Here is a 57,671-nt window from a genome sequence, read left to right as displayed (position 1 = left end):
CTGACTCCACGCGTGGACCCGTTCGTGCCGTGCTGGGCGCTCGGCACGTACGTCGGCGCCCGCCGGGCGGCGGTGCTCGCCCTCAAGGAGCGCAATCGACACGACCTGGCGGCGCCGATAGGCCGAGCCGTCGCGGCAGCGCTACACCATCTGAGGGTGTACGGGCATGTGGATCCACCGGAACTGGCTCGCCTCGTGCTGATACCCGCCCCGACGCGGGCGCGTGCCGCACGCAGTCGCGGCGGTGATCCGGTGCGCCGGTTCGCCGCCGATGCCGCAGCTGCGCTGTGGCCGGAACCGGTGTCGATGGTGCCTGCACTCACGATGGCGCACGGCGTACGGGATTCCGTCGGTCTCGGTGCCGCACAGCGAGCGGCCAACATCTCCGGCAGGATTCGAGTGCGTCGCGGTGCGCCTGCTCTCGAACTCGGCTGCGGCGCAGGCTCGGCCACCTCGGTGCTGCTGATCGACGACGTGATGACCACGGGTGCAACCGCCGCCGAATCGGTAAGAGTGCTAAAGGAATTCGGAGTCCCGGTCGACGGAGTCCTGGTGGTGGCGGCAGTCTGAGACTCCCATGGACTGCTCCATCCGTGATGGGACCGCTACGTGACTGAACAAGTTCTGAGAATGTCGGCGAATTCCGCGTGAACGGTGGCACACCGGCGGATGACCGACTAACGTCGCAGTCACGTACTTGCAGAGCAAGAACCGGTGGTTCCGCTGTGTGAGGCGATGCGACTTCTCGTTACGTGGAGGTGATGCGGCTGAATCTGATGCCGGTTGGTTCCCCACTCGGCATGAGCACTTGCCGCGTCGCACCGGCGGCGTGGCCGATATCGGGAGGTACGCGTGACGACCCCTTCACAAGCTTCGGTTTTCTTCGACGAGAAGCCTTCGGACGAGTCCACCAAGACCCATGCCGACGTTGTGGTCAAAGGCCGCAACGTCGAGATCCCAGACCATTTCCGGATCTACGTATCCGAAAAACTCGCCAGGCTCGAACGTTTCGACCCCTCCATCTACCTGTTCGACGTCGAACTCCAACACGAGCGAAATCGCCGACAGGCCAAGGCATGTCAGCGCGTGGAAATCACCGCGAAGGGCAAGGGCCCCGTGGTTCGTGCCGAGGCATGTGCCGACAGTTTCTATGCAGCCCTGGAATCGGTGACCTCGAAACTGGAAAGCAGGCTGCGTCGCACGAAGGACCGTCGCAAGGTCCACTACGGAGAGAAGCGTCCCGTCTCGGTGGCCGAGGCCACCGCCGAACTCGCCGAGGACGACGATCTGGCGATCGACCCGGACATCAAACTCGACACGTTCGAGGACGAGCCGTCGGGCCCCGGTCAGATCGTGCGCACCAAGGTTCACTCCGCAGCCCCGATGAGTGTGGACGACGCACTCTACGAAATGGAACTCGTCGGCCACGACTTCTTCCTTTTCCACGATTCTGCGACCGACAGACCGTCGGTGGTGTACCGCCGTCACGCGTTCGACTACGGGTTGATCAGGCTCACATGAGCTGAGAATTACGTAGGAACACCCTGAGACGAAGCAGGCCTCACCCGGAAAACACCAGGTGGGGCCTGCTTTGGTACGTGGGTCTGTGGGCCCTGACGGTCCAGCGCCTACCATGGTTGCGTCAGGTCGCATCGGCAGGTCGCATCACCAGAGCTCGTCGCGACGTCGGAGGGGCCTGCACCGCCAACCTGTCGACCGAATACAAGTAACCGAGGATCGAGGACGAGAAAGCCCGTGCCTTCGCTGTCGTTTTCCAAGCTGCTCCGTGTCGGTGAGGGTCGCATGGTCAAGCGACTCAAGAACATCGCCGACCACGTGTCCACCCTGTCACCGGACGTCGAGGGCTTGTCCGACGACGAGCTCAGGGCCAAGACCGTCGAATTCAAGGAGCGCTACGCCAAGGGCGAAACGCTCGACGAACTCCTGCCCGAGGCCTTCGCCGTTGCGCGCGAAGCATCGTGGCGCGTCTTGAGCCAGCGGCACTTCGACGTCCAGGTGATGGGCGGAGCGGCCCTGCACTTCGGCAACGTCGCGGAGATGAAGACCGGTGAAGGCAAGACCCTGACCTGCGTCCTCCCGGCATACCTCAACGCGCTGTCCGGTGACGGAGTGCACGTCGTCACCGTCAACGACTACCTCGCCAAGCGCGACTCGGAGTGGATGGGACGAGTTCACCGTTTCCTCGGCCTCGAGACCGACGTGATCCTGTCCGGCATGACCCCGGCCGAGCGTCGTACCGCGTATGCCGCCGACATCACGTACGGAACCAACAACGAGTTCGGCTTCGACTACCTGCGCGACAACATGACGCACTCGCTCGACGATCTGGTCCAGCGGGGGCACAACTTCGCCGTGGTCGACGAGGTCGACTCGATCCTGATCGACGAGGCCCGCACGCCACTGATCATCTCGGGCCCGGCCGACGCGTCGTCCAAGTGGTACGGCGAGTTCGCCCGCATCGCACCGTTGCTGAAGAACGACGTCCACTACGAGGTGGACATCAAGAAGCGCACGGTCGGTGTGCACGAGGCAGGCGTGGAGCTGGTCGAGGATCAGCTCGGCATCGACAACCTCTACGAGGCCGCCAACTCGCCGTTGGTGAACTACCTCAACAACTCGATCAAGGCCAAGGAGCTCTACACCAAGGACAAGGACTACATCGTCCGCGACGGTGAGGTCATCATCGTCGACGAGTTCACCGGTCGTATCCTCGTCGGCCGCCGGTACAACGAGGGCATGCACCAGGCCATCGAGGCCAAGGAGAAGGTGGAGATCAAGGCCGAGAACCAGACTCTCGCCACGATCACGCTGCAGAACTACTTCCGGCTCTACGACAAGTTGTCCGGCATGACCGGTACCGCGCAGACCGAGGCCGCGGAGCTGCACCAGACCTACGGCCTCGGTGTGATCCCGATCCCGACCAACCGCCCCATGGTGCGGGTGGACAACGGCGACCTCATCTACAAGACAGAGGAAGCCAAGTTCGACGCCGTCGTCGACGACGTCGTCGAGCGACACGGCAAAGGTCAGCCCGTGCTGATCGGTACGACGAGCGTCGAGCGTTCGGAGTACCTGTCCAAGCAGTTCACTAAGCGCGGCGTCGTCCACAGCGTGCTGAACGCCAAGTTCCACGAGCAGGAAGCGACGATCGTCGCCGAGGCCGGTCGCCACGGCGCCGTCACGGTCGCCACCAACATGGCAGGGCGTGGTACCGACGTCGTGCTCGGCGGTAACCCGGACATCATCACCGACGTGCAGCTCCGCAAGCAGGGCCTCGATCCCGTCGAGACGCCCGATGAGTACCAGGCAGCGTGGGACTCCGCTCTCGAAACGGTGAAGGCTCAGGTCAAGGCCGACGCCGAGACCGTGCGCGCCGCCGGCGGCCTGTACGTCCTCGGCACCGAGCGTCACGACTCACGCCGTATCGACAACCAGCTCCGTGGTCGATCCGGTCGTCAGGGTGACCCGGGCGAATCGCGCTTCTACCTGTCGCTCGGTGACGAATTGATGCGCCGGTTCAACGGTGGTGCGCTCGAGTCGATCATGACCCGGCTCAACCTCCCGGACGACGTTCCCATCGAAGCCAAGATGGTGTCGAAGGCGATCAAGAGTGCGCAGACCCAGGTCGAGCAGCAGAACTTCGAGATCCGCAAGAACGTCTTGAAGTACGACGAGGTGATGAACCAGCAGCGCACCGTCATCTACGAGGAGCGGCGTCGCATCCTCGAGGGCGCTGACATGGAGGGCCAGGTCGAAAGCATGATCACCGACGTGATCACTGCCTACGTCAACGGCGCGACCGCCGAGGGCTACGTCGAGGACTGGGATCTCGAGCAGCTGTGGACAGCGCTGAAGACGCTCTATCCGGTGGGTCTCGACCACAAGGAGCTCTCGCACGAGAACGAATTCGGTGAGAAGAGCGACCTGACCCGCGAAGAACTCCTCGAAGCACTGCTGGCCGACGCGCGCGCCGCGTACGCCACCAGAGAGAAGAGCATCGAAGAGGTGGCGGGCGATAATGGTATGCGTGAGCTCGAACGCCGTGTGCTGCTGTCCGTCCTCGACCGCAAGTGGCGTGAACACCTCTACGAGATGGACTATCTGAAGGAAGGCATCGGCCTGCGAGCGATGGCACAGCGTGACCCGCTGGTCGAGTACCAGCGCGAAGGCTATGACATGTTCCGAGGCATGCTCGAAGGACTCAAGGAGGAGTCCGTCGGATTCCTGTTCAACCTTCAGGTCGAGGCCACACCTGCCCCAGCCGGTCCGGCCGTCGGTGCCGGCCTCGCGGTCGCACCGGGACTCGCCTCGCCCGTCGGAACTCGGGCAGCGAACACCGGCACGGCCCCGGCAGCGTCGGCTGTCGCGGGCGCGGCTCCGGCGTCGGCGGGTCAGCCCGCGCCGGCCCGTCCGGAACCGAAGAAGGAGGCGCCTGCCGCCCCCGTTCCGTCGGCCTTGCGCGCGAAGGGCCTGGACGACCGCACCGAGGAGCGTCTGACGTTCTCCGGCCCGGACGAAGACGGAGGGACCGCAGTTCGCCGGTCCGGTGTCGCGACGGCACCCAACTCGTCGGGCGGCGACGCCGCGGCGCAGGGAACGCGTCGGGAACGCCGCGAAGCCGCTCGGGCACAGTCGAAGACGTCCAAGCCGGCGCGGTCCAAGAAGAAGCGCTAGGGGTCTCGGTCACGTCGCTGCACGGCATCAGACGACGCGCAGCGACGTGACTGTCCACCCGGTGTACTTGAGGCTGCGCCGGTACTCGAGGCGGGCCGCGACCGCGAACACCCGCGTCCCGCGCGTGTAGGTTCCGAACACTTCCGTCGCGTTGCGTGCGGCGTGCGTGACGTGAATGCGACGCAGGCTGGCCGCCCCCAGCCGTCGACCCGGTGGTTCGGTGCGTGCGATCGTCCGCACCGATTCCACGACGTTCGGGGCGAACAGCTGTCCCATCTTCTCGGGCGGCCGTCGTCGATCCAGGACCTCCAGCAGCAACCGAACTGCCTGCTCGGCGCCGCGGCGAGCATCGTCGGACACCGGATTCTCGCTGTCCACCACCAACGGGCCGATGCGCGATCCGCGTGCGGCGGCAGGTCCGGAACCTTCGGGGTGCTCGTGGTGTCCGACGCTGCGCGGGAACGGGCGTCGGCGACGGGTCGGCCTGCTGCAGGCAGCAGGGACGGCCTGACTGTCCGTCACCGGCCCGTCGTTCGCACGTGCGCTGTCCGTCGGCGGTTCGAATGCTGTGGCGCGGGCGATGTACGCGAACCGGCGTGCATCCGACATGGCGTTCATTCTCGGTCCCTCCGGCGGATTCGGCTTCTTGGTAATTCAGACGGAACCGAGGCGCAGTCGGTTCCATCGAACGTCGGCCGAATGGCTGTAGCCTGTGGGTTCGTCTAGGTTCGAGTACGACGAACCACCTCGCTCGACGAGTGGTGATCGGCACGGTGTGGCTAAGGATTGGGGAACCGGTACCCGCGATGGCGAACAGACTGACAACTCAGGATGCGTCGTTCTACTTCCTCGAGGCCAGCAGTACACCGATGCATCTCGGTTCTCTCGCGGTGTTTCGCACGCCTCGCAACGGTTTCCGCTACGAGGACCTGCTGTCGCTGGTGGAGCAGCGCCTCGCTCTGGTGCCGCGGTACCGACAGAAGGTTCGGGAAGTTGCGTTCGGCCTGGCCCGGCCGGTGTGGGTGGACGACGGCGAGTTCGACATCACGTATCACATTCGCCGCTCGGCCCTACCGAAGCCGGGATCGGACGAGCAACTTCACGATCTGGTGGCGCGGCTGACGTCGCGGCCCCTGGACCGCACTCGGCCCCTGTGGGAGATGTACCTGGTCGAGGGTTTGAGCAAGAACCGGTTCGCGATCTTCACGAAGTCGCACTCGGCGCTCGTCGACGGTGAGAAGGCGCTCGAGATCGGCCAGGTCATTCTGGATGCAACCAAGAGCCCGCCCGCGATGGCGGAGGAATTGTGGATGCCTGCGCGCGAACCCAAGGAATCCGCGCTGGTGATCGACGCCATCACGGAACTGATCGCCTCCCCGAGCGAGGGAGTCGAGATCTTGCGTGGTGCCGCGGCCGGGGTGGCCGGAATCGCCGGGGGAGCGCTCGGCGCAGCGGGAAAGGTGCTGTCCGTCGTTCGGACCGCCGCCCAGACCGCGCCGACGAGCCCCCTGAACGCCCCCATCTCGAGGAACCGACGTTTCGCGGTCGCGAAGACCGAACTGACCGACTACCGCAAGATTCACACACGTTTCGACTGCTCGATCAACGACGTCGTGTTGGCCGTCGTGACCGGAGCTCTCCGCAACTGGCTGCTGTCGCGGGGCGAGCCCGTCACGGCGTCGTCGACCGTGCGCGCGATGGTTCCGATGTCGGTCTACGTCGCCGAGGATCCGTCGGGTTACGAGCGCGCGGACCGGCTGACGGGAGACCACGACCCGGAGATGCCGCCCCGCAGCGAGGTGTCGTCGTTCCTGATCGACCTGCCGGTGGGTGAGCTGAACGCGGTGGTGCGGTTGTCGCACATCGCGCACGCCACCGAGGCGCACGCCAAACAGTCTCCGGGGGTCACCGCGGACACGTTGATGCGGATCTCGGGGTTCGCGCCCGCCAGTTTGCACGCGATGGGTGCCCGGGCGGGCAGCAGGCTGTCGAGGCGCCTGTTCAATCTGATCGTCACCAATGCCCCGGGCCCACAGTTCCCTCTGTACGTGGGAGGTGCCCGTATGTTGGAGATGTTCCCCGTGTCGCCGCTGTTCGAGAACCAGGCTCTCAGTATCGGTTTGACGTCGTACGACGGATTCGTGTGCTTCGGCCTGAACGCCGATCGTGGCGCGATGCCCGACGTCGACGTCATCACCGTCCTGTTGCGCGAGGCGCTCGAAGAGCTCGTCGACGCCAGCAACGAATCGAGAGTGTGAGGTACGCGTGAGGGTCTATGTTCCGGCGACGGTCGCCATGTTGCGGACGCTGGTGGCCGACGGTGAGTTCCATCCGGTCAGTCGTACCGCGTTCGCGGTGACCCCCACCCTCCGTGAGGCCTACTCGTCGGGAGACGACGAGGAGCTGGCCGAGGTCGCGATGAACGAAGCGGCGAGGGCGTCACTGCGTCTGGTCGGTGCAGCACTGGAAGACGAGGGCGACGGTGTCGTCGACGGCTCGGTCGTGTTCCGGCGTGCGGTGATCGCCGCGGACGTGGAGGATCCGACGCTTCGGCCGGACCTGGACGACGCCGTCGTTCGGTTGAAGGAGCCGCTTCGGATGAGCGAGGTCGCGTCGGTCCACGTCGACCTCGAAGGCGCCGAGTCCGCTGTCGAGAAGGCGGTCGGGGTCGTGGATGCGGCGGACATGGGCGATCCGGACGCCGAGTTCGTCCTCGGTGATGCCGAGGATCACGCCCTCGCGTGGTACGCGACGCAGGAGCTGCCGTTCCTGTTGGAGTTTCTGTAGAAGTCGAACGCCCCAGTAACCTACGGTAGCGTAACCTTGATATGGGCCTGTTCGCGCCAGCTGGTCCAGCACGTCAGCGTTGTCTCTGTCTCGAACGAGGGGTAAGTACTTTCCGATGGATCTCAAGAAGTGGCTGGAAGCTCCCGCCGCGGGTGTATCTGCTCCCAAGCGTCCGAAGCTCAACATGTTGCGTGGCGCGATCACGCGCATCACCACACCATTGCTACCCGACGACTACCTGCACCTCGCCAACCCGTTGTGGTCGGCGCGTGAGCTGCGCGGTCGGATCGTTCGGGTGGAGCAGGAGACCGCAACGGCGGTCACTCTGGTCATCCAGCCTGGATGGGGATTCAACTTCGACTACCAGCCCGGGCAGTACATCGGGATCGGATTGCACCTCGGCGGGCGCTGGCACTGGCGCTCGTATTCGCTCACGTCCGCACCCAACTGGGACGAGAAACTGATCTCGATCACGGTGAAGGCGATGCCGGAGGGCTTCCTCTCCAGCCACCTCGTCGGCGGCGTGCCCCAGGGCACCATCGTTCGGCTGGCCGCTCCGAAGGGCAATTTCGCGCTCCCGACGCCGCCGCCGGAGAAGATTCTGTTCATCACGGCAGGCAGCGGCATCACACCCATCATCTCCATGCTCCGCACCCTGGACAGGCACGGAGACATGCCGGACACGGTGCACATTCATTCGGCACCCACCGAGGACGAAGTGATGTTCTCCGACGAGCTCGCATCGCTGGCGACCGGTCATCCGCAGTTCACCTCGCACGTGCAGTTGACCAGATCGGACGGCAAGTTCGCGTTGGCGTCGCTGGACGAGCTCTACCCGGACTGGCGCGAGCGTCAGACGTGGGCGTGTGGGCCGTCCGGCTTGCTCGAGGAGATCGAGCGAGTGTGGAAGTCGGAGGGAATCGAGGACAGACTGCACCTCGAACGCTTCGAGATCGCCCGGGCCGACACGTCCGGCAAGGGCGGCAAGGTGACCTTCTCCAAGTCGGACCGGTCCGTCGAGGTCGACGGTGCCACGAGCTTGTTGGAGGCAGGGGAGGGTCTGGGTGTGCAGATGCCGTTCGGGTGCCGGATGGGTATCTGTCAGACGTGCGTCGTGCCGTTGACGGCCGGGCACGTCATCGACTTGCGCTCGGGCAAGGAGCACGGTGAAGGCGACCGTATCCAGACCTGCATTTCGGCGGCTGCAGGCGACTGCACACTCGAGCTCTGACCGGCCGAGACGCGGTGTGAGCGTGCTCCAACCCACACGGACTTCTCAGTAAGTTCGGCTACCCTTGCACTGGCGCACAGAGGCGAAAACGCATTTCGGGCCCGCGCCCACGACTTTCGGAGGACCACGGTGGCCATCACGGACATCAAAGAGTTCGCACACCTGACCGAAGAGGACATGGAAGCCTTCGGCAGAGAATTGGACGCGGTCCGCCGCGACATCGAGGATTCGCGCGGCGAGAAGGATGCCGCGTACATCCGTCGGACCATCAAGCTGCAGCGCTGTCTCGAGTTCGGCAGCCGAATCGTGCTGTTGGGCAGCAAATACCGTCCAGCGTGGCTTGTGGGTACCGCGATGTTGAGCGTTGCGAAGATCATCGAGAACATGGAGCTCGGGCACAATGTGATGCACGGGCAGTGGGACTGGATGAACGACCCGGAGATCCATTCGGTGTCGTGGGAATGGGACCAGACGGGCCCGTCGGAGCAGTGGAAGCGCGCGCACAACTACTCCCATCACACCTACACCAACATCGTCGGCATGGACGACGACATCGGCTTCGGCATTCTCCGTATGACTCGCGACGAAGCGTGGAAGCCGATCAACCTCTTGCAGCCGATTGCCAACGTCCTCCTGGCGGCGACGTTCGAGTGGGGCATCGCTCTGCACGACTTGGACGCGCAGAAGGAACTGGACGGCGAGCACGAGAAAGAGTTCTGGAAGTCTCCGTCCAATCGTGCGTTCGCTCGCAAGATCGCCCGTCAGGTCGGCAAGGATTTCGTTCTGTTCCCCGCGTTGACCGGTCCTGCGTGGAAGAGCACTCTGACCGCCAACGCGACGGCAAATCTCGTCCGAAACCTGTGGGCCTACGCGGTCATCTTCTGCGGCCATTTCCCCGACGGTGCAGAGAAGTTCACCATCGGTCAGTTCGAGACGGAGACGCGCGCGGAGTGGTACCTGCGTCAGATGCTCGGCAGCGCCAACTTCGACGCCGGCAAGGTCATGGCGTTCATGAGCGGCAACCTGTGCTACCAGATCGAGCACCACATGTTCCCGGACCTGCCCAGCAACCGGTACGAGGAGATTTCCGAGAAGGTGCATGCGCTGTGCGAGAAGTACGACCTTCCGTACACCACCGGGTCGCTCGGGAAGCAGTACCTGCTGGCGCTGCGTACCATTCACAAGCTGTCGCTTCCTGATCAGTGGTTGCGTGCCACGTCGGACAATGCGCCCGAGACCAGTTCCGAGCGTCGGTTCAGGGCGGGTGACGAGCCGACGGTGCATGCGCTCCGAATCGATCCACTGACCGGTAAGCGTCGCGGTCTCCGTTCGGCCATTGCAGAAGCGCGGGTCACGTTGCGGAACGCGAAGAAAGAAGCCAAGCGACAGGCCAAGGCTCTCCGTCAGGCGCAGAAGTCGCGCGTGAAGTCTCTCACACCTACGGGGTCGTAACCTACGCTCCCGTAAGTTACGGTACGGTAGTGGTGAACGTGCACGACGTGCATCACCGACGACTGCCAGGAGGGCCGTAACCCGTGGCGATTTCGGACATCAAGGAATACGCGCATCTGACCGATGCGGACGTGGAGGCGCTCGGCGTCGAGCTGGATGCAATCCGCCGTGACATCGAGGCGTCTCGCGGAGAACGCGACGCACGGTACATCCGCAACACCATTCGGCTGCAGCGCACCCTGGAGATCGGTGGCCGTGCCGTCCTCTTCGCAAGCCGCAAGCGCCCGGCCTGGTTGCTCGGGGCAGGCATGCTCGGCGCCGCCAAGATCATCGAGAACATGGAGCTCGGGCACAACGTGATGCACGGGCAGTGGGACTGGATGAACGATCCGGAAATCCACTCCACGTCGTGGGAGTGGGACAACACCGGGCCGTCGGCGCACTGGAAGCAGACGCACAACTACATCCATCACAAGTACACCAACGTGCTCGGAATGGACGACGACGTCGGCTACGGACTTCTCCGTGTCACGCGCGACCAGCGGTGGAAGCCCTTCAACCTCGGCAACCCGGTCTACAACCTGCTTCTGCAGCTCTTCTTCGAATACGGCGTCGCCGCACAGCATCTCGAACTCGGCAAGGTCGCCAAGGGCCGCGTCGAGCGCGAGGAGTTCGAGCGCAAGCGTCGAGAGGTCCTCGAGAAGATCGGCAAGCAGATCGCCAAGGACTACGTGGTCTACCCGGCCCTCACCGGTCCGGCGTGGAAGAGCACGCTGACGGCCAACATCGTCGCCAACATGATCCGCAACGTCTGGACCAACACGGTCATCTTCTGCGGGCACTTCCCGGACGGTGCGGAGAAGTTCACGAAGTCGGACATGGAGGGCGAGACGCAGGGGCAGTGGTACCTGCGGCAGATGCTCGGCAGCGCGAACTTCGAGGCAGGCCCCGTCATGGAGTTCATGAGCGGCAACCTCTGCTACCAGATCGAGCATCACCTGTTCCCGGATCTGCCCAGTAATCGCCTGCGCGAGATCAAGTTCCGAGTTCTGGAACTCGCCGAGAAGTACGACCTGCCCTACACCACCGGCTCGATCGGCAAGCAGTACCTGCTGTCCTGGCGAACCATCGCCAAGCTCTCGCTGCCCAACAAGTACCTCAAGGCAACCGCGGACGATGCGCCGGAGACGGCGTCGGAGCGCAAGTTCGCCGACGAGTCTCGCGGGCTGCTGACCGTCGATCCGGTCACCGGAAAACGCCGCGGATTGCGCACGGCCATCGCGGAATCGAAGAAGAAGAAAGGCATTCGCGGCCTCGTCGCGAAGTTGTCCGCCTAGGACCGTACAAGCACGGACTGGTGACCTCGTGGGTGGAACTGCACTCGCGGGGTCACCAGTTCTCGTTGGTGCGCACGGCTTCCAGCAGTAGACGGACCGCAGCGACGCGTCTCGCTGCATCGCCGGTCAACGTATCGAGCGCGCACTCCGGGTCCGCCGGAGGACCGAGGTGAGTACACCCACGCGGGCAGTCATCGATGGCGTCCGCCAGGTCGGAGAACGCGGCCACCACGTTCTCCGGTGAAATGTGCGCGAGCCCGAAGGATCGAATGCCAGGGGTGTCCACCACCCACCCGCCTCCCGGCAACGGAAGTGCAATCGACTGCGTCGACGTGTGACGGCCCTTGCCGACACCGGACACCGTGCCGGTTGCGCGCTTCGCGTCGGGCACCAACCTGTTCACCAACGTCGATTTCCCGACGCCGGAGTGGCCGATGAGTGCGGTGACGCTGTCGGTCAGCCGTGCGGTGAGGTCGGTCAGATCCTCGCTCTGCCCGGCCAGCACCACCGGGACGTCGAGGTCGGCGAACGCCGAGGCGAACTCGTGTGGGTCGGCCAGATCGCTCTTGGTCAGGCACAGAACAGGTTTCAGACCGCCGACGTATGCGGCGACGAGCGCACGCTCGACGAATCCGGTGCGCGGCGGAGGGTCGGCCAGTGCGGCGACGATCAACAGTTGTTCGGCATTGGCGACCACGACACGTTCGTACGGATCGGTGTCGTCGGCAGTACGGCGAAGCACGGTCCGGCGCTCGGACACCCGAACGATGCGAGCCAACGTGTCCACCTTGCCGGACAGGTCTCCCACGATGTCGACATCGTCTCCGACGACGATGGGTGTGCGACCCAGTTCGCGTGCGCGCATGGTGACGACCGGCCGGGACGGGTCCCCTCCGAGAACGCATCCCCACCGGCCGCGGTCCACGGACACGACCATTCCCGACTGGGCATCGGCATGGTCGGGTCGCGTCTTCGTCCGGGGGCGTGAGCTCTTGCCCGGGCGGATGCGGACGTCCGACTCGTCGTAGCGGCGACTCAGGACGAAACACCTTCGGTGGTCGGCCGTGTCCCTCGCCCCGCGAGCGGCGAGTCTCCCAGCATCGAGGCCCACAGATTTTCGAAACCTGGGAGCGTTTTCGCGGTGGTTCCGATGTCGTCGACTTCCACTCCGGGGACCACCAGTCCGAGAATTGCTCCTGCCGTTGCCATCCGGTGGTCCGCGTACGCTCGCCACACCCCGCCGTGCAGGGCCGCGGGTGCGATGTCCAGACCGTCGTCGGTCTCGGTCGCGTTCCCGCCCAGTCGGCGGATCTCCGCGACAAGTGCTGCGAGACGGTCGGTTTCGTGTCCGCGCAGGTGAGCGATTCCGCGTAGGTGCGATGGGCGGTCCGCAAGCGCGGCGAGAGCCGCCACCGTGGGTGTGAGCTCGCCGACGTCGTGCAGGTCGATGTCGACTCCGGTCGATGTCGCCCCGCCTCGCACCTCGAGGGTTCCGTTCTCGAGGGTTACCGTGGCGCCCATGGATTCGAGAATTCCTCGGATGGCATCACCCGGTTGCGTCGTCGACGACGGCCAGTTCGGAACCCGTACGACACCTCCGGTCACCGCCGCCGCGGCCAGGAACGGTGTCGCGTTCGACAGGTCGGGTTCGACCACCCACGACACGGCGTCGACCGGGCCGGGATGCACGCGCCAGGTGTCCGCGTCGCCGCTGTCGGCCGGAGTGCTCACCTGCACACCTGCGCGCCGGAGCATCTCGACCGTCATGTCGATGTGCGGCATCGACGGTACGGGCTTTCCAGTGTGGTGAATGGTGATGCCGTCGTCGAACGCGGCTGCGCTGAGCATCAGCCCGGACACGAACTGCGAAGAACCCGAGGCGTCGATGTCGACGGCCCCGCCCCGCAGAGTGCCGGACCCGGTGACGGTGAACGGCAGCGAATCCCCGGCCACGTCGGCTCCCAGGTGGCGTAGCGCGCCCAGAATGGTGTCCAGCGGCCGGGTCCGTGCCTGCTCGTCACCGTCGAAACGCACCACACCGTCCGCCAGGGCAGCAAGAGGCGGAACGAACCGCATCACCGTTCCGGCGAGCCCGCAATCGATCGATCCGCCGCGCAGGGCGCCGGGAGTGACCGTCAGAGACGTCGGATCGGCCGGGTCGATCGTGATACCGACTCCGAGTTGCTGCAACGCGGCGATCATCAGGTCGGTGTCACGGCTGCGCAGGGCCGCTGTGACCGTCGACTGTCCGCCTGCCAGTGCGGAGATGATCAACGCGCGATTGGTGATGGACTTGGAACCGGGCAGCGTGACGGTCGCGTCGACGGGGGCTGTGGAGAGCGGTGCGGTCCAGTTGGTCACCACACCATCTTTGCGCATCGGCGCTCAGCTGGTGGCGACGGGCGCCGTCACGGCCCGCGCGAGCCGGACGAGGTCCTTCGGGTCGAGCTCGATCTCGAACCCTCGTCTGCCTCCGCTGCAGAGAATTCGGTCCCAGGCCAGGGCAGATTCGTCGACGACGGTCGCGAGCGCTCGTTTCTGGCCGAGCGGGGAGACGCCGCCGAAGACGTACCCGGTCGATTTCTCCGCCTCCGCTCGGTCTGCCAGCACGATCTTTCTGGTACCGAGGGCCGAGGCTGCGGCTTTGAGGGAGAGTGTCGCCGTGACGGGCAGAACCGCCACCGCGAGTGTGTTGTCGGAACGCCTGAGCACCAACGTCTTGAAGATCTGGTCGGCGACGACACCGAGACGTTCGGTGAGGACGTCCGCCGCTTCCGTGCCGAACGATTCCGACCTCGGGTCGTGGTCGTAGGTGTGCACCGAGTGCTCGACCTTCTCCGCGATCAACAGAGCGACGGCAGGTGTGGAGGCGGCGGGCCGGTGCGCTGAGGGCATCGGATCACTGTAGCCAGACCGGCGCCTGGAATGACCGGGGTGAAGCCGGTGTTGAAGAGCCAAGAGGTACGCAAGGCAAGAGGAAGGGATCTGCTGTGGCAGTGACGACGACCGAGCGCCCGCTCCGGTCCGCTCCGAGTTCGAGTGCGATCTACGTGAAGGCGCTGCCTTCTCCCGCTGTAACCTGGTCGGATATGGCTACCGAAGGGATCAGCGTGGAGGAAGTCGAGCGCCCAGCTCAGGCGGAGGCCGAGGCACCGGTGGAGTCGGCGGCGGACCTGACCGAGCGGTTCGAGCGCGACGCACTGCCGATGCTGGATCAGCTCTACGGCGCGGCACTGCGGATGACGCGGAACCCGGCCGACGCCGAGGACCTGGTCCAGGAGACGTACATCAAGGCGTACTCCGCATTCCGCTCGTTTCGTGAGGGAACGAACCTCAAGGCGTGGCTGTACCGGATCCTGACCAACACGTACATCAACTCGTACCGAAAGAAGCAGCGCCAACCCGCGCAGTACCCGACGGACGAGATCACGGATTGGCAGCTGGCCGCAACGGCCGAGCACACGTCGACGGGACTGCGTTCCGCCGAGGTCGAAGCTCTCGATGCGCTGCCCGACGACGACATCAAGGCCGCGCTTCAGTCGCTGCCCGAGGAATTTCGTATGGCGGTGTACTACGCCGATGTCGAAGGTTTTCCGTACAAGGAGATCGCCGACATCATGGGCACGCCCATCGGCACCGTCATGTCCCGGCTGCACCGAGGACGTAAACAGCTCCGAGGCCTGCTGTCGGACGTGGCACGTGAACGTGGTTTCAATCGCAACGGTGCGGTCGACGCGCACGAGCAGGAGGTCTCGAAGTGACATCGGATGCGAACGACGAAGCCGAACAGAATCGGCAGTTCGAGGCGTTGGACTGCTCCGCGGTCATCGCCGACGTGTGGCTGATGCTCGACAACGAGTGCGACGAAGGCAGCCGGGCTCGGCTTCAACGTCACATCGACGAGTGTGGATCATGCTTTGCCGCGTACGGCATCGAAGAGAAGGTCAAGAGTCTGATCAGTCGCAAGTGCGGTGGTGACCAGGCGCCCGCCGGTCTGCGGGAGCGCCTGAGTATCGAGATAAGGCGAACCGTGCTGATCAAGCACACCGAGCAGGAGTGACGACGCCGGGGTAGATCCGGCCGAGGTACGACGAAGGCCGGGAAGCATCGCGCTTCCCGGCCTTCGTCGTGTGATGAGGCAAATCGTCAGCTGTTCGGACGTTTGCCGTGGTTTGCCTTGTTGTTCTTGCGACTGCGCTTCTTGCGCCCACGCTTACCCATGATGAGCTCCTCTCTACTGGTTCACTACAGTCTTTCACGAGTGGTCGGCCGCCCTGTCACGGGTGCCGGAACCACAGGCGAAACCGCCCGTGAACGAGAGGATGCCAAATGGCCGAGGACGTGCGCGCGGAAATGGTGTCGACCGTGTTCCAGATCGTGGTAACCGAGGGGGACGAGGTGGCGGTCGGGGACACTCTCGTCGTTCTCGAATCGATGAAGATGGAAATTCCGGTGCTCGCCGAGTCGGCCGGCGTGGTCAGCACCATTGCTGTCACCGTGGGCGACGTCATCAAGCAGGGCGACCTGATCGCTGTGGTCTCCTAGACTCTCACCGCCTCGCACCCGCCCACAATCGCGACGGAGCCGTCACCGTGTCGACACTGAGCGACCTGCTCGCCGAACACACCGATCTGACCGGAGAAGCCGTCGATCACCTGCAACGGGTGGTCGGGGAGTGGCAGCTCCTCGCGGATCTGTCGTTCGCGGACCTTCTTCTCTGGGTCGGAACCGACGACGTGGATGCGAGCCCGGACGCCAAGATCCTGTGCGTCGCGCAGTGCCGACCGACGACCGCACCGACGGTGTTCACCGAGGACATGGTCGGCGCCGTCGTCTCGGAGTCCCAGCACCCGACGGTCATGGATTCGCTGGTCACCCGCGACATCGTCAGCAGTGGTTCAAACACCGACAGCGTGCCGGTGCGGTGCGGCGACCACGTCATCGCGATCCTCACTCGCGACGCCAACCCGACGCGGCAGCGGACGGCAGGCGCGCTCGAGGTCGCATACCGGGGCTGCGCCGACGATCTGTGCCGGATGATCAGCGAGGGGACATTTCCCAGCCCCGTGGAACGCACCGACGTCAACTCCTCACCACGTGCAGGCGACGGCTTCATCAGGGTCGACACCGACGGCCGCGTCGTCTATGCGAGTCCGAACGCACTGTCCGCCTATCACCGGATGGGCTTGGCGACCGACCTCTCCGGGACGGATCTGGCGTCGGTGACGCGGTCGTTGATCACCGATCCGTTCGATTCCCAGGAGATCGCCGACCACATTCGTGCGTCGCTGTCGGGAAGCGAGGGATACCGGATGGAAGCCGACGCGCGCGGTGCGACGGTGTTGATCAGAACTCTGTCGCTTCGGCCGCGTGGTGAGTCGGTGGGGGCCATCGTGCTGGTGCGGGACGTGACCGAGGTCAAGCGCCGAGACCGTGCGCTGCTCAGCAAGGACGCGACCATCCGCGAGATCCATCACCGGGTGAAGAACAATCTGCAGACCGTCGCCGCTCTGCTTCGCCTGCAGTCACGGCGATTGGAGAACGACGAAGCGCGCGTGGCGTTGTCGGAGTCGGTTCGACGGGTGACGTCCATCGCGCTGGTGCACGAGATGCTGTCCATGTCGGTGGACGAAGAAATCGACCTCGACGAGATCGTCGACCGGCTGGTCCCGATCATGCTCGACGTCGCCACGGTCAACCCGCGCGTCCGCGTCGCGCGGGAAGGCAAGTTGGGCGTCTTCTCCGCCGAGCGGGCCACACCACTGGTGATGGTGTTGACCGAACTGGTGCAGAACGCCATGGAACACGGATTCGACGCCGGCACCGCGGGTGTCGTCCGCATCTCGGCCGACCGATCCGCGCGGTGGCTCGACGTCGTCATCCACGACGACGGGCGTGGTTTGCCCACAGGGTTCTCGTTGGAGAAGTCCGAGGGTCTCGGCCTGCAGATCGTCCGTACGTTGGTGTCCGTCGAACTGGGTGGCTCCCTCGGGCTCCATCCATCGCCTCGCGGGGGCACGGACGCCTCCCTCCGCGTCCCGCTCGGGCGTCGATCTCCCCGAACCTGAACAGCTGAGCGCCGGACGTCTGGGCGCCGGACAGCAAAAAACCCGGGCTCCGTCGTGGAGTCACCGGGTTCTGCTGTGCCCGGGCGAACCGGGGTGAGGGACTGGCCCTCACCGGTTCACCGGGAGTTATACGGAGCTACGCGCCCGCGTACGTGCATTGCGACGCTTCAGCGCGCGACGCTCGTCTTCGCTCATACCGCCCCACACGCCGGCATCCTGGCCGGACTCGAGTGCCCAGGACAGGCACTCAGCGGTGACAGGGCACCGCGTGCAGACGACCTTGGCATCGGCGATCTGCGCAAGTGCCGGGCCACTGTTTCCCACGGGGAAAAATAGTTCCGGATCTTCGTCGCGACAGATTGCCTTGTGGCGCCAGTCCATCCTCTGCTCCTTACCGGGCGCCGCAGCGCCGTGTTGATTGTTGTTACCGCGATCTGTGTCGTTGCGTTTTCGACTGATGTTCACTCGTGCGTATCCAATGTTTCCGCACTGTTGCTTGTGAATGCTTTCACGAACTTAGGGGAAGTCAAGAGATAGCCGCGCGTCCGTGGTCAAGCTCACTCTGTTAGGCTGCCTTAAGCCTCCTGCGCTCCTTTGTACCCGCTCGAGGGGCAATGTGCAGAGGTTTTCCCAGCAAAAACGCTATGACGCTGCCCACGGGCCCCGGTCTCGGCGCGTCGAAAACCGGTTGAAAACTACCCATTCGGGCAGTATCAGGACCTGTTCTCCGCGATGACCTCGAGCGCCGACGGTGTCGAGTGAAATTCGGCCTCGGTGCGCAATCCGAGGAAGTCTCCGTCCATTTGCAACCCGATGGGTTCGCTGGACGTGATCTTGATGCGTGGAACGTCGTCGACTCGAAAGAGCTTGCGTGACTTGGGTTCCGCGCCTGCCGACAGGAGTTGGCGCGATACGTTCAGGCTCGGCAGGACGCGCGTCGTCCGCATCGCGAAGAGTCCGAGTCCGGTGTCGAACGAGGTGCCCGGATTGGTGTGCACCGGACGCTCGTTCAGATAGGTCCACGGACTCGAGTTGGAAACGAAAGCGTAATGCACGCCCGTTACCGGATCGTGATCTGGAATTTCGACGGTGAGTTTCGGATCACGTCGTTTGTTGCGAAAGAAGGCGCTGACAGCGGCGCGAACGTACCGAGTCGCGGAGACGGGTCCGCCGTCCTTTCGGCCCGCGTCGATCGCCTGGCACACGTCGGCGTCGAGACCCAGACCGGCGTTGAACGTGAACCACCTGTTGTCGCAGTGGCCGAGACCGATGGTGCGGCGCGATCGCGCGGCAAGAAGGTCGATCAGCTGATTGGTGGCGGCAACCGGGTCGGCGTGGATTCCGAGTGAGCGTGCGAAGACGTTGGCGCTTCCGCCGGGGACCACGGCCAGAGCCGGGATGGGACCGATCGTGACGGCGCGCATCGATGTGGGCAGTGGGACCCCGAGCAGCCCGTTGATCACCTCGTTCACGGTGCCGTCTCCACCGTGGACGATGACCAGACCGACACCGTCCTCGCGGGCCTGGCGTGCCAGTTCCGCAGCATGATCGCGGTGGGTCGTGTGTGCCGTGGTGACGCGCACCCGACTCGACAGCGCGTGGGCCAGAAGGTCGCGGGCCGCCGGCGTGGTCGACGTTGCATTCGGGTTCACGATCAGCAGCGCGCGCACGGGGCGTCAGCCTATCCGGTTCTCGGCGTCGGTCCGGTATCGGTGTCGCGCCGGTATCGGTCACGGGGTGCCGTCGGGACAGAACCCTGTCGGGCAGGATCGGTGTTCTAGGCTTTACCGGTGTCCACGCCATCCCTGCCCTCGGTGCCTCCACCTGCGTTCAGGGCCGCAGGAGTTCTCGTCGCGGTGGAAGGAGCAGTTGCCCTCGTCGCAGCGGTAATCCTTCTCGTTCGCGCGATGAACGGCGTGGAGGACCAGGTTGCGAACGGGTACGGAACGGCTGGTTGGTTCGCGGTGATCGGCGTTGCCGTCGGCACGGCGGGAGTCGCTCTCATTCTCGGTCAGCGGTGGGGACGGGCAATCGCCCTCGTCGTTCAACTGTTGCTGTTGCCGGTCGTGTGGTCCTTGCTGACCGATTCTCACCAGCCCCTTTACGGTGCGCTGCTCGGTGCGGGCGCCCTGGCGATACTCGCGCTGCTGTTCAGCCCGCCGTCGTCGAGGTGGATGGCAGCGCAGTACGTCGATGCCGACGACGAGACGCTCTAGCTGCGGGCGGATGCGCGCGCTGCGAGTGCCCTGAGTGGTTCGCCTCCGAGGCGGAACGCTGTCCATTCGCTCTGTGCCACCGCTCCGAGAGATTCGTAGAAGCCGATCGACGGCGTGTTCCAATCCAGCACAGACCAGCCGAGTCTGGTGTACCCGTGCGTCACGCACTCGGCAGCGAGTGCAGCGAGCAGGTCGGATCCGATTCCCGACCCCCTGAGCTCCGGCTGCACGTACAGGTCTTCGAGGTAGATGCCGTTCACGCCGTCCCACGTCGAGAAGCTGAGGAACCACATCGCGAACCCGACGACCTGACCGTCGACGTCAGCGACGTGTGCGAACACCGACGGATCGGCACCGAACAGGGCCGAGCGGATCTGATCCGGACGCACGGTGCACTGCTCCCGCAGCTTCTCGTACTCGGCCAGTTCGTGGATCAGGCCGGTGATGGCGTCGACGTCTCGGTCGGTGGCCCGCCGAATCACGATGCAACTCCGGTCCGAACCGACGGATGGATGTTGTGCACCACGACCTGCCGGAACGAGTGCTCGAACCCGAGGACCGAATACGCGGCAGGGGAGAGGGCGAACCTCTTGCCCTCGGAGACCGGCAGTTCCAGCCAGCGAGTCAGCAGAGCCCTCGAGAAATGTCCGTGTCCGACGAGGACCACGTCGCGTTCGCCCAGGGCCGGAAGAATCACCGACAGCACCAGGTCCGCGCGTGCGCCGACCTGCTCGACGGACTCGCCACCCGGACACGGATGGGTCCACACGGTCCAGTGCGGCACCGTCCGTTGGATCTCGGCGGAGGTCTTTCCTTCGTAGTCTCCGTAGTCCCACTCGGACAGTGCGTCCCACTCCCGTTCGACGGTCAGCCCCGCGAGCTGCGCGGTCCGCAGCGCCCGTGTTCGTGGACTGCTGACGATCAACGGGTCACGCAGGCCGAGCTCGCCGACGAGTTCGCCTGCCGCGGCCGCTTGGCGTTCTCCGACGTCGGTCAGTGGAACGTCCGTCGTGCCGGTGTGCCGTCCCGAGGTGGCCCATTCGGTCTGGCCGTGGCGCAACAGAACTACACGTCCGGAAGCAGTAGTCCCGGAATCAGGGGTCGAGGTGGGGGTGGCGCTCATGGAAGCAATGATGCCGTGTCGGGTGTCACAGGCCTGCAGGTGGTTACCCGTACAAAACGGATTGAGTCGGACGGGCCGTCGGTGGATACTGTTCCGGTCGCGCGACGCACTCGGTTGCTCGCGCATGGGGGCTGCCCGGGGATGCATCGAACTTCTCGGGGACGGATGGTCCACCGACGGAACGGACACACCGCGCACGTTGTCGTGCGTGTTCAGGCAGATGGTGGGCAGTGTTCCTGCTCACCGAGACACGAAGGACGATCGACCATGACGCAGCCAGGGGTAAGTCCGAATCCGGTGAAGCCGGACAAGCTCGACTCCGCCGTCCTCAAGATCGCGGGTGTCGTCGTTCTCGGCGCCATCATGTCCATTCTCGACGTCACCGTGGTGAGCGTCGCGCTTCCCACGTTCATGGACGTGTTCGACGCGACGTACGCGACTGTCGCCTGGACGATGACGGGATACACGCTGGCGCTGGCGACGGTGATTCCGCTGACCGGCTGGGCGGCGGACAGGTTCGGTACCAAGCGCCTGTACATCACCGCTCTCGTGCTGTTCGTGCTCGGCTCGGTGCTCTGCAGCTTCGCGTGGGACATCACCACGCTCATCGCTTTCCGTGTGCTTCAGGGACTGGGCGGCGGCATGCTGATGCCGCTCGGCATGACGATCATGACCAGGGCCGCAGGTCCCGAGCGGATCGGTCGTGTCATGGCCGTGCTGGGCGTGCCGATGCTTCTCGGACCCATCAGCGGCCCGATCCTCGGCGGATGGCTGCTGGAGGCTGCGAGCTGGCACTGGATCTTCCTGATCAACGTTCCGATCGGCGCGGTCGCGCTGATCGCAGCAATCGTCATCTTCCCGAAGGACGATCCGACGCCGTCGGAATCGTTCGACTTCGTCGGCATGCTGATGCTCTCTCCCGGCCTCGCACTGTTCCTGTTCGGAGTGTCCTCGATTCCCGAGACCGAGACGGTGTGGGCTGTTCGCGTGCTGGTGCCGGCGATCGTCGGTTTCGTGTTGATCGTCCTGTTCGTCTTCCATGCCCTTCGCATCGAGCATCCGTTGATCGACCTCAGGTTGTTCGCCAACCGGGCGCTCACCGTGGCGGTCCTGACGACCGTCCTGTTCATGGTTGCGTTCATGGGCGCGGGTCTGCTGTTCCCGAGCTACTTCCTGCAGATCCGCGGGGAGACGACTCTGGCTGCAGGTCTGTTGCTGGCGCCCCAGGGAATCGGCGCGATGTTGACGATGCCCATCGCGGGCACCCTCGCGGACCGCATGGGCCCCGGCAAGATCGTGCTCGCGGGCATGGTGTTCATCACCGCGGGCATGGCTGTCTTCACACAGGTCGGTGCCGACACCTCGTACGTGATTCTGCTCGGTGCGCTGTTCGTCATGGGCATGGGTCTCGGTGCGACGATGATGCCGATCATGACCGCTGCTCTGCAGACGCTCACCGATCACAACGTCGCGCGAGGATCGACGTTGATGAACATCGTGCAGCAGACGGCGGGCTCGATCGGTACGGCGGTCATGTCCGTGGTGCTGACCAATCAGTTGAAGGACGTCGCGAAGGCGACGTCTCCGGTCGAGGCTCTCGACATCTCGGCGGGAGCGTTCGGCTCCACGTTCATGGTCGCGCTCGTGCTCATCGTGCTGACCTTCGTGCCGGCGTTCTTCCTGCCCCGGAAGAAGATCACTCCGGCAGAGGGTGCGGACAGCGCCAAACCGGTTATGCTGCACTGATTTCGGTGACGGGCGCGTCGGACCGGGACTGTTCCTGGCCCCTTCCCGACGCGCCCACGACCCGCTCGCTCTGGCCGATCGCCCCGATGTAGGCAAGGATCGGGGGCGTGACGACAGTACTGGCGGTAGCGAATCAAAAGGGCGGCGTCGCGAAAACCACCACGGTGGCTTCACTTGCGGCGGCGCTTCATGCACTGGACCGGCGGGTTCTGGTGGTCGATCTCGACCCGCAGGGGTGCCTGACGTTCTCCCTCGGGCACAACCCGGACAAACTCGAGACGTCCGTGCACGACGTCCTGACGGGGGATACCCCGGTGGCTGAGGCGCTGCTCGAGACCGACGAGGGTATCGACCTGCTTCCGGCAACGATCGATCTCGCGGGCGCCGAGGCACTGTTGCTCATGCGTGCGGGCCGTGAATACGCGCTGAAGCGAGCGCTGGCGCCGATTCTCGACGACTACGACGTCGTGATCATCGACTGCCCGCCGTCGTTGGGTGTGTTGACACTCAACGGGTTGACGGCCGCCCGGTCGGTACTGGTGCCGCTGCAATGCGAAACACTTGCTCACCGCGGCGTCGGGCAGCTGCTGCGTACGGTCTCGGAAGTTCAGCAGATCACCAATTCCGAACTGTCGCTTCTCGGCGCGCTCCCCACGTTGTTCGACGCACGCACCACGCACAGCCGCGACGTTCTCGGTGATGTCTCCGACCGCTACTCCCTTCCGGTTCTCGATCCGCCCATTCCTCGGACGGTGCGTTTCGCGGAGGCGTCGGCGTCGGGGGCGACGGTGTTGTCGGGTCGAAAGAGCAAGGGTGCGCAGGCGTATCGAGACCTGGCGGGGAACCTGTTGGAGCACTGGGAGAACGGATCTCCGCTCCGCACCTATTCGCCCGAGGACTGACCCTCCGTGCCGGAGAGTGCAACCAGGTCGGTACCGCGTTGTTCGATGAGTACGTCGCCGACGACGGCGAGTCCGACCGGGCCGGAGTAGTCACCGCGGTCGACCGGGATCGTTCGTTCGGCGGTACCCGTCGACGGATCGATGACCGCTGTGCCGTCCTGGACCGGCAACAGCAGGCGTCCGGCCATCAGTGTGCCGGGGCCGAGCGCGCCGGGCACGGTCCACTGCGGTGACAGATCGCTCAGATCCAGTGCGACAGTGCTGGATCCGGTCCACCAGCTGAAGACGTTCGCGGCCTTGACGACCGTCGGATACAGATCGGCCGGTGCCTCGGGCACCGTCCCGTCCGGAAGATCGAATTCGGTGAGAGGCTGAGCATTGCCGTCGAACAAGGCGACCTTCGCTGGTTCACCGGAATGCGGTGGGATCGACAACGCCACCCGATCCCCCGAGGCGATGAGGACGCGCGCTCCCTCCACTGGGCCGTCGGCGCTGGTCAACGACGCGACGACGCTGGAGCCGTACTCCTGAGGTTCGGTGGCGTCCTTCGGTGCCGGGTTCATGGTGGTCAGCCGTGCACCAGATTCCTCGGGGCACTGCTCGAGTACCGCTACGCGGGAACTGTTCGACGCGGTGGACAGCAGGGTGCAGCCGGTGCGAGGTTGGGTGCCGGGGTTCTGCGGGGCGTCGACCCGTCCGTACTCGAGGGTCCGTACGAGGTCCGACCGCCAGAGTTCCATGCGCGTGTCACCCAGGGATGTGACGTAGGTTCCGTCGTCGCTGAGACGGACTTCGGAATCTGCGTCGCTGGATCGCTGAGCTTTGTGTGATCCCGTCGCCCCGTCCAGTTCGGTGACCTGTGCGCATCCGCGATCGTCGGCGAACACGGCGACGGCGGTGTTCCATGCACTTGTCACTGCGCAGAGCGGAACGTCCCTGCGGTAGCTCCACGCTGTCTCACCGGTGGACGGATCCAGACCGTCCACTCCGCCGTCGTCACCTCTCACCACGGCGCTGCCGGTGACCACCGGTGTCGACGTGAGCGGGCTCTGCGCTCGCCACACTTCGGTCAACGACGCGGGCACGGTGAGTGCGGTGGTGGCCTGCGGCAGTGGAGTGGGCGCGGTCTCGGACGTCGTGCCGTGTGCGTCGCTTCGGAACCAGATGACCCCGGCAGCGAGCACCGCGACAACCAGAATGGTTGCCGCGGCGACGAGATCCGAGCGTCGACGACGTTCGGGTGCAAGCACAGAAGAAGGCTACTCGGCTGCCGGTGCTGACGCGGGCGACGACTCGGGGGTGGAGCTCGGCTGTCCGGACGAGGCGGGCGAGCGGCGGCGGCGACGCCGACGCTTGGGTGCTGCGCCGTCACCGGACGGGGCGTCACTGCTGGTGCCCGACTCGGTCGGGGCGCTGTCCGAGGACGTATCCCCGCCTGCGGCTGTGCCGTTGGTTGCAGCTGCGGCAGTGCCGTTGGTTGTAGCTGCATCGGCCTTGCCGCCGCGGGTGCGACGGCGGGCGCGGGTTCGGCGTGGCCGAGAAGGTTCGGCTGCTGCATCCGAATCGACGGCACTGTCGACGCTGTCGGTGACTTCGCCGTTGTCGCCCGTGTGCGCGCGTTCGGTCCGCTCCGGCGCCTTCTTGATCGAGCCGGTCACGCCGTCGGGGATGCCCAGTTCCTCGAAGAGGTGCGGTGAGCTCGAGTAGGTCTCGACCGGGTCCGGGATTCCGAGGTTCAGCGCTTTGTCGATCAGCTGCCAGCGAGGGATGTCGTCCCAGTCGACGAGGGTCACGGCGATGCCGGTGCGGCCTGCGCGGCCGGTGCGGCCGATGCGGTGGACGTAGGTCTTCTCGTCCTCCGGGCACTGGTAGTTGATGACGTGAGTGACGTCGTCGATGTCGATGCCTCGCGCTGCCACATCGGTCGCGACCAGGACGTCGATGCCGCCTGTCCGGAACTTCTTCAGTGCCTTCTCACGCTGGATCTGTCCGAGGTCACCGTGCACGGCACCCACGGCGAACCCGCGTTCGAGGAGTTCCTCGGAGACCTTCTGCGCGGTGCGCTTGGTGCGGGTGAAGATCATGGTCGCTCCGCGGCCTTCTGCCTGGAGGACCTTGGACACCATCTCGACCTTGTCGAGAGCGTGCGCGCGGTAGATGTGCTGCGCGGTGCGATCGTGCACGGCGGAGGACTCTGCTTCCTCGGCACGGATGTGCGTGGGCTGCGTCAGGAACGTGCGTGCGAGCGTGATGATCGGTCCGGGCATGGTGGCCGAGAACAGCATCGTCTGGCGACCACGCGCGGAGCCTCCCGCCGAGGGACCGCTGGGCACCATGCCGAGGATGCGCTCGATGTCGGGGAGGAATCCGAGGTCGAGCATCTCGTCGGCCTCGTCGAGAACGAGTACGCCGATCTTGCCGAGGATGAGGTGGCCCTGTTTGGCGAGATCGAGGAGACGACCGGGGGTGCCGACGACGACGTCGACGCCCTTCTGCAGCTGTGCGATCTGGGCCTCGTAGGGACGCCCGCCGTAGATGGACAGGATCTCGACGGACTTGCCGCCGGACTTCAGAAACTTGGACGCATTGGTCAGATCCGAGGTCACCTGAACACACAGTTCGCGGGTGGGGACGATGACGAGCGCGCGGGGTGTTCCGTCGAGTGCCGCGGTGCCGGAGTCGGTCGTGGCTATGCGGTGCAGGAGCGGTACGCCGAAGCCGTACGTCTTGCCCATTCCGGTCCTGGCCTGACCGATGAGGTCGTCGCCGGCGAGGGCGAGGGGGAGGGTCAACTCCTGGATGGCGAAGGTCCGCTCGATGCCGATGGCCGTCAGGGACTTGACGATGTCCTCGCGAACGCCGAGTTCCGCGAAGGTCGGGGGTACGTGTGTGTCGTCGAGCTGGGCGGACAAGGTGGTGTCGCCGGTGTCGGATTCCTGGTCGATAACGATCTTGCTCAGGGGTCTGGCCTTCCTCGTGTTCACACGTACGCACAAGGAAGGGCACAGGCCTATTGCCGGCCGAAGTCGATGCCCTCGATCCTGGTCTGTGATTTCGCCTCGAGCCTCAGCCGTGTCGGTGGAACGTAGTGGTACTCGACAGGCGGCGAAGCAGTCGTAGCGACCCGGATCAGGTGCGCACACATTGTCGGTGTGGTTCGACGCGTGGAAAATCGGTCCGTGTCATCGGTCCGGGCGTCGATCCGTGCACCATGGTAGCTTGCCGACCGCCCAAAACCCGTATTCCGAGCTTTGCGGGACGTGAGAGGCATCGCGTTTCGGTGACAGCGCGCACGTGCGTCGGGCGCGACTACGATCGATTCTCATGGGAGCCCACTCGCCTGAATCGTTCGCCGCCGACGCCCTACCGACCACCCCGGAAGCCCTTCCCGACGCCACGGAAGCCCTTCCCGATGCCACGGAAGCCCTTCCCGATGCCACGGAAGCCCTTCCCGATGCCACGGAAACCTCCGATGCGCAGCCGCGGATTCCGTTCGATCATCCGGGAGTGTCCGAGCTGTACGCGGTGCTCGCGTACGGGGAGATCTCGGCGTTCTACCGCCTGGCCGAGGACGCGCGGTCGGCCCCGTCGATGCAGGGGCGGGTGGCGTTGGCGAGTATGGCGGCGGCCGAGATGAACCACTTCGAGACCCTCGTGTCCGCGTTGTCGGATCGCGGTCTCGACGTGTACTCCGCGATGGATCCTTTCGTGCGTGCGTTGGACGATTACCATGCGTCGACCAACCCGTCGACGTGGCTCGAGGTGTTGGTCAAGGCTTACGTGGGCGACGGGTTGGCCGCTGATTTCTACCGCGAGATCGCGCACACTCTCGACCCGGCCGTCGCGGCGACGGTACGAGAGGTGCTTGCCGAGACGGGTCACTCGGAGTTCGTCGTGCACGAGGTGTCCACCCGGGTGTCCGCCAGCTCGCAGGACAAGGCGCGGTTGATGTTGTGGGGGCGCAGACTGCTCGGTGAGGCGATCACGCAGGCGCAGTACGTGCTCGCGCAACGCGAGAGTCTGACCGATCTGGTGATCACGGCATCGGGTGATCTGAACGGTGTCGCCGCTCTGTTCGATCGGATGCAGGAGCAGCACGCGGAGCGCATGCGGGTGCTCGGCCTGGTCTGAGACCACGGTGTTCGCTGACAGCACACCGTCGGACGTCACCGCCGCCGCGTGGCTGCACTAGCCTGGTCGAAGCAGCTGAAGTTTCTCTACTGAGTTCGGAGGTTGGCCGTGGAGGTCAAGATCGGTGTGTCGGAAAGCTCTCGCGAGCTCGTCGTGAACAGCGCCCAGTCGCCCGAGGAGGTCGAGGCGCTCGTCGCCGAGGCACTCGCCGGCAAGAAGGACGTCCTGTCGCTGGTGGACGAGAAGGGGCGTAAGTACCTCGTCCAGTCGGCGCGAGTCGCGTACGTGGAGATCGGTCCGGCCGACGCCCGCAAGGTCGGTTTCGCCACGGTGTAAGTGCACGGAATGCACACGAGAAGAGGGGCCGCGCAGTCGATGCGCGGCCCCTCTTCCGGTGTCCGGGTAGGAAGTGTGCGAGTACGGCAGTGCCGATGTTCTAAGGTGCTTGGAGCGGCACGTGGGACAGGCCACCCCATGCCAGCGACACGGTGGTGTCGACGGCGTCTTCCTTGGAGATCGGGCGGTCCGCTTCCAGCCAGTAGCGTGCCGTGAACTGACTTGCTCCGACGAGCCCGACAGCGAGCACGCGGGCGCGGTACGGGTCCAGGCCGGAATCGTGCGCAACGAGGTCGAACACCGCGTCGACGCACGCTTCGGTCGCCTGCTCCACCCGGGCGTTGACCTGAGGGTCGCCCATCAGATCGGACTCGAACACGAGCCGGAATCCCTGGGTGTCGGTGTCGACGAAGTCGTAGAACGCGAGTACGGCAGCTCGGACGCGCTTGCGGTTGTCGGTCGTCGAACGAAGGGCCTGACGCACGCCGGCGATCAGGGTGTCGACGTAGCTCTGCAGTACTGCCAGGTAGAGCTCGAGCTTGCCGGGGAAGTGCTGGTAGAGCACCGGCTTGCTGACGCCGGCGCACTCGGCGATCTCGTCCATTCCCGACGCGTGATATCCGCGACTGACGAACACTTCGCTCGCAGCCGCGAGGAGTTGCGCGCGGCGTGCGTCGCGAGGCAACCGTGCGCTGCGCCGGTTCGCCTGTGAGGTCGAACGGTCCGAGGACATTCGATCCGCCAGTTCTGTCATGTAAGAAGTTCCCATCCGCATCGTCACCGCGCCGAAGGGGTGTCCGTAGCGCAGGTCGTGGAGCAACGATACCCGCAGCGCGCCGCATCGTCGGGACGGCGGTGCGCCAGTCGCAGTGACGAATACCAGAGAAACGGCGCTCTCACCCCGTTTCGCGTGCACTACGGCGGTGTGGGGATTGTTCTGAAGTACAAACATCGGCGCGGCGAACGGCGTATGCCGGCGACTGTGAGATTCTGGCGAGGTGAGTGACCGAGGTGGGCCGCGACGCAGCGGGAGGGCGTGGGCCGACGACGAGTACGACGACCAGCGTCCGGCCTCTGCCGCACGGCGTGTCGAGCGGCGTCACCCGGTCGAGGGTCGGAGCGGGGACGGGGACTTCTCCCGTGGTGTCGGCGGCCGGGGTTCTCACCAACCTCTGCGGGCTCAGTGGGATCCGACGGCGCGCGACGAGTCGGCTCGCACTCGGGCGCCGCGACCGCCTCGGCAGGCGAAGAAGCAGTCCAAGCTGGGCAAGTTCACGTCGGTGTACGGCTGGCGCGCCTATGCGGTTCCGGTTCTGTTGGTGGTGACGTCGTTGGTGGTTTTCGATGCGGTTCGTACCGGTGAGCCGACGACGACGGCGTCGACGGGTATCGATCAACCTGCTGATCCAGGTTTCGGTGCCCTCAGCCCGAGTGGGGATTCGACGGGTGTGATCGGTGTTCCGCCTGCTGCGGACGGCAACTTCGCGGATTCTGTTCCCTCCGGTGAGCTGCCCGACGGTGGTTCGTTCACGGTCCAGGGTGCGGGGACGTGGCATGTCGTTCCCGGATCGACCGGTCAGGTGGGCCAGGGGAGCGAACGGGTGTTCACCTACACGGTCGAGGTCGAGGACGGTGTCGACACGGCCGGTTTCGGCGGCGAGGAGTCGTTCGGCCGACTCGTCGATCAGACGTTGGGCAATCCGAAGAGCTGGACCAACGATCAACGCTTCGCGTTTCGACGGATCGATCAGGGCGAACCGGATTTCCGCATCTCGCTGACGTCTCAGATGAGCATTCGGCAGGCCTGCGGGTACGACATTCAACTCGAAGTGTCCTGCTACAACCCCGGTATCGGCCGCGTCGTGCTCAACGAGCCGCGCTGGGTTCGGGGGGCCATCGCGTTCCAGGGTGACATCGGTTCGTACCGGCAGTACCAGATCAACCACGAAGTCGGGCACGCCATCGGATACCAGCAACATCAGCCGTGTGAAACGGACGGCGGATTGGCGCCGGTGATGATGCAGCAGACGTTCGGAACCGCCAACGACGACATCGCCCGACTCGATCCGGAGGGCGTGGTTCCGATGGACGGAAAGACGTGCCGATTCAATCCGTGGCCGTATCCGCGAGGCTGATGTCGGCGAGTAGCGTGACATGAAGTCCGCCGCCGTGGCACCCGGGCCACGGTCGGCGGTGCCCGCGAGGAGAAAGCAAGTCGATGAGCGTGTTGCCGCCCCTGGTGGAACCGTCGGGCCCGTTGTCCTACGACGAGGTCGCCCGCTACAGCCGCCACCTGATCATTCCCGACGTCGGAACTGTCGGTCAGCGACGTTTGCGCGCCGCGCGTGTGCTCGTCATCGGCGCCGGGGGCCTCGGCTCGCCTGCTCTGCTGTACCTGGCCGCGGCCGGGGTGGGCACGCTGGGAATCGTGGAATTCGACGACGTCGAGTTGTCCAACCTCCAGCGTCAGGTCATTCACGGGGCGTCCGATGTGGGGCGGCCCAAGGCCGTCAGTGCGCGTGAGTCCATTCTCGAGCTCAACGACGGCGTCGACGTGCGGCTGCACCAGATTCGGCTGGACAACAGCAACGCGGTGGACCTGTTCCGGCAGTACGACCTGATTCTGGACGGCACCGACAATTTCGCGACTCGGTATCTGGTCAACGACGCTGCGATCCTGGCGGGCAAGCCGTACGTGTGGGGGTCGATCTACCGGTTCCAGGGCCAGGTATCGGTGTTCTGGGAGGACGCCCCCGGTGGTCTCGGGCTGAACTACCGCGACCTCTACCCGGAGGCGCCGCCGCCGGGACTGGTGCCGTCGTGCGCCGAAGGCGGTGTGCTCGGTGTGCTGTGCGCGTCCGTCGGTTCCATCATGGTCACCGAGGCGATCAAACTGATCACCGGAATCGGTGAGACCTTGCTGGGGCGGCTCATGATCTACGACGCGTTGTCGATGAGTTACCGAACCCTGCGCGTCCAGCGGGACCCGGATCGGCGTCCGGTCACCGAGCTGATCGACTACGACGAATTCTGCGGTGTGGTCACCGACGAGGCAGCCGATGCCGCCGAATCGTCGTCGATCACCCCCGCGGAACTCGCGGCGTTGTTGAAGGGGCCCGACGAGATCGCGCTGATCGACGTGCGTGAGCCGGTGGAGTGGGACATCGTCAGGATCGACGGCGCGACGCTCGTTCCGAAGGGTCGATTCCTGTCCGGTGAGGCGATGGCGGAGCTTCCGCAGAATCGCCGAATCGTTCTGCACTGCAAAACCGGAATTCGGTCGGCGGAGGTGTTGGCAGTGCTGAAGAAGGCCGGTTTCGCCGACGCTGTTCACCTGCACGGTGGCATCGTCGCGTGGGCTCGGCAGATCGATCCGTCTCTTCCGGTGTACTAGCGCGCCTTCCTCCCTGTCGGAAGCGGCCCACGGTAGCGTGACGAACGTGAGCTCAGTGGAACCCCCTCAGCACGTGATCTCCACGTTCGGGCTGCGCGACGTGCCTCCCGTGCCTCTCGGTGCGGATTGGGACGGTGGATGGAGGCTCGGCGACGTCGTGCTGTCCCCGGTCGCCGACCACGCGCGAGCCGCGTGGTCCGCGAAGGTGCGCGAGACCTTGGCCGTGGACGGTCTGCGTTTGGCGCGCCCGGTGCGGTCGACGGACGGCCGCTACGTCGTGAGTAGTTGGCGCGCGGACACGTTCATCGTCGGCTCGCCGGAACCGCGGCACGACGAGGTCGTCTCCCTGTCGGTGAGGCTGCATGCCGCGACTGCCGGCTTGGAACGACCGCGCTTTCTGGTGCAGCCGCCCGTCGCGCCGTGGTCCGATGCGGACGTCTTCACCGCCGCGGACCGTGCAGCGTGGGAGGCGACGCCGCTGCGTGTGGCTCGTGCGGCCGGGGCGCCGGAGGTCACCTCGGTGGACGGCAAGCAGAGCCTGGAATTGATCAAGCAGCTTGCGAGCCTCCGCAAGCCGGTGGGTGTCGGTGATCAGTTGGTGCACGGTGACCTGTTCGGGACCGTGTTGTTCGACGGAAGCGAGGCGCCGGGTATCACCGACATCGCGCCGTACTGGAGGCCGGCCTCCTGGGCAGCCGCGGTGACGGTCGTCGACGCGATCTCGTGGGGCGGAGCCGACGACGCGTTGATCGGGCGTTGGGAAGATCTCCCGGAGTGGCCGCAGATGTTGTTGCGCGCGTTGATCTTTCGATTTTCCGTTCATGCGCTCCACCCGCGTTCGACCCCGGAGGCATTCCCCGGTCTCGCGCGCACCGCGGACCTGGTCAGGCTGCTGCTCTGAGCGACGAGGGCTCGGGAGTCAGTGTTCCGGCGCCTCGAGTTCGTCGAAGAACCTCAGTGATGCCGTGCGAGCGCCTTCGGCGTCGCCGCGGACGATGGCGTCGACCAGTGCCGAGTGCTCGTCGTCGTATCCGTTGTCGTGGTCCGCGACGTGGTGGTGCATCGTCTGGACGATGATCGGCATCAGCGAGTCGTAGAACTCGAGGTAGATGGCATTGTGACTGGCCGCGACGATGGCGCGGTGGAATCTGGCATCGACCGCGATCGCGGTATCGGTGCCGTCGTGCGCCCACGCCGAGTGCCTGTCGGCGAGCGCCGCGGTCAACGCGGCGACGTCGGCAGCGTCGCGGCGTTCGGCCGCCAGCATCGCCGCGGTCACTTCGAGGGTGCGTCGCAGCTCGGTGACGTCGCGATCCTGCGCGTCGGCGAAGTACTTGCCGAGCGTTCCGCCCAGGTCCGAGGTCGCCAGCACGAATGTGCCCGACCCTTGACGGCGTTCGACCATTCCTGCGTGCACGAGGGCCTGCACTGCCTCGCGGACGGTGTTGCGGCCGGTGCCGGTCAGTTCACAGAGCTCGGCTTCGGTGGGGATTCGGGTGCCGATGGGCCAGCGTTCGGCCACGATCTCGGCCCGCAGTTGCGCTGTCACCTGCGAGATCAGGCTGGACCGTTGAACCTGCTGCACCCGTGCTCTCCCCGTCGTCGTTCGATGTTGTCGGCTTGTCGTTCGGCGGCCAGTTTAACTTCTTTGCGTCTGGTGATCCGGTCATCCTATGATTTCTGCCGTGAGTACTACCGCAACGACCGAGACCGGGGCAGGCGCCGAGGCGCAGAACCTTCTGCGCGGGCGCGTCCTGGTATTCGCCGCCATCATCGTCTCCGCGTTGACGCTCCGCGCCGCAGTGACGTCCATCAGCCCGTTGTTCGGCCGTATCGGAACCGACCTGCAGTTCGGGTCGTCCGTCGTGGGACTCATCGGCATGCTTCCTCCGGCGATGTTCGCCGTCTTCGGACTGTTGACGCCCGTCCTGGTCAAGCGAACCGGTATGGAACGCGCCGCTCTTCTCGCGATGGCGTTGACGACGGTCGGCATGGCCACGAGGGCCTTCGCTCCGGGCACCGCGTCGCTCATTCTCCTGTCCGCGGTGGCTCTCGCCGGAATGGGAATCGGCAACGTCGTCATCCCACCTCTGGTGAAGCGGTACTTCTCCGACCGACTCGCCATCGTGAGCACCATGTACATCTGCGCACTGCAGGTCAGCACCATGGTCCCGCCGTTGCTGGCGGTGCCGGTCGCCGACGCACACGGGTGGCGACTGTCCATCGGAATCTGGGCGTTCGTGGGCCTGGCCGCGGCCCTGCCCTGGCTGGGCGTGGTGATGTCGCGTCGTGGCCACGACGTCGCGGACACGACCGGCGAGGGCGGCACGTCCGCTGTGCACGAGAAGCCGCAGGGTCGTATCTGGCGGTCGTCGCTGGCCTGGGGGATGGTCGGCATGTTCGCGATGACGTCGTTCATCACCTACGCGATGCTCACGTGGCTGCCGACCGTGCTCACCGACGCAGGCATCGGGGAGGCCGCAGCAGGGGCGTCGGTGGCCGCGTTCGGTGGAATGGGTCTGATCGCGTCACTGGCCGCACCGTCGCTGTGCGCTCGGCTGCGCAACCCGTACGGCCTCGTCGTCGCCGCCGCTGTCTTCTACCTGGTGGGATTCGCCGGCCTGCATTTCACCCCGACCAGTGGAACGGTGGTGTGGGTCTGCCTCGTCGGGCTCGGCACGATGACCTTCCCGATGTCGTTGACGCTCATCAACCTTCGGACACGGACTCCGGCGGGATCATCCGGCCTGTCCGGGTTCACGCAGGGATTGGGCTACGTGGTCTCGGCGACGGGTCCGCTGTCTTTCGGTTTCCTGCACACGCTCTCCGGGGGCTGGGGCGTCCCGATCCTGGTTCTCACCGGTTGCGTCGCAGTTCTGCTTGTCGCGGGATACCAGTGCTGCAGGCCCCGCATGCTCGAAGACACGTGGTGAGGCGCAGGCGGCGACATTCATGCGCGGAGAAGATCGACCTTCGGCGACCATGTCAGTCACCCCGGCACCACAGACTTGCACAGCGTTGTAGCGGATTTGCTGTACGTATCGCTTACGACGACGGAGGCGGCAATCGTATTGTGGGAGACGCAAGCCTCTGTACACCCTCGCGTCGCAAGAAACTGTCCGCAGCATCTTCGGCAAGCAGCCCGCCAATTCCATCCGCGCTACGCCCCTCCCGACGATTTAGGGGACTCACAAGGTGACCAACTTGTACTCCGGGACAATTGCACAACCACACCGGACTGATTAAAGAATCGGATATCAAAAATCCGCAGTTGATGCATCAACGGTGGTCGTCACTTCAGCATGACGGTGCGGAAACTACCCGCAGCTATCCATTCGGTTGAATAACCGCCTCGATGGCAGGCTGGGCTGTCTCACTTTTCGGTCGGTCCGGCCGATACGCGCAGCACCGCGGCATGCGTCATGACTGCCGTACGCCGCGGTGCTGCCGGATACTGACTGTTCGTCACACCGTCAACGACTGTCCCGTCCTCGGCGAACGAGCAGGCCGAGAACCAGTGAACCGAGAACCATCCCGGTCACCGCGCTCGAACCGGACCATCGGACATCGTCGGACATGCTGAAGATCCCGGTGTACCCGACCACGAACAGGATCGCGATGGCCGCCGCTCCGCCGGCAGCCACCACGCTCGAACGTCCAGCTCCGCGGCGTATCGCCACAGCGAGCGTCGCCGCCACGATAGCGACCGCATACACAACAGCGGCAGCGCCGAACGTCGACCACCCCGCGGAAGAGACAACGACCGGAACGACAACTGCGACAACGACAACGAGGGCGATCACTCCGAGACCGGGGCCGCCGAAGAAGTCTTTCGTGCGCCGGTCCGCTCTGAGCAGTGCGTCGTTCATCAGATGTACTCCCAAATGATCCCACCGGCGCAGCTGACTGCGCCGAGCACGCCGAGCCTACGTACCAAGAACTTCGCGGCCCGGTCCCAACTGGTCAACTCGGCTTCGATGCTGGCCCAGAATCCGGTAGCAGTCAGTGACACGCCCAAGCAGGCTGCGACGACCCGCTTGATTTCGTCGACGATCCCGGCGCGGAGCAGCGGGTTGTTCTCCAGCGCCGCTGCGGACTGTTCGTAGGTGGTGCCATCCGCGAGGTACCCCACCACGCTGCCGTCGGTGCGATACTCCAGAGCCACTGTTCCTGTGAGGATTTGCTCGTTGCCGGCGGCGGCAAGCTGGTCGTTGAAGAGCACCAACTTCTCCGCGTCGATCTGCTCGACACGATCCTGATCCACTGGCTGCTCCTGCTCCTGCGCCTCGCCAGTAGTGGGACCGGGACCGACGCTGGGCTGAGCAGACGCGGGCACGGCGAAGATCGTCAAAGCGATCGCCGCGACCAAACCGGATGACACAGCAACATTTTTCACGTGCACAGCTCACTCCAATTTCTGTCTTCCCGGTTCATGGGAGGGAAGTCGATTCGGGTACGGACCGGCCAGCAAGGTCGCGCCAAGATGCTGGGCCGGGTGGAACGGCGACACGGCACGCTCACGCGAGCATGCCCATCAGCTCCCACACGGGGCTGGAAGAAGACCGTCCCGACGTGTCCCAGGATCGAACTTCACACACCGAAGCGTATTGCTGTGGAACTTACCAAACGGAGTCGGACACTGCATGGCAACGTTTGGTGTGCCGTTTACTCGACGGTCAGCACAACCAGCAAGGCGCACTGTCCCGATTCGAGGTCGAGTAGCGACGCCGACAGCTCGACGGGTTCGTATCCGCCGTCGATGGTGAGGAACCGGACTGTCAGCGCAACGCTGTGACCCGGACCGGATGTGCGCAGCTCGTCGACTGCGCGTTGCGCCGCAGGAAGGTCCGCTGGATCGATGATCGGGTTGTCCGTCGTGTTGTCGGACATCCACGCGATGCGCGGGGCCGCAGGGCCGTGCCAGTACAGCAGGTTGAGCGTATCGGGGTCGGAGATGGCTCGGTACTGCCGCGGCGGTGTCAACGCCTGCGCGATCCGATCCCCGAGTGCCGATCGTCGGGGTCTCGACTGGGGTGGAGCATGGCCGATATCGACCGAGAGCCCTCGAAGGAACCGGACTTGCGCGCCATTCTCAGTCGACGACCCGGACTTCTCAGTGACCGAGTGCACAACGAAATGCACTTGCCGATCACCGTCCGGGCGGTGTTCGACCACTGTGTACCGATCGATGCTGCGTCCGGACTTACGAGCGAGCCCGGCCAGAGCCGCGGTGTTGTGATCTCCCATGTCGAACACACGCAATGCATCCGCGATCGGACGCCGCACCGGCACACCGAGATCGGCCCAGCTCGACGACATTCCCACTGCCTCACTACGATAGGCGAATCCTTCGGCCAAATCCCATACGAAGCACCATGACGGCGAAGGAACTGCCACGAGTTCTTCCTCTGGGTGAGTGCTCACCCACACCCCGTGCACACGGCTGAGAACGCTGTCGATGACTGGCACTGCTGTGAGGCGTCTCGATCGCGAAATGCTCACGCTGACTGGGTCCTTCGCGCGGACCGATGCCCGTACAACCTCCAGCATGCGGTCCTGATTTCGAGTCACCACCGACTGCAGCGGTACACCGGATCGCACTTTGTCTCCGACCACCACCACCGACATCGCCCGCAGATCGACCACATCGACAAGCAACCAACTGCTCTTCCCCGCTGTCACCGTTCGACCATCGCACACACGGCCGCGATGGGGGTGCATGCGTCAGTGCACGCACTGGGCTCGGACCTCTCGGGCGACGAAGGCGACGTCGTCGACGACATGGGTGTTCAGCCACATCTTGGCCGTGAGCAGGCCGGCGTTGCCGGAAGCGCACACCGCGGAGACGTTCATGGTAGGGCCGTGAAAGTGGTGTCCTGCATGAGTTGGGAGATCGGTGTCGAGGGCATCAGTTTCAGGTAGTCCCGCACCCGCCGTCCAGCCGCGGGTGTAGGCGTCGGTGATGGCCTCATTCGCAGCGGTGCGCGGCTGAACCGGCTCGCCGATCCGTCGGCACCGGCGCCGCCGTCGGGGATTTTCGCCAACCACCGGGCCGTTCGCCACCGAACCGCGGGATGCGCGCCGAGCGGAAACAGTGCAGCGTCGGTGGTGACCGCGACGGCGTCCTCACGGCAGGCGTTCCGTGTTCGTGAGACCAAGTTAATCAAGGGGTCACCGCGCGCAGCGCCCGCGCAACATGGCTTTTCTATCTTTGGGTCTCCCACGCGATCAGGAGGCCCACGTGACCAGCATTCCCGAGGCACCACAAGCCGATGCGGCGCCCGAATCGACACCCACACCGTCGACACCCCCTCCGGGGACGGTGCCGGTGTCGATCAAGCACCGCATCAGCCACTGGAACTCCGAGGACGTCGCGGCCTGGGAGGCCGGTGGAAAGGCGATCGCGAAGCGGAATCTGATCTGGTCCGTAGTCGCCGAGCACGTCGGCTTCTCCATCTGGTCGATCTGGTCGGTCATGGTGCTGTTCATGCCTGTGTCGGTGTACGGAATCGACGCCGCAGGAAAATTCTTCCTCGTCGCCGTTCCCACGCTCGTCGGCGCTGTGCTTCGTATCCCGTACACCTTCGCGACAGCGAAGTTCGGCGGTCGGAACTGGACGATCTTCAGCGCTCTCGTACTTCTGGTCCCGACGGTGCTGACCATGTACTTCATGCTGAACCCGGCGTCGTACACGACCTACATCGTCGTCGCGGCGTTCGCGGGCCTCGGCGGCGGCAACTTCGCATCGTCGATGACCAACATCAATGCGTTCTACCCGCAGCGTGAGAAGGGCTGGGCGCTCGGCCTGAACGCCGGCGGCGGCAACATCGGCGTTCCCGTCATTCAGCTGATCGGTCTGCTCGTGATCGCGACGATCGGCAACACGGCACCGGAGATCGTCTGCGCCGTCTACCTCGTCTTCATCGCGATCGCCGCAGTCGGCGCCGCATTGTTCATGGACAACCTCGACAACCAGAAGACCAACGGGCGCTCCATGATCGACGTCCTCAGGTTCTCGGACTCGTGGTGGATCGCGTTCCTCTACATCGGCACCTTCGGTTCGTTCATCGGTTTCAGCTTCGCGTTCGGCCAGGTGTTGCAGATCAACTTCCTCGCGGGATTGACCGACGGTGCACCGGCGACGGCCGCCCAGCAGGCGCAGGCGTCACTCCACGCAGCTCAGATCGCTTTCCTCGGTCCACTTCTCGGATCTATCTCCCGCCCGTTCGGCGGCAAGCTCGCGGACAAGATCGGTGGCGGCAAGATCACGCTGTACACCTTCGTGTCGATGGTGTTCGCCACCGGCATTCTGGTGGCCGCAAGCACCTGGGACGACAACACCGCGGGGGCAGCCAGCGGCACGATGATGGCGCTGTTCGTCGTCGGATTCATCCTGCTGTTCCTGCTGTCCGGTCTCGGCAACGGCTCGGTCTACAAGATGATTCCGGCGATTTTCGCCGCCAAATCAACCGAGCTGCAGGGCATGTCGACCGAGGAACAGCAGCACTGGTCCCGCCGGATGTCCGGAGCGCTCATCGGAATCGCAGGCGCCATCGGCGCCTTGGGCGGCGTCGGCATCAACCTGGTTCTGCGCGCGTCGTACTCCGGTGAGGCGAAGTCCGCGACCACGGCCTTCTGGGTGTTCCTCGCCTTCTACGTACTGTGCTGCGCGGTGACATACGCCGTCTACCTGCGCAGACCGCGTGTAATCGCCGACGAGGCGACCCAGTCCTCGGTGGAAGTCTGACGCCCTCCCCGTCTTTCAATGCTCTGCAGTAATTCTCGGAAGGAACCCCTGATGAAGAACGCGACGAAGAACGCGGTGGTCATCGGTCACGGCATGGTCGGACATCGCTTCGTCGAGGCATTGCGGTCTCGCGACGAGGCAGCGGAATGGAAAGTCACCGTCCTCTGCGAGGAGGCGCTGCCTGCCTACGACCGCGTCGGTCTGTCGTCGTACGTCGGGGCCTGGGATCACAAGGAACTGGCGCTCGCCGGCAACGACTACCCGGGCGACGCCGCGGTGGACATGCGGCTCGGTGTCCGCGCGGACAGCGTCGACCGCGAAGGTAGGACGGTTGCGACGTCGACCGGTGAGGTGATCGGTTACGACGCACTGGTGTTCGCGACTGGCTCCTACCCGTTCGTGCCGCCCATAACCGGACACGACCTGGACAAGTGCTTCGTCTACCGCACCCTGGACGATCTGGATCGCATTCGCGCCCGCGCCGACGCGGCGGGACCGGGCGCGGTCGGCGTGGTCGTCGGCGGTGGCCTCCTGGGGCTGGAGGCAGCCAATGCGCTGAAGAAGCTCGGAATGACTCCGCACGTCATCGAGTTCGCGCCGCGGTTGATGCCGCTGCAGGTCGATGAAGGCGGCGGCGCGCTCCTGGCGCGGCTGGTGACCGATCTGGGGCTCAACGTGCACACCGGCGTCGGAACGTCGTCCATCACCGAGAACGACAGCGCCGGGCTGACGGTCGAACTGTCCGACGGCAGCACCATCGACGCAGCCCTGCTGGTCTTCTCCGCGGGCGTGCGCCCACAGGATCGTCTGGCACGGGAGAGCGGCCTCGACGTCGGGGAACGTGGCGGCATCCTTGTCGACGCCGGGTGCCGCACATCCGATTCGGCAGTGTTCGCCATCGGTGAGTGCGCCGCCGTCGACGGTCGCTGCTACGGATTGGTCGCCCCGGGGTACTCGACGGCGGAGGTCGTCGCGGACAGGTTGCTCGGCGGCGCCGCCGAGTTCCCGGGCGCGGACATGTCCACCAAACTCAAATTGATGGGCGTGGATGTCGCCAGTTTCGGTGACGCCATGGCCGCAACGCCGGGTGCACTCGAGGTCGTTTTCAGCGACGCACCGAAGGGGACGTACGCCAAACTTGTCGTCTCCGACGATGCGAAGACGTTGCTCGGTGGGATTCTCGTCGGCGATGCCACCGCCTACTCGCTGCTGCGTCCGCTCGTCGGTCGTGAATTGCCGGGCGATCCAGGCTCGTTGATCTCACCCGTAGCGGAAAAAGTGGGCATCGGCGCACTTCCCGACGAGGCCGAGATCTGCTCGTGCAACGGTGTCACCAAAGGTGCGATCTGCGGCGCGATCGCGGACGGGGCGTGCGATGTCGCCTCGGTCAAGAGCTGCACCACTGCCGGTACCACCTGCGGAGGCTGCCTGCCGTCCATCAAGCAACTGTTGGCGGCGTCCGGTGTCGTGATGTCGAAGGCACTGTGCGAGCACTTCGGTCAGTCCCGCGCGGAACTGTTCGAGATCGTCCGCGCGACCAACACGCGCACGTTCTCGTCGCTGATCGCCAAGTACGGCACGGGAAGTGGCTGCGATATCTGCAAACCTGTCGTCGCGTCGATTCTGGCGTCCACTTCCTCGGACCACATTCTCGACGGCGAACAGGCGTCTCTGCAGGACACCAACGATCACTTCCTGGCGAACATCCAGAAGAACGGAACCTACTCGGTCGTACCGCGAATGCCGGGCGGCGAGTGCACCCCGGAGCAACTCATCGTCATCGGTGAGGTCGCCCGCGACTTCGGCCTCTACACCAAGGTCACCGGTGGCCAGCGCATCGATCTGTTCGGTGCACGCGTCGAGCAGTTGCCCGCCATCTGGAAGCGACTGGTCGACGCAGGCATGGAATCCGGCCAGGCGTACGGAAAATCGCTGCGGACGGTGAAGAGCTGCGTCGGGTCGAGCTGGTGCCGATACGGTGTCCAGGATTCGGTGGGAATGGCCGTCGATCTCGAAAACCGTTACCGCGGACTGCGGTCCCCGCACAAGATCAAGTTCGGAGTGTCCGGCTGTGCACGCGAGTGCGCCGAGGCCCGTGGAAAGGATGTCGGCGTCATCGCGACCGAACACGGCTGGAACCTGTACGTCGGTGGCAACGGCGGACAGTCTCCGAAGCACGCTCAGCTGCTGGCGTCGAACCTCGACGATGCGACCCTGGTCAGTTACATCGACAGGTACCTCATGTTCTACGTGCGGACAGCGGACCGGCTCCAGCGCACCGCGCCGTGGCTCGATTCTCTCGACGGTGGTCTCGACCATCTGAAGGCCGTCGTGTGCGAGGACAGCCTGGGCATCGGCGCCGAGTTGGAGGCCGACATGGAGCGCCACGTCGCGGGCTACAAGGACGAATGGGTAGGCGTACTCGAAGACGAGGAGAAGCTCGGCCGCTTCGTGTCGTTCGTCAACGCTCCCGCGGAGTCGGACCCGACCATCTCGTTCGACGACACCGGCCGGCGCAAGGTGCCGGTGTTGATGGGCATGCCGAAGATCGGCGCCTGAGCACCTCACGCGGGTCGGTTCCCGGGTCTGCACGCATGTGCACACCCGGGTAATCGGCCCTTAACGACGAAGAAACATCGGCACAGTGCAATTGCATCAGGAGGTCCGACACCATGACTGTCATCGATTCGCTCAGTACCACCACACCGGCCGCGGGCGGCACTCATTCGGCTCGTGAGTGGACACCGGCGTGCACCGTCGATTCCCTGGTACCCGGCAGGGGAGTAGCCGTGCTGTTGCGCGGAGGCACACAGGTAGCCCTGTTCCTGCTCGAGACGGGCGAGACCTACGCCGTCGGCAACGTTGACCCATTCGGTCGCGCGGCCGTCATGTCCAGAGGACTCGTCGGCGATCGGGCCGGGGAGGCGACCGTCGCGTCGCCGCTGCTCAAGCAGGTTTTCTCGCTGGTCGACGGACGGTGCCTCGACGACGAGAGCGTCGGCCTCGGTTCCTTCGAGACCAGGACGGACGGCGGCGTCATCCACGTGCGGGGCGAATCGACGTGACGAGTGCAGCCGAGGCGGGAACGGAGTCGTGCGCTGCGACACCGATCTCGGGGGAGCCTCTGGCCGGATTCGCCGTCGGGATCACCGCGTCACGCCGGGCCGACGAGCTCGAGACACTGCTGCAACGACGAGGTGCGACGGTCATGCACGCACCCGCGATCCGAATCATCCCGCTGGCCGACGACGCCGAGTTGGAACGCGTCACCGAGGAAATCATTGCCGACCCTCCCGAGATAACCGTCGCCACCACGGGTATCGGTTTTCGAGGATGGATCGAGGCCGCGGAGGGGTGGGGCCGAGCGGAAGCGTTGAACGAGGCCCTCGCGGCGTCGAGAGTTCTTGCTCGCGGGCCCAAGGCGAAGGGCGCCATTCGAGCCGCCGACTTGCGAGAAGAGTGGAGCCCGGCGTCCGAATCCTCGGCGGAGGTGCTCGAACACCTGCTCGCCGAGGGCGTAGAGGGCACACGGATCGCGGTTCAGCTGCACGGTGCCACGACCGAATGGGAGCCGGTGCCCGATTTCTGCGAGGCGTTGCGCAATGCCGGCGCCGAGGTCGTGCCGGTTCCGGTGTACCGGTGGACGGCTCCCGACGACAGCTCACCGATGGACCGGATGATCGAGGCCGTCGTCCTGGGGGATCTCGACGCGATCAGCTTCACGAGCGCCCCGGCGGTGGTGTCGCTGTTGATGCGGGCGGACGAGAACGGTGTTCTGGACGCGTTGCTGCATTCTTTGCGGACGCGCGTTCTCGCCGTGTGCGTCGGACCGGTCACCGCGGCGCCGTTGGAACAATCGAACGTGCCGACGACGCAACCGACGCGGGCCCGGCTGGGATCGCTCGCGCGGCACATCGCCGAGGAACTACCGAGACGTGCCGCTCCGATGAGCGCAGGCGGTCACTCGCTGAGTGTGCGGAGTCGATGCGTCGTCGTCGACGGTGTCGTTCGGGCGGTGTCTCCGGCAGGCATGGCGATCCTGAAGACGTTGGCTGCCACACCGGGCCGCGTCGTGTCCAGGGACGATCTGCTCGGCGCTCTCCCGGGAGGCGGCGACGACACCCATGCCGTCGAGACGGCCATGACGAGACTGAGATCCTCCCTCGGTGCGCCGAAAGTGATTCAGACAGTGGTCAAGCGGGGCTATCGACTCGCGATCGATCCGGTCGACACACTCCCCGATGCACCATCCGACACCGGCGTCGCTGCCGAGAGCGTCGGTGTAGCTGCATACCAGGAAGGAAGCAAGTACTGACATGAACGGTATTCGCTCTGCCGCAACACCTTCGCTGGTGTTGGTGGCCCATGGAACTCGCAATCCACGCGGCGTCGAAATGATCGCGACACTGGCCGAGGCCGTCGGCGCCGAGGTCGGACCGACCCGGGTGGCGTTCGTCGACGTGCTGGGGCCGTCCCCGGCCGAGGTGCTGCGCGAGCTGGAGGGTCCCGCTGTGGTGGTCCCGGCGTTTCTGGCGTCCGGGTATCACGTGCACACCGATGTTCCACGTGAGGTCGCCGCGAGCGAGCATCCGTGCACGACGGTGACGCCGGCACTCGGACCGGACCGTGTGTTCGCCCGAGTGATGGTGGACCGACTGCTCGCGGCGGGCTGGCGACCGGGTGATGCCATCGTGTTCGCTGCGGCCGGGTCGTCGGATCGGCGCGCCCTCGCCGAACATCGCCGCGCTGCACTGATGGTGGCCGAACTGACCGACGTGCCGGTCCGGATCGGCTATGTCGCGACCGCCAGCCCCACCGTTCCCGACGCCGTGGCGACACTACGGTCGTACGGCCACCAGCGGGTGTTCGTGGCGTCGTATCTGTTGGCACGAGGGCTCTTTCACGACCGACTGTCCGACGCCGGGAGCGACGGCGTGGCCGATCCTCTCGGGCTGCATCAGGGCATCGTGGACCTCGTCGTCGACCGATTCCGTAGCGGCTCCGCCGAGCTTGCGGCGCGGTCGAACGACTACTCGCGCGGGTCCGTGCGGTAGTTCACCGAGGCAGGAGCACCAGTTCGACGGGTACGTCGGGGTCGTGCTCCGGCGGGATCAACGCCACGGCGTCGCTGTCGATCAGAGTGCGCAGATGGGCGGTCCCGATGCCGGGGGAGACGCGCCAGCCAGTGCCGTCCCGCACAACGGGCACGATGCGTGTCGTCGACGCCTTGTCGGTCCCGCTCACGTACCCCAGCAGCGGAGGTCGGGGAGTTCGCGCTGTGAGAGCGTCGACGACGGCGGGTCCAGTCACCATGACCGTCGCGACGGCCGCGAACGGATTACCGGGCAGTCCGAGCACCACCGTACCGTCCGGTAGCACCGCTGTGATCTGCGAACCGCCCGGACGGACGCGCGTGCGGTGCACCACGACGTCCGCGTCCGCGTCGACGAGCGCGCTGCGCAGAGAATCGGCGGCTCCGCCTCCGGTCGCACCGACGACGACGACGAGATCGGCGTCGGTGGGGTCGGCGAGGAGATCGTCGAACGCCGTGGGCGAATCGTCGAGGTGTTCCGAGTCGGTCGTGGAGATGCCGCACGCAGCCAGATAGTTCGGCAAGACCGGCCCGATGGTGTCGCGGGTCTGCCCTGGTTGTAGCTCGCCGGGTCCCCGAATCTCGTTCCCGCTGAGAATTATTCGTGCTCGGACCGGTCCGCGTACTGCGATGTCCTCGATCTCGGCGCCGAGGGCGACGGACACGAGGGCGGCCCCGATGTCGGTTCCCGCCGGGGCGAGTACCGTTCCGGCGATCCAATCCTCGCCCGCACGCCGAGTGTCGTCGCGCACGGGTGCACCCTCGGCTCGATTCAAGTCGTCACCGGACACTCGCACGTCTTCGTCCCGTACCACCGAGTCCGCTCCCGCGGGAACGAGGGCACCGGTGGCGATGCGCATGGCTTCCCCGCGCCCCAGCGGCCGGTGGCCCGATGTGCCTGCGAATGCGATCTCGCTGCGAATCGTCCACGGCCCCGTCCCGCACACCGCGTATCCGTCCATCGCCGAGATGTCGACCGGCGGCAGAGGGGCCGACGCGATCACGGGCTCGCTCGAGGTCGCACCGAGAGCGTCACGGGTGGCCGTACGTCGGGTCGGAATGGGGCGCAGCCGGTTTCGGATCGTCTCGCGTGCCTCGTCGACGGTCGGTACGGGTCGAGCCGGCAAGTACTCGGCGAGGTGTCGCCGCGCCAGACTCAGATGCTCGGGAGTGTCGCAGTCGTCGACGCCGTCGATGCGGATCACGCGGTGATCCTGCGGAATCAACGCACGCATCGGCAGATCCCGCGTGTCCGGGAGATCGTCGATGCTGCGCCTGAGCGCTGCGGTGTTCCAGACACCGAAGAGGTACTGCGTGCGTCCGTCGCCGTCTGCCGCGAAGGTGGCGGCAGCAGCGTCCGACTCCGCCACGAGGCGATCGATCGCCGCGGCGTCGACGAACGGGAGATCCGCGGCCAGTATCAGAAGTGCGTTCGCGTCACCGGTACCGACGCTGCGATCGCGGAGGGCGTCCAACCCCGCTGCGATCGCCGCGACCGGCCCGGACCCGGCGGGATTCTCGCGGGTTTGCACGATGTGCGGCGCCAACTCCGGTCGATGCGGTCCGACGACGACGATGGTGTCTGCTACCGCGGCCGCGTCGATCATTCTCTGCAGCATGCTGATTCGGCCGACGGTCAGGCCTGGTTTGTCGACGCCGTGCATCCTGCGTGCGGCGCCTCCCGCAAGGATGACCGCGTCGACACCGGTGATGCTCATGTCGGGAGCGGCACGTTCTGCAGCCGAACCTGCCCCCGGGCAATGGCCTTTCCGCTGTCCGTGGCGGTGATCGTGACCAGCCACAGTTGCTGAATTCGGCCTTGCTGCAGCGGCTCTGCGACGACGTCCACTCTGCCGCCCTTACTGGCGCGAAGGAAATCGGTACCGTTGTGCACACCGACGGCGAACTCGCCTCGATCCTTCACCGCTTCGCTCGCGCCGATGCTCGCAGCGGATTCGACTGCCGCGGTGTAGACCCCACCGTGCACGACGCCCCACGGAGTGTGATGGTCCTCCGACAGCTCGATGTGGCCGACCACCCGAGTTCCGGAGACCTCGTCGACGACCAGTCCGGCTGCCGCGACGAACGGGCTCGCCTTACCGAGTGCGTACTTGGCAGTCGGGCGAGGATCGAACGGTCCGAGGTTCATGCTTTCCGAGGTTAGTCGGCGCCGAACGCGAACCGAATTTCCCCCAGGCGCACCCGCCCGTCGACGGCGAGGACGCCTTCGCTCCGCAGGTTCTCCAACTGACGAGTCGCGAGGTGAGCTGCCGGTCTGCCGCTCACCGGCAGCACCCGATGCCATGGCAGGTCCGCAGAGTCGGTGCGCATGATCCACGCCACGATGCGCGGACTCGACAGGCCCGCTGCGGCAGCGATGTCCCCGTAGGTACTGACGCGTCCAGCAGGAATCGACGCGACGAGTTCGCGGACCCGTTCGACCTGCTCCTCGGTGATCGCTGCCATCTACAGGAGCCGACGCACCAGCTCGGCGACCTCTGCGGGCTTGGCCTGAGCCACCATGTGGTCGCAGTCGAACTCGAGGACGGTCAGGTTGTCCCCGAGTCGATCGGACAACGCGGCCTTGAACTTGTCTCCGACGTACGGAGGTTGCACGCGCATCGCCTGCACCAGAATCGTCGGCACATCGGCAGGAGGAACCACGAGCGGCCGGGCGAGTTCACCCCACGACGAGACGATCGCCGGGGTCGAGATCCGCCAGGCGACACGCCCCTTGTCGGCGTCGACGAGGTGGTCCTCCACCTCCTGATCGAGCAAAGCCGGATCGACGTCGGCCCACGCGCCGTTCAGTTTCTCCGACTTGGCTTCCTCGGCGTCGGTGTAATCGGGGAACTTGGCCGTGAGCCCAGCCACTTCGAGGAGGTCGGACGGGTCCAGCTCGATCGCCGGATCGAGCAACAGCAACCCGCGTACCTTCTCGGGACGGGACTTCGCGAGGTGTACGGCAAGCGCACCACCGTAGGAGTGACCGACGACCACCACCGGGCCCCGAGCATGCGCGTCGAGCAGCTCGCTCAAGCCGTCGACCTGAGCGTCGATGTCCCACGGCGGCGTCCACGGAGACCGGCCGTGGCCGACGAGATCGGGAGCCAGCACGCGAACATCGGCGAGATGCTGGTGGGCCAGGTGCGCCCAGCGTGCGCCGTGTCCCGTCATTCCGTGAACAGCGAGAACTTCGGGTCCGTCGGCGGGACCGTACGTGTAAGAGTTCAACTTCGGCACGGCTCAACTATGCCGTAGCCGGAGTTCTGTCGCTCGTTCCGCAGTCCGAGGTGTGCATGACATGTCGGTGGCCCATGATCCAATCGAGGAATGAGTTCGGACAGTCGGAGCGGCACCCAGCACGGGGGTAGGCACGCCGCTGCGGCCACCCTCGTGCGGGCACCGAAGGTCGCCGTACCGCCCCGGACGTGGACGGGTTCTGCGGCGCACATGCTCGCCGGGCGGACCGACGCCGTGTCCGCTGCGGTGGACGGCGCACCCGCCTGGCAGCCGTGGCAGGTGATCGGAGGTCCGGGTACTGGTAAGTCCTCCCTGGTCGCGGACTACGCGGTGTCGCGGATCGTCGCCGGTGACCCGGAAGCGGTCCTCGTGCTGACTCAGTCGAAGCGCGCGGCCACCGCGATGCGTCAGCAGATCACCGGGGGATTGTTCGCCGGTGAGCACGCCGTGCGCGCAACACGGGAGCCCCTGGTACGAACGGTACATTCCTACGCTTTCGCTGTGCTGCGCCTGCAGGCGGCCATTCACGGCAACCCGCCCCCTCGGCTGCTCACCGGCGCCGAACAGGACGCCGTCGTCCGCGAGATGCTGCGCGGCGACCTCGAGGACGGAGCCCAGGACTGGCCGGACCGATTGCGTCCCGCGCTCGGCATGGCGGGGTTCGTCACCGCGGTACGCGACCTCATGCTGCGTTCGGCAGAACGCGGGATCGGTCCGGAGGATCTGGTGAAACTGGGTCGTAAGCATGCGCGTCCGGAGTGGATGGCCGTCGGAAAGTTCGCCGCGCGGTACGAGCAAGCGATGCTGCTGCGCGGAGCCGTCGGAGTCGAGGCGGCAGGCGCGTCGGCACCCGGGCTGGACGCTGCCGAACTCATCGGCAGTGCACTGATGGCGTTCGCCACCGACCCCGATCTCCTTCATTCCGAGCGCGCCCGCATCAGACACCTCGTCGTCGACGATGCGCAGCATCTGGATCCGCAAGCCGCACAGCTGGTTCGGTTGATCGGTAGCCGCACGGAATCGACGGTGATCGCCGGAGACCCGGATCAATCGGTGTTCACCTTCCGCGGCGCCGACCCGTCCTTTCTGGCCGACCTCGCCGACGCCGGGTCCGAGCGACACGTGATGCTCGACCGAAATTTCCGCAGCGCACCCGCAGTCGCTGCTGTCACCGCGAGGATCAGCGGCCGTCTACCCGGCCTCGGTCGGCACCGCGCCCCGGAGGCAGTGGCGTCCGCGCAGTACGGCGACGCCCGAGCGCTCGTGCAGGTGCTGCCGTCGGCCGCGAAGGAAGCGGCGCTGATCGCGGACACGATGCGGCGCGCGCACCTCGTCGACGGCATGCCGTGGTCCGCGATGGCCGTGGTCGTACGGTCCGTTCCCCGCGTCATCGCGCCGCTGCGCCGAGCCTTGCAGGCGGCGGGGGTCCCGATCCTGACGCCGGCGTCGGAACTTCCGCTGCATCGTCAGCACGGCGCCGTCGGTCTACTGCTCGTGGTGCGCGCCCTGGTGGACCCGACCTTCGACGGTGAGGACGCGCTCGCCCTGCTGTCGGGTCCGGTCGGCGGCGCGGATCCGGTGGCACTTCGACGCCTCCGCCGCGGTGTCCGGCGTGTGGAGCTGGCCTCGGGAGGGGAGCGGGATTCGGCAGAGCTGCTGCGGCAGGCCATCACCGGAGTTCGATCGCAGTCCGGTAGCGACACCGCCCCCGAGACGGACCGTTCTCGGTGGATGGCCCAGTTGTCCGACGTGGAGGCGGCTCCGCTGCGCCGCGTGCTCGGTGTGGTGCGCAAGGCCAACGCCGTCGCACGCCGCGGACGTGGAGTCGAGGACGTGCTGTGGGCTGCGTGGCAGGCCTCCGGGCTCGAGCGGCGGTGGTCGGCGGCGTCGGCTCGTGGAGGATCGGCCGGTGCTCAGGCGGACCGTGATCTCGATGCCGTCGTCGCCCTGTTCGACAGCGCAGCCGCATACGTCGATCGTCTGCCGCAGGCGCGGCTCGCCGGGTTCGTCGAATACATTTCGCAACAACAGATTCCGACGTCGAATGGCATGGCCGGTGCTGTCCCCAAGGATGCCGTGACCGTACTGAGCGCACACTCGGCAGCGGGCCGGGAGTGGGATCTCGTGGCTGTAGCCGGTGTGCAGGAGGGCTTGTGGCCAGGTCTCCGGGCTCGCGGCAGCTTGTTGGGAACGGAATCCCTCGTCGATCTCGCGTCCGGAGTCGCCGACGACGTGACGTCGGACGGAACGTTGTCCAAGACGGCGCCTCTGCTCGCGGACGAGAGACGGTTGTTTCTGGTCGCATGCAGTCGAGCGCGGTCGACTCTGCTGGTCACTGCAGTGGACTCCTCGACGGGTGACACCGATCTGGTTCGGTCGCGCTTTCTCGACGAACTTCGAGGTAACGAGGATGCGTACGAGCTGGAGCAGGTTCCCGAGGTGCCGCAGCCTGCGGCACGAGTACTCGCTCTGCCCATGTTGGTCGCCGAGCTCCGCAGAGTCGTGTGCGACGCCGATGTCGCCGAACACGACCCGCAGAAGCACGCCCGCGCCGCGCGGCAACTGGCCAGGCTGGCCGACGCTGGGGTGAAGGGCGCACACCCACGCGAGTGGTTCGGAGTTGCGGGTACCAGTACCGACGCTCCGCTGTGGACACTCGGTGACGGCCCGGTACCGCTGTCGCCGTCCACCGTGGAGCAGCTCACCACATGCCCGCTCCGGTGGATGCTGGACCGCCACGGCGGCAACGACGGCGCCAACACCCACGCGGTGACGGGAACTCTCGTGCACACTCTCGTTCAGGCGGTTGCCGGAAAGATGCCTCCGGAGCAGGTCCGGCGTGCTCTCGAAACTGCCTGGGACGCGGTGGATCTCGGCTCGCAGTGGTTCTCGCGTCACGAGTTGGATCGCACCGGAGCGATGCTGGACACCTTCGAGAGATGGCTCAGTGGAACCCGAGGTGAGCTCACCGAAGCAGGGGTGGAGGTAGCAGTCGACGGTGTGCTCCCGGCGCGGACCGACGACGAACCGTCCGTAGCGCTCCGTGGACGAATCGACAGGCTCGAGCACGACCCGGACGGTCGGCCGGTGATCATCGACGTCAAGACGGCCAAGACGGTCATGTCCAAGGAGGACGCTCGCTCCCACAATCAGTTGGCCACCTACCAGGTGGCGGCCGCGGCCGGCGCCATCGAAGGAGAGCCGGCGGGCGAGCCGGGCGGAGCACGGTTGGTCTTCGTCGCCAAGCCCCACAAACAGGATGGTGCGACGCAGCGTATCCAGGAAGCGCCGACGCCGGAGAAGTTGGCCGAGTGGCGCGACACGGTTCACGCCGCGGCGTCGGCGACGCAAGGCCCGTATTTCGAGGCATTCGTGAACGACGGGTGCAGGCATTGCCCGGTGAAGTCCAGTTGCCCGGCGCAGGAAACCGGAAGGCAGGTCACCGAAAGTTGAGTACGGTCACCAAAATCGGCACACGGCTCGAACGTTCCGTTCGCGACGCACGGATCGATCCGATCGAGTTGTCTCGGGCGCTGGGGCAGAAGCATCCGCCGACAGCAGAACAGGCGGCAGTGATCTCGGCCCCGCTCGGGCCGACGCTCGTCGTCGCAGGAGCGGGAGCGGGCAAGACCGAGACCATGGCTGCGCGCGTCGTCTGGATGGTCGCCAACGAATTCGTCGACCCCGACGCCGTGCTCGGCCTCACGTTCACACGAAAGGCCGCGCAGCAGCTCACTTCGCGAATCCGGGCCCGCCTCGCGCGGCTCGCCGGTTCCGACATCGTTCGAGAACTCGATCCCAGTCTCGCTCTGCGAGAACGAATTCTGAGCGGTGAGCCGGAAGTGAGTACGTACCACTCGTACGCGGGGCGGCTGTTGACCGAGCACGGACTGTTGCTCCCGATCGAGCCCTCGGCCACACTCCTGTCGGAGACCGAACTGTGGCAGTTGGCGCATCGGGTGGTGAGCACGTGGGACGGCGACCTGGACACCGAACGCAACCCCACGTCGATCACCGAGGCGGTTCTTGCGCTGTCGGGTCAGCTCGCCGAGCATCTGGTCGCGCCCGACGCCCTCCGCGGCGCGCACCTGGAGCTCGATCGACTGGTCCACACCCTCGGCCCCGGTCCCAAGCAACGAGGCGGTCCGGCGAAGGCCCTGCTGGACATCGTCGATGCGCAGCACGCACGTGTTGCGTTGTTGCCACTGGTCGAGCGGCTCGCCGAGACACTGCGTCGCGAGGGTGCGCTCGACTTCGGCAGTCAGATGTCGCTCGCGGCACGGGTCGCGGCCGAACACCAGGACGTGGGCAGGTCCGAACGGAGCAGGTTCCGGCTGGTACTACTCGACGAGTATCAGGACACAGGCCATGCACAGAGAGTCCTGTTGTCCTCGTTGTTCGGTCGAGGATCCGACGCCACTCTCGCATTGACAGCGGTCGGTGATCCGATGCAGTCGATCTACGGATGGCGAGGTGCCTCGGCGGCCAATCTCCCGCGGTTCGCAACCGATTTCCCGCAGTCGAGCGGCGCACCCGCACCCAGGCTCGAACTGCTGACCAGCTGGCGCAATCCTGCCGAAGCGCTCGAACTCGCGAATCGGATCACGACGCCGCTCCGTGAGGGGGCTGGGAGCGGAGCCGGCGGGAGCGACCCAGGGGCTGGGAGCGGAGCCGGCGGGAGCGACCCGGGGGCTGGGAGCGGAGCCGGCGGGAGCGACCCGGAGACTGGTGTGTCGGTGCCGACGCTTCGGCCGCGGCCGGGGGTGGAGCCCGGTGACGTGAGGATTGCGTTGTCGGCGACGGTGCTCGACGAGCGCGAGTGGGTCGCGGACAGCATCGCCGGGGAGTATCGATCGGCGCTCGCCGAGGATCGGTTACCCCCGACGGCGGCAGTGTTGGTGCGTAGGAACGCCGACGCCGAACCGATAGCCGATGCACTACGCGCCCGGGGTCTTCCGGTCGAGGTGGTCGGACTCGGCGGCTTGCTGCACGTTCCGGAGGTCGCCGACGTCATCGCGATGCTCCGACTGGTCGCGGACCCGATGGCGGGAAGTGCAGCCATGCGTGTCCTCACCGGTTCGCGTTGGCAGATCGGTGCCGCCGACCTTCGTGCTCTGTCGCGGCGAATGCGGGAACTGGGAATTCGCTCCGGCCACGGAACATCGGGCCGAGTCGACGATGTGGCGGCGCTCGATGCCGCGCTCGAAAGTTCGCTCCCGGGTGAGCATTCGGAGGACGCCGGACTGGCGGACGCGATCGCCGATCCCGGTCCGGAGGAGCGCTATTCGGAGAGCGGATTCGCAAGGATCTCCGCGCTCGCCGCCGAGGTGCATGCACTACGGGATCGAATCGGTCAGCCTCTGACGGAGCTCGTGGCCGACATCGAGCGGTCGATGGGCATCGGAATCGAAGCCCAGGCTCGTACGCCGATGTCCGCCGTTGGAGTGGTCGGCCGCGAGCACCTCGACGAATTCGCGGTTGTCGTGGCCGATTACGCCGACAATCCCAGCTCGACGGTCACCGGTTTCCTTGCCTTTCTCGCCGCGGCGGAGACCGTCGAGGACGGACTTGCACCAGGGGAGATCGAGGTGGCGCCGCACCGAGTGCAGGTGCTCACCGTGCATTCGGCGAAGGGCCTCGAATGGGAGGTCGTCGCTGTCCCGCACGTGTCCAAGGGTGTTTTTCCGTCGTCGACGGCTGCATCGACCTGGCTCGGCGCGATGGCGGAGCTTCCGCCGACACTGCGCGGAGACAGATCGGTCGCCGACGACAGCGGTCGGATGTCCGAGGGCGTCCCCGTTCTGGAACTCGACGACGTGCACAACCGTAAGGACCTCGCCGACGCCATCGACCGGCACAAGGACGCGCTGGCACGTCGCCGGTCGGCCGAGGACCGCCGCCTGTTCTACGTAGCGCTCACCAGGACGGAACGGGTCCTGTTCGTCTCGGGTCACCACTGGGACGAGACGAGCAGCAAACCGCGCGGACCGTCCGACTTCCTCAGTGAGGTGCGGGCCGTCCTCGACGACGGCTCCGATCGCGGCCGCCCTGTCGGCGTCGTCGATCATTGGGACGCCGCGCCCGAGGACGGATCGGAGAATCCGCTTGCGGCCCAGCCTCATTCTGCCCTGTGGCCGCGAGATCCGCTGGGACTGCGCCGCGACGCCGTGGAGCGTGGAGTGAGGGCGGTCCTGAGCGTGGACACGTCGCAGCCTTCCGGGCACGACGACGAATCCGATCCGGAGAACTGGGCTGCCGACGTCGATGCTCTGCTCGCCGAACGAGAGGAGCGTATGCACACCAGGGTGGATGTGGAGTTGCCGCACAACCTCTCGGTGAGTCAGCTCGTCGATCTCGCCGCAGATCCGGACGCGTTGGCGTCGCGACTTCGTCGACCGTTGCCGTTTCCTCCCAACCCTCTGGCGCGTCGAGGTACAGCGTTCCACGCCTGGATCGAGCGACGCTTCGGGGCGACGAGGTTGTTGGATCTCGACGAGCTACCGGGTTCGGCGGACACGGGTGCCTCCGCCGATGTCGATCTCGAGACGCTGCAGCAGGCCTTCCTCGACTCCGACTGGTCGCTTCGTAGTCCGATCGAGGTCGAGGTTCCGTTCGAGACGTCCGTTGCCGGGACGGTACTTCGGGGCCGGATCGATGCGGTGTTCGCCGATTCGGACGGTGGATGGACCGTCATCGACTGGAAGACGGGGCAGGAGCCGACTGCCGCCGAGGAGAAGTCGGTGGTCATGCAGCTCGCTGCGTATCGCATCGCGTGGGCCGAACTGATGTCCGCGTCGACTGCGGAGCCCGTTCCTCTGGATCGTGTGCGTGCCGCGTTCCATTACGTGCGCAGCGGCCGGACCATCGCTCCGAACGACCTGCCCGACGCCGGGCGACTCGCGACCCTCATCGACGGGACCCGGGACATCGAGTTCGGCGAGAGACCGTGAGCGTCAGGACAGTCGTCGTACCTTCAGGGCTTCGGTCACCAGTGGAATCTGGAGCGGAAGACGGGCCAGCACAGCGGCTTTGACGACGGGGGAGGTCTTGGGGTTACTCACGAACCTGCGCGCCATGTCGATGTTTGCGGGAAACACTGCGATGAAGAGCGCTGCAGCGAGCCCGCCACCGAGGCGCCGTGTCGCCGGAACGGCCACTGCACCGGCCACGGCGAGCTCGGCGATTCCCGACACCTGCGTGTACGTGCGCGCCTTGCCCGGAAGAGCGCGGGGTACCTGCATGTCGAAGAACTGGGGGGTGACGAAGTGGAGGACCCCCGCGCCGCCCAGAAGAACGGCGAGTCGTGCGGCCGCGGCGTGACTCGTGCGCTGTGTCATGGCTACACCGTGCCACAAGCGGCGACGACAGTGGTCGACGCGTCGGCACGAGCGAAATCGCGGATTGGGGTTAGGCTGCCAGCCGGACCGTTGCGGTGAACGAACGGGCTGCGGCGAGTGCAGATGCGACGAGAGCAGAGAAGGAAACGTGGCTGGTAGATTGCGTGCCCGCTTGAGTGCGGGCGACACGCTGACCGACAAGCCGGACTTCGCGTTGGTGGGTGTTCTGCGGGTTCCGGAGTTGCAGAGCAGCCCGTGGCGCGCGATCTATCGGCGCATCCTCATCGCGCTCGCGGCCTTGCTGCTGGCCGCGGTGATCGTGTACCTGGACCGCGACGGGTATCGGGACGCTCAGGACAACGAACTGTCCTTCCTCGATGCGCTCTATTACGCGACGGTCTCGTTGTCCACGACCGGATACGGCGACATCACTCCGATCGCGCCGTCGGCCCGCCTCGTCAACATTCTGGTGATCACACCACTTCGAATCTTCTTCCTCATCTTGTTGGTCGGCACGACGCTCGCGGTTCTCACGGAGCGTTCCCGGCAGGCATTCAAAATTCAGCGATGGAGGCGCAGCGTGCGCAATCACACCGTGGTCATCGGTTTCGGAACGAAGGGCCGCACCGCGGTCGACGCCATGCTCGGGGACGGTGTTCCCGCGTCGGAGATCGTCGTCGTGGACACGGACCAGACGGTCCTCGATTCCGCGTCCAACATGGGGTTGGTCACGGTGCACGGTTCCGCGACCAAGTCGGACGTGTTGCGATTGACCGGCGCGCAGCACGCCGCAGCGATCATCGTCGCCACCAACCGCGACGACACCGCGGTGCTGGTGACGCTCACCGCGCGCGAGATCGCGCCGAAGGCCAAGATCGTCGCGTCGGTACGAGAGGCCGAGAACACTCACCTGGTTCGGCAGTCGGGTGCGGACTCGGTGGTGGTGTCCTCGGAGACCGCAGGACGTCTGCTCGGCATCGCTACCTCGACGCCGAGCGTGGTGGAGATGATCGAGGATCTCCTGACGCCGGAGGCCGGATTCGCTGTCGCCGAGCGCGAAGTCGAGCGCGACGAGGTGGGCGGGTCGCCGCGGCACCTCACCGACATCGTGTTGGGCGTCGTGCGCGGAGGCAAGCTGTACCGCGTCGGATCGCCCGAGGTCGACGCCGTCGAGGCATCGGATCGTCTGCTCTACATCCGCCGCGTAGGGGAGTGAACGCGCGGACGATCCAGTCCACGCGGTCGGACGAGCGTCCGAGCGGGCGCAGTAGGGTTCAGTGGTGCCACGATTCGAACTCGCTTCTCCACCGTTGTTGTCCCGCTCGCCACTCGATCGAGCCGAGGAACTTCGAAAGAACACCGACGCGCTGCGCAGCGGCTGGCCGACGGCGAAGGTACTGCAGGTCGATCACCGAGGAAGGCTCCGGGTCGAGGGCGATTCTCTGGTGTACGTCGATGCGACGGACCTCGGTTCGGAACCCGCGCTGGACGCCGTGTTTCTCGGCATCGACGACGGACGTCATCTGTGGGCGCAGCGCGTCGGGGCTCTGACCGGCGAGCTGGGGGACCTTCGGACCATCGGTGAGCGTCTGGACGCGACCCAGCTGTCGATCCTGACGAGCGCGCTCGCGATCCTGAACTGGCATGCGAGTGCAAGCTTCAGTGCGCTCGACGGCGCAGCGACGACTCCGTCGGCGGCCGGGTGGTCGCGTGTCAGCACGTCCAACGGCCACGAGGAGTTTCCCCGCACGGACCCCGCGGTCATCTGCCTCGTGCACGACGGAGCGGACAAGGTCCTCCTGGCCCGGGCTCCGGCGTGGCCGGAGCGTCGATTCTCGGTCCTCGCGGGCTTCGTCGAAGCAGGCGAATCGCTCGAGACCTGCGTCCTACGGGAGATCCGCGAGGAAGTCGGCATCACCGTCTCCGACATCACGTACCTCGGCAGTCAGCCGTGGCCGTTTCCGCGGTCGGTGATGATCGGGTTCTCCGCCGTCGCCGATCCCGAGGTTCCGCTGAACTTCCTGGACGGTGAGATCGCCGAGGCGCACTGGTTCGACCGCAGCGAGGTCCGAGCGGCTCTCGAAGTCGGCGACTGGGCCGCCGACTCCGACTCACGGCTTCTGTTGCCCGGCTCGATCTCGATCGCCCGGGGCATGCTCGAAGCGTGGGCGGGCTCCGCCGGTTAGGTTGCGCAGCGTCGTTACCGCGTCCGACCCGCCACGCGTGGCATCAGAGTCCGAGTGCGCTCTTGACGGCGGCGAGTGACGGGTTGGTCGCGGTCGAGCCGTCGGCGTACAGAACCGTCGGGACGACGTGGTTGCCGCCGTTGACGCTGCCGACGAACTCGGCGGACTTCGGATCTTCCTCGATGTCGATCTCGGCGTACGCGATGCCGGCTTCGTCGAGCTGGGTCTTCAGACGCCTGCAGTAACCGCACCACGTCGTGGAGTAGACGGTCAGTGCCGCGGGGGACTCGGGTGCTGAGTTCTCGGTGGTAGTCACGAGACGATTCAACACCGATGCCGAATGTGTTGTTCCGTCGGTCGAGTGAGCACCGGCGGAGTCCGAGGCGGCAGACGGGATGACGGGTGTGTCGGCACCCCCTGACAAGATGGAGACCATGTCTGTGGATTCGATGACCGCCGGGTTGGATCCCGAACAGTCGGCCGCGGTAGCTGCCCCACGAGGCCCCGTCTGCGTTCTCGCCGGTGCGGGTACCGGCAAGACGAGGACCATCACGAGGCGCATCGCACACCTCGTCGACGCCGGTCACGTGTCGGCCGGGCAAGTCCTCGCAGTGACCTTCACGGCGAGGGCCGCGGGGGAGATGCGCG

At 65.8% G+C, this 57,671-nt stretch carries 55 protein-coding genes and 1 pseudogene (2 of these 56 only partly in view); 31 read left to right on the top strand and 25 right to left on the bottom strand.

Features of this window, described 5'->3' with window-relative positions:
* The 3 genes from CH292_RS00560 to secA all read left to right on the top strand — a co-directional run.
* On the top strand, positions 1–570 hold the 3' portion of the coding sequence (locus tag CH292_RS00560) for a ComF family protein (protein ID WP_094653778.1). 123 nt of this gene lie to the left of the window's left edge; 570 of the gene's 693 nt are visible here — the last part of the coding sequence; its start codon lies beyond the left edge, outside the window; it ends in the stop codon at positions 568–570.
* 282 nt (positions 571–852) lie between these two features.
* Positions 853–1,521, top strand: coding sequence for a ribosome hibernation-promoting factor, HPF/YfiA family (hpf, locus tag CH292_RS00555; RefSeq protein WP_019666115.1), 669 nt, complete (start codon positions 853–855; stop codon positions 1,519–1,521).
* A 234-nt stretch (positions 1,522–1,755) separates the two neighbouring features.
* The gene (secA, locus tag CH292_RS00550) at positions 1,756–4,695 is read left to right on the top strand and encodes a preprotein translocase subunit SecA (protein ID WP_019666114.1); all 2,940 of its coding nucleotides are present in this window, start codon (positions 1,756–1,758) and stop codon (positions 4,693–4,695) included.
* Between the two features lie 27 nt (positions 4,696–4,722).
* Here the strand turns inward: secA and CH292_RS00545 are convergent, their stop codons facing one another.
* Positions 4,723–5,313 (bottom strand): Rv3235 family protein, encoded by a 591-nt coding sequence (locus tag CH292_RS00545; protein WP_249277813.1) that lies wholly within the window; start codon positions 5,311–5,313, stop codon positions 4,723–4,725.
* Positions 5,314–5,501: 188 nt separating this feature from the next.
* Here CH292_RS00545 and CH292_RS00540 point away from each other — a divergent pair, with 188 nt between their 5' ends.
* From CH292_RS00540 to CH292_RS00520, 5 genes are all read left to right on the top strand, one after another.
* Positions 5,502–6,953 (top strand): wax ester/triacylglycerol synthase family O-acyltransferase, encoded by a 1,452-nt coding sequence (locus tag CH292_RS00540; protein ID WP_026347949.1) that lies wholly within the window; start codon positions 5,502–5,504, stop codon positions 6,951–6,953.
* 7 nt (positions 6,954–6,960) lie between these two features.
* Positions 6,961–7,482, top strand: a complete 522-nt coding sequence (locus CH292_RS00535) for a hypothetical protein (RefSeq protein ID WP_019666110.1) — start codon at positions 6,961–6,963, stop codon at positions 7,480–7,482.
* Between the two features lie 115 nt (positions 7,483–7,597).
* Complete coding sequence (locus CH292_RS00530; protein WP_019666109.1) at positions 7,598–8,713, top strand: ferredoxin reductase; 1,116 nt, start codon at positions 7,598–7,600, stop codon at positions 8,711–8,713.
* 129 nt (positions 8,714–8,842) lie between these two features.
* Positions 8,843–10,165: a fatty acid desaturase gene (locus CH292_RS00525; RefSeq protein ID WP_020112114.1), complete on the top strand. Its 1,323-nt coding sequence runs from the start codon at positions 8,843–8,845 to the stop codon at positions 10,163–10,165.
* An 83-nt stretch (positions 10,166–10,248) separates the two neighbouring features.
* Positions 10,249–11,502 carry a fatty acid desaturase gene (locus tag CH292_RS00520; RefSeq protein WP_033190536.1) on the top strand — a complete coding sequence of 418 codons (1,254 nt, stop codon included), beginning with the start codon at positions 10,249–10,251 and terminating at the stop codon, positions 11,500–11,502.
* A 52-nt stretch (positions 11,503–11,554) separates the two neighbouring features.
* Here the strand turns inward: CH292_RS00520 and rsgA are convergent, their stop codons facing one another.
* The 3 genes from rsgA to ybaK all read right to left on the bottom strand — a co-directional run bounded on the left by rsgA (position 11,555) and on the right by ybaK (position 14,397).
* Positions 11,555–12,433 carry a ribosome small subunit-dependent GTPase A gene (rsgA, locus tag CH292_RS00515; protein ID WP_231383863.1) on the bottom strand — a complete coding sequence of 293 codons (879 nt, stop codon included), beginning with the start codon at positions 12,431–12,433 and terminating at the stop codon, positions 11,555–11,557.
* 104 nt (positions 12,434–12,537) lie between these two features.
* Entirely contained in the window at positions 12,538–13,881 is a 1,344-nt protein-coding gene (gene aroA / locus CH292_RS00510) for a 3-phosphoshikimate 1-carboxyvinyltransferase (RefSeq protein ID WP_179275225.1), read from the bottom strand.
* 6 nt (positions 13,882–13,887) lie between these two features.
* Positions 13,888–14,397: a Cys-tRNA(Pro) deacylase gene (ybaK, locus tag CH292_RS00505; protein ID WP_020112111.1), complete on the bottom strand. Its 510-nt coding sequence runs from the start codon at positions 14,395–14,397 to the stop codon at positions 13,888–13,890.
* 194 nt (positions 14,398–14,591) lie between these two features.
* Here ybaK and CH292_RS00500 point away from each other — a divergent pair, with 194 nt between their 5' ends.
* Together CH292_RS00500 and rsrA are read left to right on the top strand one after the other, a co-directional pair.
* Positions 14,592–15,263 (top strand): sigma-70 family RNA polymerase sigma factor, encoded by a 672-nt coding sequence (locus tag CH292_RS00500; protein ID WP_019666103.1) that lies wholly within the window; start codon positions 14,592–14,594, stop codon positions 15,261–15,263.
* Positions 15,260–15,562 carry a mycothiol system anti-sigma-R factor gene (gene rsrA, locus CH292_RS00495; RefSeq protein WP_020112110.1) on the top strand — a complete coding sequence of 101 codons (303 nt, stop codon included), beginning with the start codon at positions 15,260–15,262 and terminating at the stop codon, positions 15,560–15,562. The genes CH292_RS00500 and rsrA overlap by 4 nt, the downstream gene beginning before the upstream one ends.
* A gap of 86 nt (positions 15,563–15,648) precedes the next feature.
* Here rsrA and CH292_RS29605 read toward each other — a convergent pair whose 3' ends face one another.
* Positions 15,649–15,723, bottom strand: coding sequence for a 50S ribosomal protein bL37 (locus CH292_RS29605; protein ID WP_099052202.1), 75 nt, complete (start codon positions 15,721–15,723; stop codon positions 15,649–15,651).
* A gap of 108 nt (positions 15,724–15,831) precedes the next feature.
* Between CH292_RS29605 and CH292_RS00490 the strand changes: the two genes are divergently transcribed.
* The gene (locus CH292_RS00490) at positions 15,832–16,047 is read left to right on the top strand and encodes a biotin/lipoyl-binding carrier protein (protein WP_019666101.1); all 216 of its coding nucleotides are present in this window, start codon (positions 15,832–15,834) and stop codon (positions 16,045–16,047) included.
* 47 nt (positions 16,048–16,094) lie between these two features.
* Positions 16,095–17,570, top strand: coding sequence for a sensor histidine kinase (locus CH292_RS00485; protein ID WP_019666100.1), 1,476 nt, complete (start codon positions 16,095–16,097; stop codon positions 17,568–17,570).
* A gap of 126 nt (positions 17,571–17,696) precedes the next feature.
* Here the strand turns inward: CH292_RS00485 and CH292_RS00480 are convergent, their stop codons facing one another.
* Both CH292_RS00480 and CH292_RS00475 read right to left on the bottom strand, forming a co-directional pair.
* Complete coding sequence (locus CH292_RS00480; protein ID WP_026347946.1) at positions 17,697–17,951, bottom strand: WhiB family transcriptional regulator; 255 nt, start codon at positions 17,949–17,951, stop codon at positions 17,697–17,699.
* A gap of 332 nt (positions 17,952–18,283) precedes the next feature.
* Positions 18,284–19,240 carry a diacylglycerol kinase family protein gene (locus CH292_RS00475; protein ID WP_019666098.1) on the bottom strand — a complete coding sequence of 319 codons (957 nt, stop codon included), beginning with the start codon at positions 19,238–19,240 and terminating at the stop codon, positions 18,284–18,286.
* Positions 19,241–19,360: 120 nt separating this feature from the next.
* On the opposite strand from CH292_RS00475, the gene CH292_RS00470 reads away from it, so the two are divergent.
* Positions 19,361–19,786 carry a hypothetical protein gene (locus CH292_RS00470; protein ID WP_094627276.1) on the top strand — a complete coding sequence of 142 codons (426 nt, stop codon included), beginning with the start codon at positions 19,361–19,363 and terminating at the stop codon, positions 19,784–19,786.
* Here CH292_RS00470 and CH292_RS00465 read toward each other — a convergent pair.
* Both CH292_RS00465 and CH292_RS00460 read right to left on the bottom strand, forming a co-directional pair.
* Positions 19,783–20,268 carry a GNAT family N-acetyltransferase gene (locus CH292_RS00465; protein ID WP_019666096.1) on the bottom strand — a complete coding sequence of 162 codons (486 nt, stop codon included), beginning with the start codon at positions 20,266–20,268 and terminating at the stop codon, positions 19,783–19,785. The two genes, CH292_RS00470 and CH292_RS00465, sit on opposite strands and share 4 nt — an antisense overlap.
* A complete protein-coding gene (locus CH292_RS00460) occupies positions 20,265–20,909 on the bottom strand; it encodes an acid phosphatase (RefSeq protein ID WP_179275226.1) in 645 nt (214 codons plus the stop codon). Before CH292_RS00460 ends, CH292_RS00465 begins: the two co-directional genes overlap by 4 nt.
* 267 nt (positions 20,910–21,176) lie before the next feature.
* Here CH292_RS00460 and CH292_RS00455 point away from each other — a divergent pair, with 267 nt between their 5' ends.
* The gene (locus CH292_RS00455) at positions 21,177–22,655 is read left to right on the top strand and encodes a DHA2 family efflux MFS transporter permease subunit (RefSeq protein WP_179275227.1); all 1,479 of its coding nucleotides are present in this window, start codon (positions 21,177–21,179) and stop codon (positions 22,653–22,655) included.
* A 107-nt stretch (positions 22,656–22,762) separates the two neighbouring features.
* Positions 22,763–23,557, top strand: coding sequence for a ParA family protein (locus tag CH292_RS00450; RefSeq protein WP_019666092.1), 795 nt, complete (start codon positions 22,763–22,765; stop codon positions 23,555–23,557).
* Here CH292_RS00450 and CH292_RS00445 read toward each other — a convergent pair.
* Both CH292_RS00445 and CH292_RS00440 read right to left on the bottom strand, forming a co-directional pair.
* Complete coding sequence (locus CH292_RS00445; protein ID WP_094653777.1) at positions 23,539–24,807, bottom strand: PQQ-binding-like beta-propeller repeat protein; 1,269 nt, start codon at positions 24,805–24,807, stop codon at positions 23,539–23,541. The two genes, CH292_RS00450 and CH292_RS00445, sit on opposite strands and share 19 nt — an antisense overlap.
* 9 nt (positions 24,808–24,816) lie before the next feature.
* Complete coding sequence (locus tag CH292_RS00440) at positions 24,817–26,541, bottom strand: DEAD/DEAH box helicase (protein ID WP_218829513.1); 1,725 nt, start codon at positions 26,539–26,541, stop codon at positions 24,817–24,819.
* A 340-nt stretch (positions 26,542–26,881) separates the two neighbouring features.
* Here CH292_RS00440 and CH292_RS00435 point away from each other — a divergent pair, with 340 nt between their 5' ends.
* Both CH292_RS00435 and CH292_RS00430 read left to right on the top strand, forming a co-directional pair.
* On the top strand, positions 26,882–27,688 hold the full coding sequence (locus CH292_RS00435; RefSeq protein WP_020112105.1) for a ferritin-like fold-containing protein: 807 nt from the start codon (positions 26,882–26,884) through the stop codon (positions 27,686–27,688).
* Positions 27,689–27,796: 108 nt separating this feature from the next.
* Positions 27,797–28,024 (top strand): DUF3107 domain-containing protein, encoded by a 228-nt coding sequence (locus CH292_RS00430; protein ID WP_026347943.1) that lies wholly within the window; start codon positions 27,797–27,799, stop codon positions 28,022–28,024.
* Between the two features lie 100 nt (positions 28,025–28,124).
* Here the strand turns inward: CH292_RS00430 and CH292_RS00425 are convergent, their stop codons facing one another.
* Positions 28,125–28,778, bottom strand: a complete 654-nt coding sequence (locus CH292_RS00425; RefSeq protein ID WP_019666086.1) for a TetR/AcrR family transcriptional regulator — start codon at positions 28,776–28,778, stop codon at positions 28,125–28,127.
* 244 nt (positions 28,779–29,022) lie between these two features.
* Between CH292_RS00425 and CH292_RS00420 the strand changes: the two genes are divergently transcribed.
* The 3 genes from CH292_RS00420 (at position 29,023) to CH292_RS00410 (ending at position 32,319) form a co-directional block, all read left to right on the top strand.
* Positions 29,023–30,159 carry a DUF3152 domain-containing protein gene (locus CH292_RS00420; RefSeq protein WP_094627281.1) on the top strand — a complete coding sequence of 379 codons (1,137 nt, stop codon included), beginning with the start codon at positions 29,023–29,025 and terminating at the stop codon, positions 30,157–30,159.
* A gap of 83 nt (positions 30,160–30,242) precedes the next feature.
* A complete protein-coding gene (gene moeZ / locus CH292_RS00415; RefSeq protein WP_033190542.1) occupies positions 30,243–31,418 on the top strand; it encodes an adenylyltransferase/sulfurtransferase MoeZ in 1,176 nt (391 codons plus the stop codon).
* 46 nt (positions 31,419–31,464) lie between these two features.
* Complete coding sequence (locus CH292_RS00410; RefSeq protein ID WP_026347942.1) at positions 31,465–32,319, top strand: TIGR02569 family protein; 855 nt, start codon at positions 31,465–31,467, stop codon at positions 32,317–32,319.
* Positions 32,320–32,337: 18 nt separating this feature from the next.
* Here the strand turns inward: CH292_RS00410 and CH292_RS00405 are convergent, their stop codons facing one another.
* Positions 32,338–33,003, bottom strand: coding sequence for a FadR/GntR family transcriptional regulator (locus CH292_RS00405; RefSeq protein WP_094627283.1), 666 nt, complete (start codon positions 33,001–33,003; stop codon positions 32,338–32,340).
* Between the two features lie 100 nt (positions 33,004–33,103).
* On the opposite strand from CH292_RS00405, the gene CH292_RS00400 reads away from it, so the two are divergent.
* Positions 33,104–34,351, top strand: coding sequence for an MFS transporter (locus tag CH292_RS00400; protein ID WP_019666081.1), 1,248 nt, complete (start codon positions 33,104–33,106; stop codon positions 34,349–34,351).
* A gap of 540 nt (positions 34,352–34,891) precedes the next feature.
* On the opposite strand, the gene CH292_RS00395 is transcribed toward CH292_RS00400, so the two are convergent.
* The 6 genes and pseudogenes from CH292_RS00395 to CH292_RS28760 all read right to left on the bottom strand — a co-directional run bounded on the left by CH292_RS00395 (position 34,892) and on the right by CH292_RS28760 (position 37,585).
* Positions 34,892–35,287: a hypothetical protein gene (locus CH292_RS00395; protein WP_019666080.1), complete on the bottom strand. Its 396-nt coding sequence runs from the start codon at positions 35,285–35,287 to the stop codon at positions 34,892–34,894.
* Positions 35,287–35,799: a hypothetical protein gene (locus CH292_RS00390; RefSeq protein ID WP_094653776.1), complete on the bottom strand. Its 513-nt coding sequence runs from the start codon at positions 35,797–35,799 to the stop codon at positions 35,287–35,289. Before CH292_RS00390 ends, CH292_RS00395 begins: the two co-directional genes overlap by 1 nt.
* Positions 35,800–36,083: 284 nt before the next feature.
* Positions 36,084–36,815, bottom strand: coding sequence for a hypothetical protein (locus CH292_RS00385; protein ID WP_230594163.1), 732 nt, complete (start codon positions 36,813–36,815; stop codon positions 36,084–36,086).
* A 30-nt stretch (positions 36,816–36,845) separates the two neighbouring features.
* Positions 36,846–37,139: pseudogene (locus tag CH292_RS29210) on the bottom strand (GAF domain-containing protein); the annotation flags it as partial.
* A gap of 3 nt (positions 37,140–37,142) precedes the next feature.
* Entirely contained in the window at positions 37,143–37,271 is a 129-nt protein-coding gene (locus CH292_RS29205) for a hypothetical protein (RefSeq protein ID WP_019666077.1), read from the bottom strand.
* On the bottom strand, positions 37,268–37,585 hold the full coding sequence (locus CH292_RS28760) for a hypothetical protein (RefSeq protein WP_179275228.1): 318 nt from the start codon (positions 37,583–37,585) through the stop codon (positions 37,268–37,270). The genes CH292_RS29205 and CH292_RS28760 overlap by 4 nt, the downstream gene beginning before the upstream one ends.
* A 155-nt stretch (positions 37,586–37,740) precedes the next feature.
* Between CH292_RS28760 and CH292_RS00375 the strand changes: the two genes are divergently transcribed.
* The 5 genes from CH292_RS00375 (at position 37,741) to CH292_RS00355 (ending at position 44,219) form a co-directional block, all read left to right on the top strand.
* Positions 37,741–39,165, top strand: a complete 1,425-nt coding sequence (locus CH292_RS00375; protein WP_019666076.1) for a NarK/NasA family nitrate transporter — start codon at positions 37,741–37,743, stop codon at positions 39,163–39,165.
* Positions 39,166–39,216: 51 nt separating this feature from the next.
* On the top strand, positions 39,217–41,724 hold the full coding sequence (nirB, locus tag CH292_RS00370) for a nitrite reductase large subunit NirB (protein ID WP_094653774.1): 2,508 nt from the start codon (positions 39,217–39,219) through the stop codon (positions 41,722–41,724).
* Positions 41,725–41,837: 113 nt separating this feature from the next.
* The gene (gene nirD / locus CH292_RS00365; RefSeq protein WP_019666074.1) at positions 41,838–42,230 is read left to right on the top strand and encodes a nitrite reductase small subunit NirD; all 393 of its coding nucleotides are present in this window, start codon (positions 41,838–41,840) and stop codon (positions 42,228–42,230) included.
* Positions 42,227–43,480 carry a uroporphyrinogen-III synthase gene (locus tag CH292_RS00360; RefSeq protein ID WP_037160943.1) on the top strand — a complete coding sequence of 418 codons (1,254 nt, stop codon included), beginning with the start codon at positions 42,227–42,229 and terminating at the stop codon, positions 43,478–43,480. Before nirD ends, CH292_RS00360 begins: the two co-directional genes overlap by 4 nt.
* Position 43,481: 1 nt before the next feature.
* On the top strand, positions 43,482–44,219 hold the full coding sequence (locus tag CH292_RS00355) for a sirohydrochlorin chelatase (RefSeq protein WP_080733952.1): 738 nt from the start codon (positions 43,482–43,484) through the stop codon (positions 44,217–44,219).
* A gap of 1 nt (position 44,220) precedes the next feature.
* Here CH292_RS00355 and CH292_RS00350 read toward each other — a convergent pair whose 3' ends face one another.
* The 4 genes from CH292_RS00350 to CH292_RS00335 are packed head-to-tail and all read right to left on the bottom strand — an operon-like array spanning position 44,221 to position 47,500.
* On the bottom strand, positions 44,221–45,975 hold the full coding sequence (locus CH292_RS00350; RefSeq protein ID WP_094653773.1) for an NTP transferase domain-containing protein: 1,755 nt from the start codon (positions 45,973–45,975) through the stop codon (positions 44,221–44,223).
* Positions 45,972–46,406, bottom strand: a complete 435-nt coding sequence (locus CH292_RS00345; protein ID WP_019666070.1) for a PaaI family thioesterase — start codon at positions 46,404–46,406, stop codon at positions 45,972–45,974. Before CH292_RS00345 ends, CH292_RS00350 begins: the two co-directional genes overlap by 4 nt.
* A gap of 11 nt (positions 46,407–46,417) precedes the next feature.
* Complete coding sequence (locus tag CH292_RS00340) at positions 46,418–46,723, bottom strand: MGMT family protein (RefSeq protein ID WP_094653772.1); 306 nt, start codon at positions 46,721–46,723, stop codon at positions 46,418–46,420.
* On the bottom strand, positions 46,724–47,500 hold the full coding sequence (locus CH292_RS00335; protein ID WP_019666068.1) for an alpha/beta fold hydrolase: 777 nt from the start codon (positions 47,498–47,500) through the stop codon (positions 46,724–46,726).
* A 90-nt stretch (positions 47,501–47,590) separates the two neighbouring features.
* On the opposite strand from CH292_RS00335, the gene CH292_RS00330 reads away from it, so the two are divergent.
* Together CH292_RS00330 and CH292_RS00325 are read left to right on the top strand one after the other, a co-directional pair.
* On the top strand, positions 47,591–50,953 hold the full coding sequence (locus CH292_RS00330) for an ATP-dependent DNA helicase (protein ID WP_094653771.1): 3,363 nt from the start codon (positions 47,591–47,593) through the stop codon (positions 50,951–50,953).
* On the top strand, positions 50,950–54,450 hold the full coding sequence (locus tag CH292_RS00325) for an ATP-dependent DNA helicase (RefSeq protein ID WP_306437475.1): 3,501 nt from the start codon (positions 50,950–50,952) through the stop codon (positions 54,448–54,450). The genes CH292_RS00330 and CH292_RS00325 overlap by 4 nt, the downstream gene beginning before the upstream one ends.
* Before the next feature lie 3 nt (positions 54,451–54,453).
* Here the strand turns inward: CH292_RS00325 and CH292_RS00320 are convergent, their stop codons facing one another.
* Positions 54,454–54,837 (bottom strand): hypothetical protein, encoded by a 384-nt coding sequence (locus CH292_RS00320; protein WP_019666061.1) that lies wholly within the window; start codon positions 54,835–54,837, stop codon positions 54,454–54,456.
* A 148-nt stretch (positions 54,838–54,985) separates the two neighbouring features.
* Between CH292_RS00320 and CH292_RS00315 the strand changes: the two genes are divergently transcribed.
* Together CH292_RS00315 and nudC are read left to right on the top strand one after the other, a co-directional pair.
* A complete protein-coding gene (locus CH292_RS00315) occupies positions 54,986–56,053 on the top strand; it encodes a TrkA family potassium uptake protein (RefSeq protein ID WP_026347941.1) in 1,068 nt (355 codons plus the stop codon).
* A gap of 64 nt (positions 56,054–56,117) precedes the next feature.
* A complete protein-coding gene (gene nudC / locus CH292_RS00310) occupies positions 56,118–57,023 on the top strand; it encodes an NAD(+) diphosphatase (protein WP_037142684.1) in 906 nt (301 codons plus the stop codon).
* Positions 57,024–57,066: 43 nt separating this feature from the next.
* On the opposite strand, the gene CH292_RS00305 is transcribed toward nudC, so the two are convergent.
* Positions 57,067–57,339, bottom strand: a complete 273-nt coding sequence (locus tag CH292_RS00305; RefSeq protein ID WP_026347939.1) for a mycoredoxin — start codon at positions 57,337–57,339, stop codon at positions 57,067–57,069.
* Positions 57,340–57,448: 109 nt separating this feature from the next.
* Between CH292_RS00305 and CH292_RS00300 the strand changes: the two genes are divergently transcribed.
* Positions 57,449–57,671: the 5' end (the start) of an ATP-dependent DNA helicase UvrD2 gene (locus CH292_RS00300; RefSeq protein ID WP_037160962.1), read on the top strand. The gene runs 1,904 nt beyond the window's last position; only the first 223 of its 2,127 coding nucleotides appear in the window; it begins with the start codon at positions 57,449–57,451; the stop codon falls past the right edge of the window.

The sequence above is a fragment of the Rhodococcus sp. 14-2470-1a genome, from assembly GCF_002259425.1.
GTDB classification, from domain to species: domain Bacteria; phylum Actinomycetota; class Actinomycetes; order Mycobacteriales; family Mycobacteriaceae; genus Rhodococcoides; species Rhodococcoides fascians_E.
This window is presented reverse-complemented; position numbering and strand designations above follow the sequence as displayed.

Bases quoted from the DNA above. Each gene is read 5' to 3' on its own strand.
- CH292_RS00545 (WP_249277813.1), bottom strand. From the start codon at position 5,313: ATGAACGCCATGTCGGATGCACGCCGGTTCGCGTACATCGCCCGCGCC.
- CH292_RS00540 (WP_026347949.1), top strand. From the start codon at position 5,502: ATGGCGAACAGACTGACAACTCAGGATGCGTCGTTCTACTTCCTCGAG.
- CH292_RS00530 (WP_019666109.1), top strand. From the start codon at position 7,598: ATGGATCTCAAGAAGTGGCTGGAAGCTCCCGCCGCGGGTGTATCTGCT.
- aroA (WP_179275225.1), bottom strand. From the start codon at position 13,881: ATGCGCAAAGATGGTGTGGTGACCAACTGGACCGCACCGCTCTCCACA.
- ybaK (WP_020112111.1), bottom strand. From the start codon at position 14,397: ATGCCCTCAGCGCACCGGCCCGCCGCCTCCACACCTGCCGTCGCTCTG.
- CH292_RS00500 (WP_019666103.1), top strand. From the start codon at position 14,592: ATGGCTACCGAAGGGATCAGCGTGGAGGAAGTCGAGCGCCCAGCTCAG.
- CH292_RS00490 (WP_019666101.1), top strand. From the start codon at position 15,832: ATGGCCGAGGACGTGCGCGCGGAAATGGTGTCGACCGTGTTCCAGATC.
- CH292_RS00480 (WP_026347946.1), bottom strand. From the start codon at position 17,951: ATGGACTGGCGCCACAAGGCAATCTGTCGCGACGAAGATCCGGAACTA.
- CH292_RS00460 (WP_179275226.1), bottom strand. From the start codon at position 20,909: ATGAGCGCCACCCCCACCTCGACCCCTGATTCCGGGACTACTGCTTCC.
- CH292_RS00455 (WP_179275227.1), top strand. From the start codon at position 21,177: ATGACGCAGCCAGGGGTAAGTCCGAATCCGGTGAAGCCGGACAAGCTC.
- CH292_RS00435 (WP_020112105.1), top strand. From the start codon at position 26,882: ATGGGAGCCCACTCGCCTGAATCGTTCGCCGCCGACGCCCTACCGACC.
- CH292_RS00425 (WP_019666086.1), bottom strand. From the start codon at position 28,778: ATGACAGAACTGGCGGATCGAATGTCCTCGGACCGTTCGACCTCACAG.
- moeZ (WP_033190542.1), top strand. From the start codon at position 30,243: ATGAGCGTGTTGCCGCCCCTGGTGGAACCGTCGGGCCCGTTGTCCTAC.
- CH292_RS00395 (WP_019666080.1), bottom strand. From the start codon at position 35,287: ATGAACGACGCACTGCTCAGAGCGGACCGGCGCACGAAAGACTTCTTC.
- CH292_RS29205 (WP_019666077.1), bottom strand. From the start codon at position 37,271: ATGAACGTCTCCGCGGTGTGCGCTTCCGGCAACGCCGGCCTGCTCACG.
- nirB (WP_094653774.1), top strand. From the start codon at position 39,217: ATGAAGAACGCGACGAAGAACGCGGTGGTCATCGGTCACGGCATGGTC.
- nirD (WP_019666074.1), top strand. From the start codon at position 41,838: ATGACTGTCATCGATTCGCTCAGTACCACCACACCGGCCGCGGGCGGC.
- CH292_RS00355 (WP_080733952.1), top strand. From the start codon at position 43,482: ATGAACGGTATTCGCTCTGCCGCAACACCTTCGCTGGTGTTGGTGGCC.
- CH292_RS00350 (WP_094653773.1), bottom strand. From the start codon at position 45,975: ATGAGCATCACCGGTGTCGACGCGGTCATCCTTGCGGGAGGCGCCGCA.
- CH292_RS00345 (WP_019666070.1), bottom strand. From the start codon at position 46,406: ATGAACCTCGGACCGTTCGATCCTCGCCCGACTGCCAAGTACGCACTC.
- CH292_RS00340 (WP_094653772.1), bottom strand. From the start codon at position 46,723: ATGGCAGCGATCACCGAGGAGCAGGTCGAACGGGTCCGCGAACTCGTC.
- CH292_RS00330 (WP_094653771.1), top strand. From the start codon at position 47,591: ATGAGTTCGGACAGTCGGAGCGGCACCCAGCACGGGGGTAGGCACGCC.
- CH292_RS00320 (WP_019666061.1), bottom strand. From the start codon at position 54,837: ATGACACAGCGCACGAGTCACGCCGCGGCCGCACGACTCGCCGTTCTT.